This window comes from Paracoccus sediminilitoris (assembly GCF_003259195.1).
Taxonomy (GTDB): domain Bacteria; phylum Pseudomonadota; class Alphaproteobacteria; order Rhodobacterales; family Rhodobacteraceae; genus Paracoccus; species Paracoccus sediminilitoris.
On record NZ_QJPK01000012.1, the window covers coordinates 57,672 to 106,095 of the forward strand.

Annotated in this window: 41 protein-coding genes, 5 tRNA genes and 1 pseudogene (1 of these 47 running past the window's edge); 28 read left to right on the forward strand and 19 right to left on the reverse strand. The window is 63.9% G+C overall.

Going from position 1 to position 48,424, the window contains the following annotated elements; translation table 11 throughout:
• Nucleotides 1-1,427, forward strand: the 3' portion of a protein-coding gene (gene betA / locus DKT70_RS11535) for a choline dehydrogenase (RefSeq protein ID WP_111559278.1). The gene continues 238 nt to the left of window position 1, outside the view; only the last 1,427 of its 1,665 coding nucleotides appear in the window; its start codon lies off the left edge, out of view; the stop codon is at nt 1,425-1,427.
• A gap of 39 nt (nt 1,428-1,466) precedes the next feature.
• Here the strand turns inward: betA and metH are convergent, their stop codons facing one another.
• The 8 genes from metH to DKT70_RS11575 form a co-directional block, all read right to left on the reverse strand.
• A complete protein-coding gene (gene metH, locus DKT70_RS11540; protein WP_111559279.1) occupies nt 1,467-4,181 on the reverse strand; it encodes a methionine synthase in 2,715 nt (904 codons plus the stop codon).
• On the reverse strand, nt 4,174-5,217 hold the full coding sequence (locus DKT70_RS11545) for a homocysteine S-methyltransferase family protein (protein WP_199559576.1): 1,044 nt from the start codon (nt 5,215-5,217) through the stop codon (nt 4,174-4,176). Before DKT70_RS11545 ends, metH begins: the two co-directional genes overlap by 8 nt.
• Before the next feature lie 135 nt (nt 5,218-5,352).
• A complete protein-coding gene (locus DKT70_RS11550; protein WP_111559281.1) occupies nt 5,353-6,390 on the reverse strand; it encodes an ABC transporter substrate-binding protein in 1,038 nt (345 codons plus the stop codon).
• Between the two features lie 94 nt (nt 6,391-6,484).
• Nucleotides 6,485-7,228: an SDR family oxidoreductase gene (locus tag DKT70_RS11555; protein ID WP_111559282.1), complete on the reverse strand. Its 744-nt coding sequence runs from the start codon at nt 7,226-7,228 to the stop codon at nt 6,485-6,487.
• Between the two features lie 63 nt (nt 7,229-7,291).
• Nucleotides 7,292-8,170 (reverse strand): polyphosphate kinase 2, encoded by an 879-nt coding sequence (ppk2, locus tag DKT70_RS11560; RefSeq protein WP_199559577.1) that lies wholly within the window; start codon nt 8,168-8,170, stop codon nt 7,292-7,294.
• Nucleotides 8,171-8,172: 2 nt separating this feature from the next.
• A complete protein-coding gene (locus tag DKT70_RS11565) occupies nt 8,173-9,099 on the reverse strand; it encodes a homoserine O-succinyltransferase (RefSeq protein WP_111559284.1) in 927 nt (308 codons plus the stop codon).
• 1 nt (nt 9,100) lies between these two features.
• Nucleotides 9,101-9,964, reverse strand: a complete 864-nt coding sequence (locus DKT70_RS11570; protein ID WP_111559285.1) for an ATPase — start codon at nt 9,962-9,964, stop codon at nt 9,101-9,103.
• A 130-nt stretch (nt 9,965-10,094) separates the two neighbouring features.
• Nucleotides 10,095-11,237, reverse strand: coding sequence for an OmpP1/FadL family transporter (locus tag DKT70_RS11575; RefSeq protein WP_111559286.1), 1,143 nt, complete (start codon nt 11,235-11,237; stop codon nt 10,095-10,097).
• Between the two features lie 216 nt (nt 11,238-11,453).
• Here DKT70_RS11575 and guaB point away from each other — a divergent pair, with 216 nt between their 5' ends.
• Together guaB and DKT70_RS11585 are read left to right on the forward strand one after the other, a co-directional pair.
• Entirely contained in the window at nt 11,454-12,902 is a 1,449-nt protein-coding gene (guaB, locus tag DKT70_RS11580; protein ID WP_111559287.1) for an IMP dehydrogenase, read from the forward strand.
• A gap of 111 nt (nt 12,903-13,013) precedes the next feature.
• A complete protein-coding gene (locus DKT70_RS11585) occupies nt 13,014-14,255 on the forward strand; it encodes an Hsp70 family protein (RefSeq protein ID WP_111559288.1) in 1,242 nt (413 codons plus the stop codon).
• Nucleotides 14,256-14,279: 24 nt separating this feature from the next.
• Here the strand turns inward: DKT70_RS11585 and DKT70_RS11590 are convergent, their stop codons facing one another.
• A complete protein-coding gene (locus DKT70_RS11590) occupies nt 14,280-15,569 on the reverse strand; it encodes a PQQ-dependent sugar dehydrogenase (protein WP_111559289.1) in 1,290 nt (429 codons plus the stop codon).
• Nucleotides 15,570-15,701: 132 nt separating this feature from the next.
• Nucleotides 15,702-16,469, reverse strand: a complete 768-nt coding sequence (locus tag DKT70_RS11595; protein ID WP_111559290.1) for an SDR family oxidoreductase — start codon at nt 16,467-16,469, stop codon at nt 15,702-15,704.
• Nucleotides 16,470-16,728: 259 nt separating this feature from the next.
• Here DKT70_RS11595 and DKT70_RS18650 point away from each other — a divergent pair, with 259 nt between their 5' ends.
• The 8 genes and pseudogenes from DKT70_RS18650 (at nt 16,729) to DKT70_RS18655 (ending at nt 20,731) form a co-directional block, all read left to right on the forward strand.
• Nucleotides 16,729-16,851 carry a hypothetical protein gene (locus DKT70_RS18650; RefSeq protein ID WP_267895651.1) on the forward strand — a complete coding sequence of 41 codons (123 nt, stop codon included), beginning with the start codon at nt 16,729-16,731 and terminating at the stop codon, nt 16,849-16,851.
• Between the two features lie 54 nt (nt 16,852-16,905).
• Entirely contained in the window at nt 16,906-17,667 is a 762-nt protein-coding gene (locus tag DKT70_RS18730) for an imelysin family protein (protein ID WP_325048040.1), read from the forward strand.
• Nucleotides 17,668-17,940: 273 nt separating this feature from the next.
• A complete protein-coding gene (locus DKT70_RS18735; protein WP_325048039.1) occupies nt 17,941-18,090 on the forward strand; it encodes a hypothetical protein in 150 nt (49 codons plus the stop codon).
• Nucleotides 18,077-18,880 (forward strand): annotated as a pseudogene (locus DKT70_RS18740) (di-heme oxidoredictase family protein). Before DKT70_RS18735 ends, DKT70_RS18740 begins: the two are co-directional and overlap by 14 nt.
• Complete coding sequence (locus DKT70_RS18040; RefSeq protein WP_158530025.1) at nt 18,880-19,044, forward strand: hypothetical protein; 165 nt, start codon at nt 18,880-18,882, stop codon at nt 19,042-19,044. The pseudogene DKT70_RS18740 and the gene DKT70_RS18040 overlap by 1 nt, the downstream one beginning before the upstream one ends.
• A 1-nt stretch (nt 19,045) precedes the next feature.
• On the forward strand, nt 19,046-19,735 hold the full coding sequence (locus tag DKT70_RS11610) for an imelysin family protein (RefSeq protein ID WP_158530027.1): 690 nt from the start codon (nt 19,046-19,048) through the stop codon (nt 19,733-19,735).
• On the forward strand, nt 19,735-20,496 hold the full coding sequence (locus tag DKT70_RS11615) for a DUF1513 domain-containing protein (RefSeq protein ID WP_111559292.1): 762 nt from the start codon (nt 19,735-19,737) through the stop codon (nt 20,494-20,496). The genes DKT70_RS11610 and DKT70_RS11615 overlap by 1 nt, the downstream gene beginning before the upstream one ends.
• Nucleotides 20,497-20,605: 109 nt before the next feature.
• Entirely contained in the window at nt 20,606-20,731 is a 126-nt protein-coding gene (locus DKT70_RS18655) for a hypothetical protein (protein WP_267895652.1), read from the forward strand.
• A gap of 104 nt (nt 20,732-20,835) precedes the next feature.
• Here the strand turns inward: DKT70_RS18655 and glgX are convergent, their stop codons facing one another.
• The 6 genes from glgX to tyrS form a co-directional block, all read right to left on the reverse strand.
• Nucleotides 20,836-22,902 (reverse strand): glycogen debranching protein GlgX, encoded by a 2,067-nt coding sequence (gene glgX / locus DKT70_RS11620; RefSeq protein ID WP_111559293.1) that lies wholly within the window; start codon nt 22,900-22,902, stop codon nt 20,836-20,838.
• The gene (locus DKT70_RS11625; protein ID WP_233490543.1) at nt 22,895-24,064 is read right to left on the reverse strand and encodes a sugar phosphate nucleotidyltransferase; all 1,170 of its coding nucleotides are present in this window, start codon (nt 24,062-24,064) and stop codon (nt 22,895-22,897) included. Before DKT70_RS11625 ends, glgX begins: the two co-directional genes overlap by 8 nt.
• A 127-nt stretch (nt 24,065-24,191) precedes the next feature.
• Nucleotides 24,192-26,432: a malto-oligosyltrehalose synthase gene (gene treY, locus DKT70_RS11630; protein WP_111559294.1), complete on the reverse strand. Its 2,241-nt coding sequence runs from the start codon at nt 26,430-26,432 to the stop codon at nt 24,192-24,194.
• Nucleotides 26,386-28,125, reverse strand: coding sequence for a malto-oligosyltrehalose trehalohydrolase (treZ, locus tag DKT70_RS11635; protein WP_111559295.1), 1,740 nt, complete (start codon nt 28,123-28,125; stop codon nt 26,386-26,388). The genes treY and treZ overlap by 47 nt, the downstream gene beginning before the upstream one ends.
• 270 nt (nt 28,126-28,395) lie before the next feature.
• Entirely contained in the window at nt 28,396-28,548 is a 153-nt protein-coding gene (locus tag DKT70_RS18045; protein ID WP_158530029.1) for a hypothetical protein, read from the reverse strand.
• 113 nt (nt 28,549-28,661) lie between these two features.
• Entirely contained in the window at nt 28,662-29,918 is a 1,257-nt protein-coding gene (gene tyrS, locus DKT70_RS11640) for a tyrosine--tRNA ligase (RefSeq protein WP_111559296.1), read from the reverse strand.
• Nucleotides 29,919-29,978: 60 nt separating this feature from the next.
• Here tyrS and DKT70_RS11645 point away from each other — a divergent pair, with 60 nt between their 5' ends.
• The 7 genes from DKT70_RS11645 to DKT70_RS11675 all read left to right on the forward strand — a co-directional run bounded on the left by DKT70_RS11645 (nt 29,979) and on the right by DKT70_RS11675 (nt 34,388).
• A complete protein-coding gene (locus DKT70_RS11645) occupies nt 29,979-31,076 on the forward strand; it encodes an anhydro-N-acetylmuramic acid kinase (protein WP_111559297.1) in 1,098 nt (365 codons plus the stop codon).
• Between the two features lie 80 nt (nt 31,077-31,156).
• Entirely contained in the window at nt 31,157-32,476 is a 1,320-nt protein-coding gene (locus DKT70_RS11650; protein ID WP_146612626.1) for a PRC-barrel domain-containing protein, read from the forward strand.
• A gap of 145 nt (nt 32,477-32,621) precedes the next feature.
• Nucleotides 32,622-32,698: transfer RNA gene (locus DKT70_RS11655), tRNA-Asp, on the forward strand.
• Between the two features lie 27 nt (nt 32,699-32,725).
• A tRNA-Asp gene (locus DKT70_RS11660) sits at nt 32,726-32,802 on the forward strand.
• A 27-nt stretch (nt 32,803-32,829) separates the two neighbouring features.
• Nucleotides 32,830-32,906: transfer RNA gene (locus DKT70_RS11665), tRNA-Asp, on the forward strand.
• A gap of 27 nt (nt 32,907-32,933) precedes the next feature.
• A tRNA-Asp gene (locus DKT70_RS11670) sits at nt 32,934-33,010 on the forward strand.
• Nucleotides 33,011-33,122: 112 nt separating this feature from the next.
• Complete coding sequence (locus DKT70_RS11675) at nt 33,123-34,388, forward strand: glutamate-5-semialdehyde dehydrogenase (protein WP_158530031.1); 1,266 nt, start codon at nt 33,123-33,125, stop codon at nt 34,386-34,388.
• Between the two features lie 18 nt (nt 34,389-34,406).
• Here DKT70_RS11675 and DKT70_RS11680 read toward each other — a convergent pair whose 3' ends face one another.
• Nucleotides 34,407-35,030, reverse strand: coding sequence for a histidine phosphotransferase family protein (locus DKT70_RS11680; protein ID WP_111559300.1), 624 nt, complete (start codon nt 35,028-35,030; stop codon nt 34,407-34,409).
• 38 nt (nt 35,031-35,068) lie between these two features.
• On the opposite strand from DKT70_RS11680, the gene DKT70_RS11685 reads away from it, so the two are divergent.
• The 4 genes from DKT70_RS11685 to DKT70_RS11700 all read left to right on the forward strand — a co-directional run bounded on the left by DKT70_RS11685 (nt 35,069) and on the right by DKT70_RS11700 (nt 39,373).
• Entirely contained in the window at nt 35,069-35,248 is a 180-nt protein-coding gene (locus DKT70_RS11685; RefSeq protein WP_111559301.1) for a DUF3553 domain-containing protein, read from the forward strand.
• Between the two features lie 203 nt (nt 35,249-35,451).
• On the forward strand, nt 35,452-36,177 hold the full coding sequence (locus DKT70_RS11690) for a GNAT family N-acetyltransferase (protein WP_111559318.1): 726 nt from the start codon (nt 35,452-35,454) through the stop codon (nt 36,175-36,177).
• Nucleotides 36,174-37,025: a lysophospholipid acyltransferase family protein gene (locus tag DKT70_RS11695; protein WP_111559302.1), complete on the forward strand. Its 852-nt coding sequence runs from the start codon at nt 36,174-36,176 to the stop codon at nt 37,023-37,025. Before DKT70_RS11690 ends, DKT70_RS11695 begins: the two co-directional genes overlap by 4 nt.
• A gap of 83 nt (nt 37,026-37,108) precedes the next feature.
• Complete coding sequence (locus DKT70_RS11700) at nt 37,109-39,373, forward strand: adenosylcobalamin-dependent ribonucleoside-diphosphate reductase (protein ID WP_111559303.1); 2,265 nt, start codon at nt 37,109-37,111, stop codon at nt 39,371-39,373.
• Between the two features lie 104 nt (nt 39,374-39,477).
• Here the strand turns inward: DKT70_RS11700 and DKT70_RS11705 are convergent, their stop codons facing one another.
• Nucleotides 39,478-40,656, reverse strand: coding sequence for an MFS transporter (locus tag DKT70_RS11705; RefSeq protein WP_111559304.1), 1,179 nt, complete (start codon nt 40,654-40,656; stop codon nt 39,478-39,480).
• 93 nt (nt 40,657-40,749) lie between these two features.
• On the opposite strand from DKT70_RS11705, the gene DKT70_RS11710 reads away from it, so the two are divergent.
• Entirely contained in the window at nt 40,750-41,631 is an 882-nt protein-coding gene (locus DKT70_RS11710) for a LysR family transcriptional regulator (protein ID WP_111559305.1), read from the forward strand.
• 75 nt (nt 41,632-41,706) lie between these two features.
• Here DKT70_RS11710 and DKT70_RS11715 read toward each other — a convergent pair whose 3' ends face one another.
• Complete coding sequence (locus DKT70_RS11715; protein ID WP_111559306.1) at nt 41,707-44,160, reverse strand: glucose/quinate/shikimate family membrane-bound PQQ-dependent dehydrogenase; 2,454 nt, start codon at nt 44,158-44,160, stop codon at nt 41,707-41,709.
• A gap of 329 nt (nt 44,161-44,489) precedes the next feature.
• On the opposite strand from DKT70_RS11715, the gene modA reads away from it, so the two are divergent.
• From modA to DKT70_RS11740, 5 genes are all read left to right on the forward strand, one after another.
• A complete protein-coding gene (gene modA / locus DKT70_RS11720) occupies nt 44,490-45,263 on the forward strand; it encodes a molybdate ABC transporter substrate-binding protein (protein ID WP_407672207.1) in 774 nt (257 codons plus the stop codon).
• A complete protein-coding gene (gene modB, locus DKT70_RS11725) occupies nt 45,256-45,960 on the forward strand; it encodes a molybdate ABC transporter permease subunit (protein WP_111559308.1) in 705 nt (234 codons plus the stop codon). The genes modA and modB overlap by 8 nt, the downstream gene beginning before the upstream one ends.
• The gene (gene modC, locus DKT70_RS11730) at nt 45,957-47,030 is read left to right on the forward strand and encodes a molybdenum ABC transporter ATP-binding protein (RefSeq protein ID WP_111559309.1); all 1,074 of its coding nucleotides are present in this window, start codon (nt 45,957-45,959) and stop codon (nt 47,028-47,030) included. The genes modB and modC overlap by 4 nt, the downstream gene beginning before the upstream one ends.
• 107 nt (nt 47,031-47,137) lie before the next feature.
• Nucleotides 47,138-47,227: transfer RNA gene (locus tag DKT70_RS11735), tRNA-Ser, on the forward strand.
• 549 nt (nt 47,228-47,776) lie between these two features.
• A partial coding sequence (locus DKT70_RS11740; RefSeq protein ID WP_199559578.1) for a site-specific integrase occupies nt 47,777-48,424 on the forward strand: 648 nt, incomplete at its 3' end.

Here is a 48,424-nt window from a genome sequence, read left to right on the forward strand (position 1 = left end):
GCGGACGCCGCCTGGCGACGCCGCGCGGCAAGGTGTTGGGCGGGTCGTCCTCGATTAACGGGATGGTCTTCGTGCGGGGTAACCCGCTGGACTACCAGCATTGGGAAGACAGCGGCGCGACCGGCTGGAACTATGCCGACGTCCTGCCCTATTTCAAGCGGATGGAGACCTGGCATGGCGACCCGTCAGGCGATCAGACATCGCCTTGGCGCGGCGACAGCGGCCCCATGCATGTGTCGCGCGGCAAGCGCAAGAACCCGCTGTTCAACACCTTCATCAAGGCTGGTGAGCAGGCGGGCTGGCCGCGCACCGATGATTACAACGGCGAACACCAGGAGGGTTTCGGCCCGATGGAGGCGACCATCTGGAAGGGTCGCCGCTGGTCGACCGCCAATGCCTATCTGCGCCCCGCGAAAAAGACCGGCCTTCTAACTGTCGTCCGGGGATTGGCGCGCCGCGTCCTCTTTGAAGGAAAGCAGGCTTACGGCGTTGAACTGGATCAGAAGGGCCAGATCACGCAGGTCGAGGCCAAGCGCGAGGTCATCATCTCGGCCAGCTCGATCAATTCGCCGAAACTGCTGATGGTCTCGGGTATCGGCCCGGCTGACCATCTGCGCGAACACGGCATCACGCCGCTGGTCGACCGTCCGGGCGTGGGCGAAAATCTGCAGGACCACTTGGAGGTCTATATGCAGTACAAATCGCTGAAACCTATCACGCTCTATACCTATTACAACCTGCTGGGCAAAGGTCGCGTGGGGGTCGAATGGCTGCTGCAGAAGACCGGCCTGGGCGCATCGAACCAGTTCGAAAGCTGCGGGTTCATCAAATCCGATGACAGCAAGGCCTATCCCGACATCCAATACCACTTCCTGCCCTTGGCCGTGCGCTATGACGGCAAGGCGGCGGCGTCGGGTCACGGGTTCCAGGCGCATGTCGGCCCGATGCGGTCCGCTTCGCGCGGCACGATCCGGCTGGCCAGCGGCGATCCGACCGTGGCCCCCAAGATCCACTTCAACTACATGTCGCAAGACAGCGATTGGGAGGAGTTTCGCGCCTGCGTCCGTCACACGCGCAAGATCTTCGACCAGCCCGCCTTCGCGGAATTCCGGGGCGATGAGATCCAGCCCGGCGATGATGTCCAGACCGATCGGCAGATCGACGATTTCATCCGTGAACATGCGGAATCGGCTTATCACCCCTGCGGTTCCTGCCGGATGGGCGCGGCCGACGACGCCATGGCCGTCGTCGATCCCGAACTGCGCGTGATCGGCGTCGAAGGGCTGCGCGTCGTCGACAGTTCGATCTTCCCGCGGATCACCAATGGCAACCTGAACGGGCCATCCATCATGACCGGCGAAAAGGCCGCCGATCACATTCTGGGGCGGACGATGCTGCGCGAAGACCCGGACCAGCTTCGCGACTGATGCGGAAGGACCCGCGCCCCGAAAGGGACGCGGGTTTTTTCATGCCGCGTCGGCGGCAGACTTGCGCTTGGTATAGTTCAGGACCGGGGCCAGCCAACGCTCGACCTCCTCCAGCGACATGCCCTTGCGGGCAGCATAGTCGCGGGCTTGGTCTTCCTCGATCTTGGCGACGCCGAAGTAATAGCTGTCGGGATGGGCGATATAAAGCCCCGAGACCGACGATCCCGGCCACATCGCCATGCTTTCGGTCAGCGTGACACCCGTCGCAGCTTCCGCGTCCAGAAGCTTGAAAAGTGTCAGTTTTTCCGTATGGTCCGGTTGCGCGGGATAGCCCGGTGCCGGACGGATGCCTGCATAGGGTTCCGCGATCAGTTCGGCGGGTTCGAACGTCTCGTCCGCGCCATATCCCCAGTATTGCTTGCGGACGCGTTCATGCAGCATCTCGGCCATGGCCTCGGCGATGCGGTCGGCCAGCGCCTTGACCATGATCGAGGAGTAATCGTCGCCCGCCTTTTCATAGTCGGCGGCGATGGCGGCTTCTTCGGGGCCGGCGGTTACGACAAAGCCGCCGACATGATCGGCATCCGTCGGGGACACGAAATCGGAAAGGGCGACATTCGGGCGGCCATTGCGCTTGGTCACCTGCTGGCGCAGCATGTGCAGCGTGGCTAGTTCCTGTTGGCGATCATCGCCCGTGAACAGGCGGATGTCATCGCCCACGGCATTGGCGGGCCAGAAGCCCACGACGGCGCGCGGCTTGAACCATTTGCCCTCGATGATGCGGGCCAGCATCTCCTGGGCTTCGGCGAACAGGGTGCGTGCCGCCTCGCCCTGTTTTTCGTCCTCCAAGATGCGCGGATAGACGCCCTTCAGCTCCCATGTCTGGAAGAAAGGCGTCCAGTCGATATAGCGGGCGATCTGTGCCAGATCCCAGTCATCGATGATGCGCGTGCCGGTGAATTGCGGCGCGACGGGCTGATAGGCCGACCAGTCGATCTGCAACGCATTGGCGCGGGCGGTGGCCAGGGGCAGGCGGCTTTTGGCGGCCTCGGCGCGTTCGTGGCGTTCGGCCACGTCGGCATATTCCTTGCGGATCCCCTCGACATAGGCACCCTTGCGTTCGGGGCTAAGAAGGTCCGAGACCACGCCGACCGCGCGGCTGGCATCGGTGACATAGACCGCCTGACCCGCGACATAGCGCGGCGATACCTTGACCGCCGTGTGGATCTTCGAGGTCGTCGCCCCCCCGATCAGCAACGGAACGTTAAAGCCTTCGCGCTGCATTTCGGCGGCCACATGGACCATTTCGTCAAGGCTGGGCGTGATCAGCCCCGACAGGCCGATCGCGTCGACATTCTCGGCCCGCGCGACCTCCAGGATCTTCTGCGCAGGAACCATGACGCCAAGGTCGATCACCTCGTAATTGTTGCAGGCCAGAACGACGCCGACGATGTTCTTGCCGATGTCGTGCACGTCGCCCTTGACGGTCGCCATCAGGATCTTGCCGGCGGTTTGGCGTTCGGTGCCACCGTTCAGCCGTTTCTCCTCCTCCATATAGGGCAGAAGGACGGCGACGGCCTGCTTCATCACGCGGGCCGATTTGACCACCTGCGGCAAGAACATCTTGCCCGCGCCGAAGAGGTCGCCCACCACGTTCATGCCCGCCATCAGCGGCCCTTCGATGACATGCAGCGGCCGTTCGGCCTGCAGGCGCGCTTCTTCGGTATCGGCATCGACATATTCGGTGATGCCGTTGACCAGCGCATGCTCCAGACGCTTTTCGATGGACCATTCGCGCCAGCTCAGGTCCTTTTCGCGACCCTTGGCCCCGGCCTCGCCGCGATAGCGTTCGGCGACCTCCAGCAGGCGGTCGGTGGCATCGTCGCGGCGGTTCAGGACGACATCCTCGCAGGCTTCGCGCAGGTCGGGGTCGATCTGGTCATAGACCGCCAGTTGTCCCGCATTGACGATGCCCATGTCCATGCCCGCCTGAATGGCGTGATAGAGGAACACGGCATGCATCGCCTCGCGCACGGGTTCGTTGCCGCGGAAGCTGAAGGACAGGTTCGACACGCCGCCCGACACATGCGCATGGGGCAGGTTCTGGCGGATCCAGCGGGTGGCTTCGATGAAATCGACGCCGTAATTGTTGTGCTCCTCGATGCCCGTTGCCACGGCAAAGACGTTCGGGTCGAAGATGATATCCTCGGGCGGGAAGCCGACCTCATCGACCAAAATCCGGTATGCGCGCTCGCAGATCTGGATCTTGCGCGCCGCCGTGTCGGCCTGGCCCTGTTCGTCGAAGGCCATGACCACGACGGCCGCGCCATAGGCCAGGCACAGGCCCGCGTGATGGCGGAACTGGTCCTCGCCTTCCTTCATGCTGATCGAATTGACGATCGGCTTGCCCTGAACGCATTGCAGACCCGCCTCGATCACCTCCCATTTGGAGCTGTCGATCATGACCGGCACTCGGGCGATGTCGGGTTCGGCGGCCAGCAGGTTCAGGTATTCGACCATGGCGGCCTTTGAATCGATCAGGCCTTCATCCATGTTGATGTCGATGATCTGGGCGCCGTTTTCGACCTGATCGCGCGCGACCTCCAGGGCGGTGGCATAGTCGCGGTTCTTGACCAGCTTGCGGAAACGCGCGCTGCCCGTGACGTTCGTGCGCTCACCCACGTTCACGAAGGGAATGTCGGGGGTCAGGACAAAGGGTTCCAGGCCGGACAGGCGAAGCATGCGATCAGACATAGGCGGGCACCTTTCTGGGGGCGAAACCGGCGACGGTTTCGGCGATGGCGCGGATATGGTCGGGCGTCGTGCCGCAGCAGCCGCCGACCACGTTGACCAGCCCCTCGCGGGCGAAATCGGCGATCTGGGGGGCCATGTCGTCGGGGTCTTCGTCATATTGCCCAAAGGCATTGGGCAGGCCCGCATTGGGATAGGCGCAGATCAGCGTGTCGGCCACGCCGGACAGTTCGGCCAGATGCGGACGCATGGCATTGGCGCCAAGCGCGCAGTTCAGCCCCACGGTCCAGGGCCGCGCATGGCGGACCGAATGCCAGAGGGCCGTCGGCGTCTGGCCCGACAGCGTGCGACCCGACGCATCGGTGATGGTCCCCGAGATCATCAGGGGCAGGGCGCGGCCATGCTCCTCCATCGCCTGGATGCAGGCAAAGATGGCGGCCTTGGCGTTCAGGGTGTCGAAGATCGTCTCGATCAGCAAGATGTCGGACCCGCCCGCGATCAACCCGCGGACCTGCTGCAGATAGGCGACGCGCAGGTCGTCGAAGGTCACGGCGCGGAAACCGGGGTCGTTCACGTCCGGGCTGATCGAGGCCGTGCGGTTCGTCGGCCCGATCGCGCCCGCCACGAAACGCGGGCGTCCGTCAATGGCCGTCGCCCGGTCCAGCGCCCGGCGCACGACGCGGGCGCCTTCGACGTTCAGGTCGTGGACGGCCTCCTGCAGACCGTAGTCGGCTTGGGCGATGGTGGTGGCGGAAAACGTGTTGGTTTCAACAATGTCGGCGCCGGCCATCGCATAGTTGAAATGGATCTCCTCGACCGCCTCGGGCTGGGTCAGGATCAGCAGGTCGTTGTTGCCCTGCTGGGGGTGGTCCGAATGGTGGCGGCAGACATGGCCCGACCCGCGGCCGGTATAGTCATCCTCGGCCAGCCCGAGGGACTGGATCTGGGTGCCCATCGCGCCATCCATGATCAGGATGCGTTCGGACGCGGCCTTGTTCAGGACCGCGAAGGCATCGGATTGGAGAAGCTTGCCGGACATGATCGCGCCTTTCATCAGAAGTCTGTTCTATAGACGCCCGATGCCATGTCAGCAAATTCATAGTTTTCGACAAGATAATGAATTCGGCTCAAGTCGTTTCGGCAGCGGGCGAACCCGCTGCCGAATGATAGGTGATCAGAAACCGGCCTTGATCTTTTCGAACTCGGCCAGCTGCTTCTGGCGCTGTTCGGGGTCGTTCGGGGTCTGGGCCAAGACGGGGACGTCGACCTCGGCCAGGCCCTCGGCCACGGCAGGTTCATCCTTGATGGTCTCCATCGCCTCGGTCGAGGTGTGGCCATAGCCGATGGTGTCCATCAGCGCCTTGCCTGCCGACGGCTCCAGCCAGGCGTTAATGAAGTCATAGGCGCGCTCCTCGTCTCCGGGGCCGTCCTTGACGTTCACAAAGCCGCAGAAGAAGGTCGACGACCCTTCCTTTGCTTCCCGCTGGAAGCCGACAGGATAGTTGTCTTCCTGAAGATAGACGACGCCGTCATTCCACGACCACGCCACATCGACCGCGCCCGATGCCATCAGCTGCGCCTGTTCGGACGGATCGGCCCAATAGGCGGCGACGTTCTGATGCGCCTTGCGCAGCCATTCCGCGGCGGCGGCGAACTGTTCGTCGGTCACATCCGTCCAGTCGGTGGTGCCCGTCGCCAGATAGGCCAGCGCCCAGACATCGTCCGAGCTGTCGGGCAGCGAGGTGCGGCCCTGGTATTTGGGGTTGGTGAAGACCTCCAGCGTCGAGACGTCCTCGGCCGGGACCGTTTCGCTGTTATAGGCGATGGCGGTCGCGCCCCAGTCGGTCGGGATGAACCAGACGCCCTGATCGTCGCGGAACACCTCGGAATCCAGGAAGCGTTCGTCGATCATGTCGAAATTCGGGATCTTGGCGGTGTCCCAGGGCTCGATCAGGCCGGCATCGCGATATTTGCTGACCATCTGGCTGCAGGGATGGACGACATCGGCCCGAAACCCCGAGGCGACCTTCTGGAACGCCTCGTCGTCGTCGCCATAGAAGGCGAAGGTGGGGCTGTCGCCATGCTTGTCGACATAGCCCTGGAAAATCGAGGGTTCTTCGAAGCCGGCCCAGTCAAAGACGGTCAGCTGGGGATCCGCGGCATAGGCGGGAAGGGCGGCCGCGGCCAGGATGGTGGTGGTCAGCAAGCGCATGAAAACTGGCCTTTCGGTTCATCGGTTATGCAGGAACGCTAGCCGTCGCCCCCCGCCCGCGCAAGCGTTTCGCGCAAGGCGGGGGGCTTGGTGGTCAGCGCATGCGCAATGCGCCATCCAGACGGATGACCTCGCCGTTCATGTATTCGCTTTCGACGATGAAGGCGGCCATGCGGGCGTATTCGTCGGGATCGCCAAGGCGCTTGGGGAAGGTCACCTCGGCGGCCAGGCTGTCCTGCACGTCCTGGGGCAGTCCCTTCAGCATCGGCGTGCCGAAGATGCCAGGCGCGATGGCGCAGACGCGGATGCGCTGGCCCGCCAGGTCGCGCGCCAGGGGCAAGGTCATGCCCGCGATCCCCGCCTTGGACGCTGCATAGGCCGCCTGACCCTTCTGTCCGTCGAAGGCCGCGATCGAGGCGGTATTCACGATCACCCCGTTTTCAGACCGGTCGTTCAGGGCCATGCGTTCTGCGGCCAGGCGCAGGACGTTGAAGCTGCCGATCAGGTTGATCTCGACCGTGCGGCGAAAGTTGGACAGGCGGTGGGGGCCGTCGCGGCCAAGGGTCTTTTCGCCCGTGGCGATACCCGCGCAGTTCACGCAGATGTCGATGCCGCCCATCAGCCCGACCGCATGGTCCAGCGCGGCCGTAACGCTTGCCTCATCCGTCACGTCGGTCTGCGCAAAGCCCGCGCCCATGGCCGTGGCCGCGGCTTCGCCTGCATGGTCCAGATCCAGCACGGTTACCTGCGCGCCCATCTTGCGGAAATGCGCGGCGGTGGCGGCGCCCAGGCCGGATGCGCCGCCCGTGACGATGGCGCGGCTGTTCGACAGGTCCATGATATCCTCCCAGATGATCCCTGGGCGGGGTTCTGGCATGCGGCCCGTCAAAGGCCAAGAGGCTCAGTCGCGCAGCAGGTCCGGCCCACCCGCAATCTGCGGATCGATCTGACCGATGGCCTCGGGGTCCTTGCCGGCGTAATCGACCGCATTCAGGATGGCCTGGATCGCCGCGACCCGCGCGCGCCGCTTGTCGTCGGACCGGATCACCGTCCAGGGCGCGATGGGCGAATGCGACAGGTTCAGCGTGTCGCGGATGGCGGTGGTATAGTCATCCCATTTCGCCAAGCCCTGCACGTCGATCCCGCTCAGCTTCCACTGCTTCAGCGGGTCTTTTTCGCGGTCCAGGAACCGGCGCAGCTGTTCGGCGCGGCCGACGTTCAGCCACAGCTTGACCAGGATTACGCCGTCATCGACCAGCATCTGTTCGAAACTTGGCAGCTGGCGGAAGAAGGCGTTGCGCTGCCGATCGGTGGAAAAGCCGAAGACCCGTTCGACGACGCCGCGATTGTACCAGCTGCGGTCGAACAGTGTCATTTCGCCCGCAGCGGGCAGGTGGGACACATAGCGTTGGAAATACCACTGGCCTGCCTCGCGTTGGGAGGGCTTGGGCAGGGCCACGATATAGGTGGATCGCGGGTTCAGGTTTTCGCGCACGCGTTCGATGGTGCCGCCCTTGCCCGCCGCATCGCGCCCCTCGAACAGGACGACGATGCGCTTGCCGGTGGCGATGGTGTCATGGACCATGCGGATCAGCTGCAGTTGCAGCTTTTCCATCCGGTCCTCGTACTCGCCCTTGTCCATCATGTCGCGATAGGGAAAATCCTGGTCCATGATGTCGTTCGCGCCGGCATCCCCGATCTGCTTGCGGATCGATTTGGGGGCCTTGCCTTCCAGATAGGCGGTGATCTGACCGACATAGGGCAGTTGCGTGTCCGCCATGCTCATTCCTCTCCGATACGCGAGATGTCATACATCGTCGTCTGATAGATCTCGTTGATCCAGTTACCGTAGAGCAGATGCGCGTGGCTGCGCCAGCGGTTCAGCGGTATCCGCGCGGGATCGTCCTGCGGGTAATAGTTGGCGGGAACGGTGACGGGCTTGCCGGCCTGCATGTCGCGGTCGAATTCATCCTTCAACGTCGTGCTGTCATATTCGAAATGGTTGAAGACATAGAGCCCGCGCCGCTTGGCGTCCGACAGAAGGCAAGGCCCCACCTCGGGGCTGGCCAGCAGGGTGGTCAGGTCGGGGCGGGCATCGACGTCTTCCTGCCGCACCTCGGTCCAGCGGCTGACGGGGACCAGCACCTCGTCGGCAAAGCCGCGCAGGTAATGCGACGACGGCTCCAGGTTCTGATGGGCGAAACAGCCGAAGGCCTTCGCCGGCAGGATATGCTTGGGCAGGCCGTGAAAATACCACGCCATCGCCATGCCGCCCCAGCAGACGCCGAAGGTCGAATGCACATGGGTCCGCGTCCAGTCGAAGACGCGGGTCAGTTCGTCCCAATAGCTGACCTGGTCGAAGGGCAGATGTTCGATGGGCGCGCCGGTGATGATCAGCCCGTCGAATTTCTCGCCCGAGGCCTCGACCTCGCGGAAGGGGCGATAGAAGCTCTCCATGTGGTCGGCGGCGGTGTTGCGGCTTTCGTGGTCCGACATGCGGATCAGCTGGAAATCGATCTGCAGGGGCGTCGCGCCGACGACGCGGGCGAACTGGTTCTCGGTCTGGATCTTCTTCGGCATCAGGTTCAAAAGCCCGATGCGCAGCGGACGGATGTCCTGGGTCGCTGCCCGCCCCGGAGACATCACCATCACCCCTTCCTCGGACAGGATGCGATAGGCGGGAAGGTTCTCGTTCAGGGTGATGGGCATGTCAGGCGTCCTTGCGTGAAATGGCCGTGGCGATCAGGTCTTGGAAATCGTCCGGCGTACGGATCTGCGCCACCTCCTCGGCCAGGATGGTGACGCCGCGCCGCGCCATCGCCTCGTATCGGGGCTGGCGATGGGCCAGTGCGCGGGCATAGGTCCAACGGATGAAATCGTCGGGATTGACCTGCTCCTCCTCCAGCCCTTTTTCGACGCGATAGGCGATCCAGGCCTTTTCCAGGAATTGCGGCTGGTAATACATCGGTTTGGGCGCTCGGTCGAAACGGCGCACCAGTTCGGCGGTATGGGCATCACTGCCCTTGATCCAGACCATCAGGAAATCGCGCGTCAGGGCATTCATGACCGGGTCCTGCGGATCGTCGGGGTCCACCACCTCGCAGATCGATCCGCCGGTGTCGCAGATAAAATGCGGCGTGCCATAGATGTCCTGCGCGCGATCCAGGAAATGGCGCGTGTCCAGAAGGGATGCGATCTCGGCGCGGCGGTGCTGGTTCTGGCGGCGGCAGTAATCCTCGAAGGGCAGGCCGCCGCGGCTGGGGCTGCCGGGCTTGCCCAGATAAGTGGACAGCGGCGCCAGATTGTCGAAGGTGATGTTGCTGGAGATGTGGACGCTGTCCGACATCAGCAATTCGCGCAGGAAGGGGACCTTCATCGCCTCGCGCTTGAAGTTGTCGGCGATGTATTCGCCCATGTAGCGGGTGCCGATGCGGTAATCGACGGAATAGTGGAACCAGTCATCCGTCTCGCGCAGCATCGAGGCCAGATAGGTCTTGCCCAGGCCCGACATCCCGAACAGCACGATCCGTTTCGATGCGGCCGTCCGCCAAGCCTCTGCACTGCGATAGATCATCTGCCGTCCCTTGGTTGCGCAAGGCCCTAGCTAAACCGGGCATGGACGAAGGGAAAGACCCGGGAGTTCCGCAGGCGTGAAAAACGGCCCCCTCCTCTCGGAAGGGGCCGTGATGGTCAGGCATGACGGATCAGAAGCTGTAGCCGACGCGGACGCCGACGCCGAACAGGTCGTTGTCCTCCATCTGCGCGCGCGGCTCGTTGAGGGGGCCGGTTTCGGGCCTTGCGTCACCCAGTTTGGAATAGTTGATCCCGGTCGAGATCTTCATCGGCCCTTGGGTATAGACGGCGGCCAGGGTGATGCCCTTGCGGCCATTCGTCGGTGCCAGCGGCGAGACCAGATCGTCTCCCGCCTTTTCATAGACGAAGGCAGCCGAACCCGACCAGCTTTCGGTGAACTTGCGCCCCACGCCCAGGGTATAGGTCGTGGTATCCTCCAGATCTACAAGTCCGCCGCGGGCCAAGGCTGTGAAGACGGCAGGATCGACGCGAAATTCACTCCAGTTGACCCAGCGGACAGAACCGAAGACCAGCGTGTCCTGTGCGACACCCGTCTGGAATTCAAGGTTCCAGCTTTCGGGCGTATCGACGGTGGTGGTCGATGCGTCGGCAGCAAGCGGCTGCGGCGGGATCGGCCCGACGCCATCGGGGTCCAGCGTTTCGATGGTATCGAACTTGTGCTCGATCTTGGAGTTGTAGGTCAAAGACACCCGCGCGGCGATTTCCGGCTTCTCCCAGGCTGCACCTGCAACCCAGCCAATGCCGGTATCGCTGTCCAGATCGACATTATAGCCCGAGAGACCGCCATAGGCCAAACCGTTCAACGACACCTTCCCATCGGCGCGCGATCCGCGGATACCGCCATGGACCGAGAAGTTGTTCGGCATCTTGTAGCGGCCAAGCGCGGTGAAGGTGGTGCTGTCGACCTTGGCCCTCGTGCCTCCCAAGACGGGCGAACCGCCATCCGTGGCCGGCTGATAGAGGATGTCGGCGCCGAAGGGCTGTTCGACGATGATCGCGCCCGAAAACTCCGGCGTGAACTGGTGCTTGTAGGCCATGCCCACGAAACCATAGCCCTGCGCCACGTCGCCCGTTTCAAAACCGGCAACATCGGTCCCCTCGACCGTGGGGTCGACGCCGCCGAAGCTCAGTTCAACATAATTGCCCTCTTCGAACAGCGCGTTCAGTGATTGCGGTGCACGTTCGATCCCGCCGGCGACCAGCTGGGACGCGCTCAGCATCAAAATGCCAATGCCCGTAAATGCGGTTTTCATAATTTCCTCCCCTTGAGGGCGCGCAAGCCCGAATCGACATTACGACAGCATGGTTGCGAATCAATTGACGGGTCCACTTGACGTGACGTTCGCGTCATCCGTCGCGATGCAGTGGTGGCAGTTCGGCAACGCAGATTGATGCGTCTTCGGGCTGGACAAAGCGGTCTGCCCGTGAAAGTGGAAACTGCCAAACGAAATTGCCGCAAGGACACCCCCATGCAGATTCGTGAGGCTCTCACATTCGACGACGTTCTTCTGGTTCCGGCCGCCTCGACGGTGATGCCGTCGACCGCTGACGTGACCACGAATGTCACCCGGTCCATCAGGATGAACATTCCGCTTCTGTCCTCGGCCATGGATACGGTCACGGAAAGCCGGATGGCCATCGCCATGGCACAATCGGGCGGCATGGGCGTGATCCACCGCAACCTGACCACCGAACAGCAGGCGGGCGAAGTCAGCCGCGTCAAGCGGTTCGAATCCGGCATCGTCTATAACCCGATCACCCTGACGCCCGACCAGACGCTGGCCGACGCCAAGGCATTCCAGGATCGCTATAACGTCACTGGTTTTCCGGTGGTGGATGAAAAGGGCCGGGTCGTCGGCATTGTCACCAACCGCGACATGCGCTTTGCCAACGATGCCCGCACCCCCGTCCGCGCCATGATGAGCGATCAGAACTTGGCCATCCTGCGCGAACCGGCCGACCGCGCCGAGGCGATCAGCCTGATGAAGGCGCGCCGCATCGAAAAGCTGCTGATCACGGACGCCGAAGGCAAGCTGACGGGCCTGCTAACGCTGAAGGACACCGAGAAGGCTGTGCTGAACCCCTTGGCCTGCAAGGATGAGATGGGCCGCCTGCGCGTCGCCGCTGCATCCACCGTCGGCGATGAGGGCTTCGAGCGCAGCATGGCGCTGATCGAGGCGGGCGTGGACATGGTCGTCATCGACACCGCGCATGGCCATTCCGCAGGCGTCGCCCGTGCGGTCGAACGCCTGAAGGCCGTTGCGGGCGACGTCCAGATCGTCGCGGGCAACGTTGCCACCGCCGAGGCCGTCCGCGCCTTGATCGGTTCGGGCGCCGACGCCATCAAGGTGGGCATCGGGCCGGGCAGCATCTGCACCACCCGCATCGTGGCGGGCGTGGGCGTGCCGCAGCTGACGGCGATCATGGATACCGCGTCGGCTGCGGGCGACATCCCGATCATCGCGGATGGCGGGATCAAGTTCTCGGGCGATTTCGCCAAGGCGATCGCGGCGGGCGCAAGCTGCGCCATGGTCGGCAGCGCCATCGCGGGCACCGATGAAAGCCCCGGAGAAGTGATCCTGTACCAGGGCCGCAGCTTCAAGTCCTATCGCGGCATGGGCAGCCTGGGCGCCATGGCGCGCGGTTCGGCCGACCGCTATTTCCAGAAGGATGCGGCCAGCGACAAGCTGGTCCCGGAAGGGATCGAAGGTCAGGTCCCCTACAAGGGTCCGGCGGGCAACGTCATCCACCAACTGGTCGGTGGCCTGCGGGCGGCCATGGGCTATACCGGCTGCGCCACCGTTCCCGAAATGCGCAAGAATTGCGAATTCGTGCGCATTACCGGGGCGGGCCTGAAGGAAAGCCACGTCCACGACGTCCAGATCACGCGTGAATCGCCCAATTACCGCGCTGGCTGATCGGTTTTTCCGCCCCCGGTGACGGCGCATGCCACCACCGGGGGCGGGTTTCCTTGACAAGCCCACATGCCCTGCCTAAAGCCCCCCTTCCTTTACTGACAGGGTGTGGTCATGGCACAAGCGATCGGCATTGATTTCGGGACTTCGAATTCGGCCGCGGCCTATCTGGTCGATGGCAGGCCGCGGATGATCCCGATGGGCCCCGGCCAGATGACGATGCCGACCACCTTTTTCTTCGACCAGGAAACCCGCCGCACGCTGATCGGCGAACCTGCCAACCAGGCCCTGCTGGACGGGGTCGAGGGCCGCTTCATGCGCGCGCTGAAACGCGTGCTGGGCACCAGCCTGATGCATGAAAAGCGTCAGATCCTGCATGAGCGCGTGACCTTCGTCGATATCATCGGCCGCTTCCTGAATCAGATCAAGACACGCGCCGAGGCCGAGACCGGCCTGACCTTCGATCGCGTCCTGTCTGGCCGTCCCGTGGTCTTTCACGGCCAGGACGACCCGCGCGAGGCGCAGGCCGAACAAGATCTGCGCGCCTGCTATCTGGCGGCGGGTTTCACTTATGTGGATTTCATGCCCGAACCCCAAGCGGCAGCCATTGCCAGCGGGGCGCTGGACCAGTCGGGGGGTATCGGTCTGATCGTGGACGTGGGGGGCGGGACGTCGGATTTCTCGCTGTTCCGGTCGGGGACGGACGGGGTTGAGATCCTGGCCAATCACGGCGTGCGGATTGGCGGCACCGATTTCGACCGCGCCATCAACATCGACCGGGTCATGCCGCTGCTGGGCAAGGGAACGGTCTTGCGCAAGGTCATGGGCGATGGCACCTCGCCTACACCGAACGCGATCTATAACGACCTTGCGACATGGGAAAAGATCCCCTTCGTCTATACCCCCCAAAACACCCGCATGGTCGCCGAGATGGTCCGCTTGGCGGAGGAGCCTGAAAAGCTGTCCCGCCTTGCCACCGTGCTGGAGGGTGAGCTGGGCCACGACCTGGCCTTTGCGACCGAACGGGGCAAGATCGCGGCGAATGGCGGTCAGGATGAACCGCGTATCATGCTGGACATGATCCAGCGCGGCTTGTCGGCCCCCCTGACGCCGCAGGATCTGAACGACAGCCTGTCGCGTCATGGCGATCAGTTGTCCGAAGGCGCGCATGTGACGCTGGGCATGGCGGGGTTGCGGGCGGATCAGGTGGGTCAGGTCATCTATGTCGGCGGGTCCAGCCTGATGACGATGGTGTCGGACCGGATGCGGGCGTTGTTTCCAGACGCGCAGCATACCTTTTCCGAGGTCTTCACCGCCGTCGCCGACGGGCTGGCAATTGCGGCGAACCGCGGCTGAGCGCCGCGGCCCGCCTGTCTTTCGTCAGGCGGCGGTGACGCGCCAGATGATGTCGCCCACGTCATCGGCCATCAGCAGCGACTTGCCGTCGGGACCGATGGTCACGCCAACGGGGCGGCCATAGGCGACCTTTTCGTCATCCGACAAGAAGCCCCACAGGATGTCGCGCGGCGCGCCGCTGGGTTTGCCATCCTTGAACGGCACGAAGATCAGCTTGTACCCACTGAGCGTAGATCGGTTCCACGATCCGTGCTGGCCGATAACCATGCCGTCGGGGAAGCCGGGCAGGGTGCCCTCGGGCATCCAGCAAAGGCCCAGGGATGCCGTATGACCGCCAAGCGCGTAATCGGGGGTGATGGCCGACGCGACCTTGGCGGCATCCTGTGGCACGCGGTCATCAACCGTCTGCCCCCAATAGCAATAGGGCCAGCCATAGAAGCCATCGCGCCGGACCGAGGTCAGGTAGTCGGGCGGCGTTTCATCCCCCAGCCCGTCGCGTTCGTTGACCACCGTCCACAGTTCGCCCGTCACAGGTTCCCACGCCATCCCCACGGCATTGCGCAGGCCCGAGGCAAAGATGCGTGCTTCTTCGGTGGCGACATCCAGTTCCCAGATGGCGGCGCGGCCTTCCTCGGCCTCCATCCCCTTATCGCCGATATTGCTGAGCGATCCGACGCCCGCATAGATGCGCGTCCCGTCGGGTGACACCAGCAGGCTGCGCGTCCAATGCCCCGAGGGCTTGAAATCGACCAGCTTGCGCCCCGGTCCGGTCAGGCTGGTATCGCCGTCACGATAGTCGAAGGCGACGATCCCGTCGGTATTGCCGACATAGAAGGTGTCACCCACCAGGGCCATGCCGAAGGGCTGGTTCTGGTTTTCGACGAAGGTCTTGTGGATTTCGGCCACGCCGTCGCCATCGGCATCGCGCCACAGGCTGATGCGGTTGGCGCTGATGCCGATAGCGCGGGCGCGCCGCATCGTGGCCTGGGCCGCCATGTCGAACAGGGTCTTGGCCGGGCTGGGCTGTTCCTTGGATTCCGCCACCAGGACGTCGCCATTCGGCAGCACCTCGATCCAGCGGGGATGGTCCAGGCCCGATGCGAATGCGTTGACCTTCAGCCCCGGCGCGGCCGCGGGAACATGACCTGCACCCCATCCTTGCGCGGTCGGCATCTTCAGCGTCATGATCCCCTGCTTGCGGGCCTCGGGGATCTGCGGCGTGCTGCCCATCGCCTGGGTGCGCGGCGCCCCGAAGCGGCGCAGTGCGACCATCGTGCCGCCGACAATGGCCGTCGCGCGTGCCATGAATTCCATGCTGTTCCCCCAAATTGCATTTCGCGCAGTCTAGCGCCGGTTGCCGCGGCGTCAAATGGCACCGCCAGGGCGCGACATCATGTGGCAATCCACGGCGCATCTGTTCGGTCAGCGACATGAATGGCGCACCGGTTAGAGCGAGGCGCTAATGCCCCCATCGACAAAAAGGGTCGTGCCGTTGACGAAGGAGGACGCATCCGACGACAGGAAGATGGCCGCACCGACCAGTTCCTCGACCTTGCCCCAGCGACCGGCCGGGGTGCGCCGGGCCAGCCAGGCGCTGAATTCCGGATCATCGACCAAGGCCTGGTTCAACGGCGTCTCGAAATAGCCGGGCGCCAGCCCGTTGCACTGCAGGCCGTGGCGTGCCCAATCGGTGGCCATGCCCTTGGTCAGGTTCGCGACAGCCCCCTTGGTGGCGGTATAGGGCGCGATGCCCGGACGCGCCAAGGCCGTCTGGACCGAACAGATATTCACGATCTTGCCCATGCCCCGCGCGATCATGTGCCGCGCGACCGCTTGGCCGACATGGAAGACCGAAGCGATGTTCGTCTGCAACAAACGTTCGAAGGCCTCCGCGGGGAAATCCTCCAGCGGGCTGCGATGTTGCATGCCGGCATTATTGATCAGGATGTCGATGGTGCCTGTCTCGGCCTCGAAACGATCGACGGCGCTGCGAACGGCCCTATGGTCGGTCACGTCGAAGGGCAGTTCATGGACGACGGCGCCCCCGTCGCGCAGGGCGGTCGTCGCCTTGGCCAACCTGTCCGGGCCGCGACCGTTCAGCACGATTTCAGCGCCCGCATCGGCCAGCCCACGGGCCAGGGCAAGGCCGATCCCCTGCGACGATCCGGTGATCAGCGCCCGTTTCCCCGTCAGGTCAAACAGATGGATGCTCATGCCGTCTCCTTTCCGCTGCGGGGCTGTGTCGCTGTCCGACAGGGATGGGCGATGAAAGTCCGCGACGCAAGGCATCATCCGGGCCCCGAACCGCAACCGCCGAAAACCATCAGCGTTTCACTTGCTTTTCCCGACAGTTTTATCAGGAGATGGGAAAGGCCTGTTCCACCAGCATCCCGGAGTTTCCATCTGCCTTCTGACAATCATCGCCATTTTCGTTCTGACCGCCTGGGCTACCCATGCCGTCGAAGAGGCTTAAATGCCGACGACCTATGTCGATATTGCGGCGGCCTCCTATGGCGACAGCCTGACCAGCGCGCGGCAGCTGCAGCAGGGGGTCCAGACGCTGGTGAATGACCCGTCGGCAGATACCATGCAATAGACGAATGGCGTCGCCGGCTATCACGCGATCAAGTTCCTGCTGTGGGCGCAGGATCTGGGATCCTATGGCACGACGGCGGCCCAGCACATGCCGCTGGGCCTGATGCTGAACAACCCCGAGGAAGAGCATTCCTGCTTTTACGACAACACCAATAACATCCATTTCTATGGCGCGCTGGGCGTGCATAACAGCTATGAAGGCACCTATACCGGCATCGACGGCAGCGTGACGACGGGGGCGTCCTTGCGGGAACTGGTCGCCGAAAAGGACGGGGACGTGGCCGACGCGCTGTCGAAGTCGCTGGACCGCACGCAGTTCCAGATGGTACGTCTGAAGACCGCCGCCGAGGCCGGGATGCGCTATGACATGATGCCGGACCCCGGCAACGAGGCCAGTGGCCAGCTGATCCAGGATGCGATCGACAGATGCGGATCGGAAAGTCTGGACGATCCCAAGGCCGTATTCCAGTTGGACGGCGATGCAGATGGCCCGGCATCACAACATGCCGAGCAGACCGGGGGTTTCGACCATGATCAGCCACAGAGCCCGTTGGGGCGTCATCGCCACCTGCCTGGTGCTTATGCTGTCCGGCACGGCCTTGGCCCAAGTGTCCGATCCGCATCTGTCGATCGAACCCCGCACCAGGGCCGAGGCGGCGCGTATAGCGGCGGTGACGGAGCCCGCCACCGATTTCACCGCGCCCCCTTCGAGGCCAACCAAGGCGGCGCGGGCCTTCAGCATGCCGCAGAAGAACCTGACCTTTTAGCAGCACGCGGTTCAACATCGGAAACGGATTGTTCGAATGCATCTGGGTGACCCCGCCCGTATCAACCATTGCCTCTGATGGGCTGCGGCCGCTTTTCAACACGCGCGCCTGCCAGGATTGCGACGTCAAGGATGGTTGCAGTCATTGCCCCCCCCCGGGTCTGACGACGATGCGGGCAGCCTGGTGGTCCGGCTGGGCATTCCAAAGGATGCCGGGCCGGCGGATATCAAGGCGCTGCGCAATTATCTCTCGACCAAGGGCGATCCGATCTATGGGCACCAGCCCTCGGACCCGTCGGTGGCGGGCATCCCCCCGAAGGCCGCGTGCGGGTTCGCTGGCGCGATGCCGACAGCTTCGATCTGCCGAGCGGAGAAAAGGTCACCCTGCGCTGCCCCGACTGGTCCCGGCAGGATCTGGGTTACGGCTCGATGGACCCCGCCACCCGCTTCAGCGCGGGCGTTGCGCCCAGATGATCGAACTGGCCAGGTCGAGGCCATTCCCGCCAGCAATATCATCGCCCTTTCCGACTCAAGAGACGCCGATGGCGACGGGATCAGCGGCCGCGCCAACATCGTTTGGTCGCCCGAATACGATCAGCCGATGCTGGACCGTTTTGGCACGCGCGCCAGCACGCCGACGCTGTGCCAGCAGGCCGCCGACGCCTTTAACAACGGTACCGGCATCGCATTGCCACTGCACCCGCAGCCTTGGGGCGACTGCACGCCGGGCCAGACTGCTTTTCGGGCCGCGCCCGATGGTCTCAGCGCCGAACAGAACAGGCTGGAGCTGGCGGGCGACAGCTTGGACCTGATGACCTTCTACAGCCGCAACTTGGCGGTGGCTGCGCGCAGACGTGGGAGAAGCGCAGGTGCTGCGCGGCAAGCAGATCTTCCACCAGACGGGCTACATATCCTGCCACCACCCTTCCTTCGTGACCCACCGCCTGACCGATCGTTTGGTACAGGGCTTTCAGCTGATCCTGCCCTATTCTGATTTCCTGGTCGGTGAGATGGGGCCGAGGCTGGCCGATCAGCTGCCGGCGGGGCAGGCATCGGGGGCCGAATGGCGGACAACGCCCCTGTGGGGATCGGAATGACCCCGCAGGTCTCCGGCCATGACACCTATCTGCATGACGGGCGCGCCCGTTCCCTGATCGAAGCCATCCCGTGGCGTCATGGCGAGGCGCGCGGAACCCGCAACGGCTTTGTCGACGTGTCCGCCGAAGACCGTGCCGCCCTGTTCGCATTCCTCGAGTCCCTGTGATGATCCGCACCCTTGCCCTGATCTGCATGACCGCCCCGGCGCTTGCCACCGCCGCCCATGCCGATGCGGCCGACAACCTGGCGGAAACCGATTGCGACCCGCCCGCGCTGCGGCGGGTCTTTGCCGGGGTGGTGCAGGCCTTGGGCGGGGATCTCGCGTCTTGAGATGGGTCCGATCCAGGATCAGGGGCGGTCGCGCGCGGTGCTGTTCTGGCGCGACGACCGTGATGCCACCGCGCGCGGGCTGCGCCTGCTGAAGGCGCAGGGACCCGATGCGCTGACACCGCAGGTGATGGCCAAGGCCTCGGTTGCGGCACGGGGGCTGGGCGCGCTGGAGCGCCAGATGTGCGACGCAGATGCCCAGCCCTGCGAACTGACCCTGGCCTTGGCCTTGGCCGACGACCTGGCAGCCACTGCCGATCAAATCAGGGATGGCTGGCACGACGATTTCGCCGATCAGATGGGCTATCCGGAGCAGGCGGGCAAGACCCGCTTTCTGTCCGGGGCCGAGGTCGACCAAGCGTTGTTCACCGCGCTGATGGCCGGGTTGAAGCATCTGGCCGATCAGCGCCTTGGCTGGCCCTTGGGAACCTTCGATGAACCACAATCCCTGCGCGCCAAACTGCGCCAGATGGCGGCGGCCTTGGGACCCGATCCGATGACCGATGCCGCCATGGCGCGGGCGCAGGTGGCGATGGCGGGCGATCCGGCATTGGCCGATCTGGACGACCCTTCGGCCCGCTTCCGCATCGAGGCGATCCAGACCAGCATCCGCGCGGCCATCACCCATGCCCAAGGCGAATTGGGCGATACGCTTGGAATCCGTGCGGGCTTCAACGCGGCGGATGTCGACTGATGTGCAACCGTCGCGGATTCCTAGCCGGCATCGCGGCCACGGGCGCGATGATCTCCGGTGCCAGCTGGGCCAATCTGGGTAACCCCGCCTTTCTGGCCGCGGCCAGAGACGCCAGGGGACGCTTTACACTATGCGAATTGACGGCCAAGGCGCAGATCGCCTTTCGAGTCGATCTGCCCGATCGCGGCCATCCCGCTGCCCGTCCGACGCGGGCCGAGGCCGAGGCCGTGGCCTTTGCCCGTTCTCCCGGAACCTTTGAGCTGGTCATGGAGTGCGCTGTCGAGCGGGTCGTTCAGCGTATGCAAGTGCCACAGGGGTGGCATTTCTATGGCTACGGCGCTTATCTGCAAGATGGCGAGGTGCTGGTCACCACCGAAAACGACCATGCCACCGGCGCGGCCGCTCTGGGCATCTGGGACGCGCGCTGCAACTACGCCCGGATTGTAGAGATCCCCACCTGCGGCATCGGCTCGCATGAGGTGATCCGCCTTCCGGGAACCCAGACCGAGCTGGTCGCCAATTGCCGCATCCGCATCCATCCCGACAGCGACCGCGACCGCGACAAGCTGAACCTAGACAACATGCATCCCAGCCTGGTCTGTATCGACGACGGGCACATCACCCAATCCGTCACATTGGCGCCTGAACTGGCGCAGGCCTCCATCCACCATATCTCGGCCCGCAGCGACGCGACCGTGGTGGCTGCCCTGCGATCGGAGGGGGACCCGGAACAGGTCATGCCGCTGCTGAAGCTGCGCTAGCTGGGGGCAGGCGCCGAGCCTGCGCATTGTGGGCGATGCTGATCAGCCGGCGTTACAGGGACGTGAGGTTTCAGTGTCGTTTTCGGGCGACGGGAGACAGGTGGCGATCATGGGGCTGTTCGCCAGTGCGGCGCATGTCTTCGACCCTAATGCCGAAGACGGGCCGACGATCATGCGACGCATGGATGTCTGCGGCGTCGTGCGGGCGGCGGGTTGGCCTTTACCGACGGCATGAGCGGCGTGATCTCTCCCGGCCATGCGGCGGTGCTTGATCTGGCATGGGACAACCATCTGACCAGTCTCAGACGCAAGCGCCGCCCCGAAGGGCGGCGCAATATGTCATTCAGCAGGACGGGTAAAGGCCAGAACCGACTGCCACGGGACCGGCACCACCCCCGAGACCGCCGTGTCGCAGGCGACCTCGTCGCTGGCGGTGTCGATCTGCATGTGCCAGTCGCCATCGGGCAGCGCGAATTCACCATCGTCACCTGCATTGACGATGATCAGGACATGGTCGGGGCCGCTGCCCTTCAGCAGCATGCCCATGCAGCACAGATTTTCATCCGACCAGTCGTCCTGCGTCATCTCATCACCGCGCGGATGCAGCCAGCAGGTGATCGGATGGTCGGGATGCGGCTGGTCAGGCGGCAGGGCAAAGCGCGCCTGCGCCAGATTGTGCCGCGCGCGGAAGGCGGTCAGCGCCTGGACCGCTGTCACCAGTTCCGGCTTCGCCTTGTCCCATTCCAGCCAGGCAATCTCATTGTCCTGGCAATAGGCGTTGTTGTTGCCGCCCTGGCTGTTGCCCATCTCATCCCCGGCCAGAATCATCGGGACACCTTGGGCCAGGATCACGGTCGCCAGCATGGCGCGGGTGCGGCGAATGCGGGCGGCCTCGGTAACCGGATCATCGGTCGGGCCTTCGATGCCCATATTGTCCGACAGGTTATGATCGTGGCCGTCACGGCCACCTTCGCCATTCGCGTCATTGTGCTTGTCATTATAGCTGACCGTGTCCCACAACGTGAACCCGTCATGCGCGGCCACGAAGTTGACGCTGGAGGTCGCGGGACGCTGGCTGTGATTGAACTGCACCGGCGACCCCGAAAGACGCTCGGACATGACCGGCAGCAGACCCTGGTCGCGACGCCAGAAGGCGCGGGTGTCGTCGCGGAACTTGTCGTTCCATTCGCGGAAGGGCCAGCGATAGCCGCCCACCTGATAACCGCCGTCGCCGATATCCCAAGGTTCCGCAATCAGCTTGATACCCGACAGAACAGGATCCTGACGGATGGCATTGAAGAACGACCCGTCGCGTTCAAAGCCATAGCCTTCGCGGCCCAGGGTCGATGCCAGATCAAAGCGAAAGCCGTCGACATGCATCGCCTCGACCCAGTAACGCAGGCTGTCCATGACCATGCGCAGCACCATGGGATGCGACAGGTTCAGCGTGTTTCCGGTGCCGGTCGTGTCGAAACCATGACGCTTGTCATCGGGCGACAGCAGATAATAGGACGCGTTGTCGATGCCGCGGAAGGATAGCGTCTGGCCCAGTTCGTTGCCTTCGCAGGTGTGGTTGAAGACGACGTCCAGAATGACCTCCAGACCCGCCTTGTGGAACCGGCGGATCGCCTCCTTGACCTCCTTGATCTGGCGGCTGTGCAGATAGGGGGCATGGGGGGCAAAGAAGGACAGGGTGGAATAACCCCAATAATTCGACAGGTCCTTTTCCACCAGGAAATGGTCGTTGGCGAAGGCATGGATGGGCAACAGCTCGATCGTGGTGACGCCGATCGACTTCAAGTGTTCGATCACCGCATCCGACGCCAGACCCTGAACACTGCCGCGCAGGTCTTCGGGCACGCCGGGATGCAGCTGGGTCATGCCCTTGACATGCGCCTCATAGATCACGGTTTCGGGCCAAGGGGTCCGCAGGGCGCGGTCACTGTCCCAGTCGAACTGGCTGTCGACGACCACAGCCTTGGGCATGAACGGCGCGCTGTCGCGTTCGTCGAAGGACAGATCGTCCTGACCGATGACGTAGCCGTGCAGGGCATCGTCCCAAATGATCTCTCCGCGCAATTCGCGGGCATAGGGATCCAGCAGCAGCTTGTTGTGATTGAACCGGTGCCCCTGTTCCGGCTCGTAAGGACCGTGGACGCGATAGCCATAGACCTGACCGGGCATGATTTCGGGCAGATAGCCGTACCAGATGCCGCCCTCCATCAATGGCAGGGTCAGGCGGTGCAACTCATTCTCGCCGGTCTCGTCGAACAGGCACAGATCGACCTGTGTCGCGTTTTCCGAAAAGAGGGCGAAGTTCGTGCCTTCGCCCAGGAATTCCGCCCCAAGAATATCGGACCGCGCCATTGTCGGATCGAAAAGGGGAGGAGTGGTCATGTCACGCATGTTGCTGGTCTTTCACAAGGGACGATCGCACCGGGTGCGGATGTCCGAACTGGGGGGCAACGCGCATGCGGCTGTGCGGGATCCGCAGAACGGCGCGGCGATCCAGCATTGCCTGCGTGATAAGCACGGTTCCCCCTGGCGTGCGGGTAAACCAGGCGGTGTCTTCCTGGGGATCGTGGCCCGCGACCAGCCCCGGCGGGACATAACATCCCGGTGCCACGATGGTGTTGCGCAGGTCCGCGCTTCGCGACACCACGGCGCCCATCATCGCGACACTGCCTTGGCCCAGATGCCAGTCTGTCACGGCACCCGCGCGGGGAAGGCGGGCGGGGCTGCCGTGGACGAAATCCAGCTGCGCCAACCGCAGCGCATCCAGCGTGCCGACATCGCGCCAATAGGCATGGCCATCGGGTCCCGCGGGAAGCTTGTAGACCGCCGCCATGCCCTGATCGACCGCCAGCGGGATGACGTCATGGCCGAAATCCATCGCTTGGGGGTGGGTGTCGAACAGCACCGTCTTCAACCAGCGTTTCGACAGGACATAGATCCCCATCGACACCAGCGCACGACGCGGATCGCCATGCATGGCGGGCGGATGCGCCGGCTTTTCCAGAAACGAGGTGATCTTGCCGTCGCCATCGGCCTGCATGACGCCAAAGGCGCTGGCCTGCGCCAAGGGAACGACGTCGACGGCAACAGTCGCCACGGCACCCGACTGGCGGTGACGCGCGACAAGGGCGGCGTAATCCATGTCATAGACATGGTCGGCGGCCAGCACCAGAACCTCATCCGAGGGTGACTGGGCGATCCGGTCCCAGTTGTGGCGCAGTGCATCCGCCGTTCCCAGATAGCGCCCGCAACCATCCTGAAGGACCAATCCGCCTCGGTCGAAATGCCGACCCCACCGCGCGGGAAGATAATCATGCAGCGTCTGAGGTGCGTATTGCGTCGCAACCAACATTTGCCCGATGCCCGACCGGACCGCGTTGGCCATCGCGAAATCGATGATGCGGTTGCGCCCGGCAAAGGGAACCGCGGGTTTGCTGTCGCTGGCGGTCAGATCATGAAGGCGCGTCCCCTTGCCACCGGCAAGCAGGATGGTCGCGCACTTCAGGGGCGAGGAGGGTGCGTCGAAGATTCGGTTCTGGGGCAAAGAAGACACGGCTGCAATCCTTGGATCGAGGTGGAAGCCCTGCGCGTCTTCGAACTGGAAGGGCGCGCCGGAACATCCATGAAACGCCGATGCGCGGCCTGTGTTCCTGCGGTTGTCATATGTTAAGAACCGCAAGTCACGATTGCACCCAAGCCAAGTCGACGCGCGAGCCGTCGGATGCCGTGAAGGTCAGCACCGGCTGTCCCGCCAAGGGCGCGTCCGCGCGATCCGCCCACCGCGCCGACAGACCGCGCCCTTCCAAGACACGCCTGATGGCGACCTGTCCGTCATCCATCACCGCACAGGCATCCGCGCGCTGCAGGAAGACGGCTTCCTGGCCGCGCAGCTGCAGCAGGTCACGTGTCCAGCGGGCCTTGGTCGCGCCGAAGCCGTCGCCGTTGGGAAGGTCCGACAGGTGATCCCAATTGACGGCAAGGCGGTTGTCGGGATCGGTCAAGGCCAAGAACTGATCCTCGGACCCGCGATAGATGTCGGGAAAGCCCGGCATGACCATCTTGAACAGCAGCTGCGCCATGGCCAGCGATTGTCCCCGGGCGATCAGCCGGTCCAGCGCAGGAGGCGCTGCGGATTTCCAACGGTCAAGAATGGCGTGACCAAGATCGGCTGCGGCGGCCTCGGCGTTTTCATCGGGATTGGACCAGAAACTGGTCAGCTTGGCCTCGCGCATGGCCTTTTCCATGTGCTGGGCAAGGCGGTCGCCCGCATCCTGCGCCCCATAAAGTGCCAGCGCCGATTGCAGCAGATACCATTGCCAATCGGGCGTCACATGACGGGCGCAGGGTAGGCCGGCCGTGTCCTGCATCAGGGACGCAAAGTCCTGGGGCAAATGGCTGATGGCGACCAGACGCATGCGCGAATCTTCGGATCGCTTGGTGTCGTGGGTCGAGGTCAGGACCATCCCCGTCGGGCTGGCATTCGCCAGAAAACGCGACGCCTCCATGGCCGTTACCGTGGGTTCGTCAGGTTCGGCACCGACTTCGTTGGCAGCCAGAAAGCGGGTCCAGCGGAAACCGGCGGTATCCTCCTGCGATTTGGCAAGAAGCGCGCCCGACACCTGCTGAAAGCGGGTGACGAAGGCATGCTGGGCCTCGGTCTGGGGGTCGCAGATGATGTCCTGCAGCATGCGCAGCACCACGTCCGAACGCAGGCCCTGCGCCGCTTCGTCAGCCACCTGCGCGATCAGCGCGCGGTCTTCGGCCGATGCCGGACCATCGTGGACATAGCTACGATAGCGCGGCATCGCGACCAGAAGGGCGGTGACGGCCTCGCGCAGGGATTCGGGTCCGGGCTGGGCCACCGTCGAACCGGCGCAGGCATCGGCCGCCATGCCCGCCAGCTGACGCCGTTCGGCGGCCAGTTCATTGTCCAGGATATCGGTCTTGGAGCGGATCAACTCGGCATGAAAGCTGACGTCGTTGCCGGTGACGCGGCGCCAGTCGGCATCCAGACGTTGCAATCCGGTGCCGTCGGTCAGCATGCGCGCGATCAGGCGTGCGGCCTCATAGCCGGTGGTTCCGGCGGTGGGCCATTCGGGGGGCAATGTCTCGTCGCGGACCAGGATCTTCTCGACCCAGATCGGGGTGTCGGGCAGCTCGGCCTTCAAATGACGCAGATAGCCCGCCGGATCCACCAGCCCGTCGATATGATCGACCCGAAGCCCCTGGACCAGACCTTGCCGCACCAGGTCCAGGATCAGCGCATGGGTGTCGTGAAAGACGCGCGGATCTTCGACCCGCATGCCGATCAGCCCGGTGACGTTGAAGAAACGCCTGTGGGTGATGCCGTCACGGTCCAGGTCGCTATGGGCAAGACGCCAATGCTGCGCCTCGTGGACGTCGCGCAGGTCACCGCTCTGCGTCCCTTCGGCCAGCGGAATGGCCAGATCGCCCATGCGCCACATGCCGTCCGACACGCTGAAGGCGTCTTCGGCCATCAGCTTTTCGAACGGTTCGGGCAGGAAGGGCAGGATCAGCGGGCCCGCCTGCCAGTCGATGTCGAAATGCGGGGCATAGCGGCTGGACGGACCATGCCGCAGCACATCCGCCAGCCAGGGATTTTCAGGGGAAAACGCCGTGTGGTTGGGAACGATGTCCAGGATGATGCCCAAGCCTGCCGCCTGCGCCGCCCTGGCCAGGGCGCGAAATCCTTCGGCCCCGCCCAGGACAGGATCGATCTGCGAAGGATCGGTGATGTCATAGCCATGGGTCGAACCGGTGCCCGCCGTGAAGATCGGCGACAGGTAGAGATGCGATATTCCCAGATCCGCGATATAGCCAAGATGCGAACTCAGACTGTCGAAATCCAGACCGTCACGCAGTTGCACGCGATAGGTGGCGGTCGGAATGCTTGGCATCATGATGAATGGCCCTTGCTGTCAGCGCGTAATCTGCATTGGGATGGCCGGCGCGGAAATTTGCGTCGGGGATCGGGTTCGGGTCAGGTTGACCGAAAGCCAGCGACAAGGCCAGCGTTCCGGCCGCAAATCGCCATTCGGCGCGGATCAGGCCCGGCGCAGGCCGCGTGACCTCCACACCAAGCCGCGGCGAGGCGATCAGCGGCATCACATGCGCGGCCCGGAAATGAAGCGCCTTGCGGGTCAGCTCGATCCAGGCGCTGGCTGACGCATCCTCGTTCCAGCTCAGCTTGGATCGCAGGAAGGTCGCGGGCGACAGCGGGTCGGGAACCGATTTGCCCAAGGCGGCGATCTCGGCGAACTCGGATGCGCGTCCGTCCCGAACCGCCTGGGCCAGATCGCCCTCGAAATCGGCAAAGAACTGGAAGGGGGCGGTTTCACCACGCTCTTCGCCCATGAAGACCATCGGGACATAGGGCGAGATCAGCAGCAACGCATAGGCCGCGGCAACGGCGCGGGGGTCGCCCAAAGTGATCAGCCGGTCGCCCATGGCGCGGTTGCCGACCTGGTCATGGGTCTGGACCGCGTTGACAAAGCCCGTCACGGGAAGGTCACCACAGGGGGCGCCGCGCGGCGCGGCAAGGTGGGGGCGGGGCTGGCCTTCCTCGACATGGCCCCGCGCTAATGCGGTTGCCAGATCACCCACGGGATCGTCGGCGAAGCTGGCATAATAGCTTCCATTCTCGCCGGTCAGGGCGACGTGGATGGCATGATGGAAATCATCGTTCCAAGTGGCGTCATAGCCCGCCTGCCGCAGGTCGGGAATATTTCGCTCATCCTCGGTGATCAGGTGGCGGCGCGGGGACAGGGCATGAACCTCCTCCGCCAGGCGCGTCATGAACGCATCGGCACCCGGCCCCTGGATCTGATGGACGGCATCCAGGCGCAAGCCGTCGAAGCGGTATTCGTCCAACCAATGCAACGCGCAGTCAATCCAGAATTCCTGCACTGCTGGCCGAGAGAAATCGATGGCCGGACCCCAGGGGGTCTTACGGGAGGCATCGAAGAAATCGGGTGAACTGTGATGAATGAGCGCGCCTTCGGGGCCGAAATGGTTCATCACCAGATCCAGGTAGACCATCAGCCCGCAGTCATGGGCAGCATCAATTAACCGTTTCAGGTCGCCGGGTGATCCATAAACCGGGTGAGGCGCATAGGGAAGCACGCCGTCATAGCCCCAGCCGCGCTGACCCGCGAACTGACCCACCGGCATCAGCTGGATGGCGGTAAAGCCCATCTCGGCCAGCTGAACCACCTTGTCCTGGGCCGAGGCGAAAGTGCCCTGCGGCGTGAAGGTCCCGACATGCATTTCATAGATCACTGCTTGAGACCAAGGGCGGCCCTGCCAGTTGCAGCGCCATGCGTGACTGTCCGGAAGCATCAGAACCGAGGCGCCATCGACACTGCCCGCCTGCAGCCTGCTGGCCGGGTCCGGCATCACCACCCCATCGACGTCAAAACGATAGCAGCTGCCAGGGGCGGCTTGAAGATCGGCACACCAGACCCCGTTTTCGGTATGCGTCATCGGCTGGGGGGTGTCGTCCAGCAGGATCTGGACACGTTCAACCTTTGGTGCCCAAAGACAAACCTGCCACGTACCATCCGAATATCGGGGGCCCCAGAATCGCTGCTGCATGTCACCCCCCTGCACACCTATCCCATTGGGTAATGATGCTGAAGGCCGAGCCGTTCCAACAATAGACAAAAAGCAATGCCCAACGCGTCATTCGCGACCGGTCACAGGCTGACGATGCATGGTGAAGGCGGTCTACTGCGCGGCAACTGGGCAGAAGGCTGACCCGGACGGATCGCGAATGCCCCTGCCATTGCGTTGGTCGCATTTGGATGATGCGGATATGCGAAGGGGCCCCGCGTGGCCCCTTGGTCGTCACCGTGCAATCCGCGATCAGGCGGCCTTGCGTGCGTCCAGTTCGCTGACGACATAACGCGGCGCGTCTTCGCGAACATAATATCCGTACATCTGGTCCAGCACTGCCTCGGCTTCGATGCTGCGCTTGCGGTCTTCGATGCTCAGCGGCTTCTGTTCGATCTTGGTCATGATTCCATATCCTGGGATTCGGTTTTCCTGCCCCGGGGATCACTTATTGATCGGTCAGTCAAAATACCACCGCCCTGACGCAAGGTCAGAGCGATGGTATCCTCAAGTTTGCGTCAACTGGCCGTGCCTTCCAGGCGCAACATCCGGTGCTTCTTCTTGCCCACCGACACCTTGATGCCCGATTGCAGGGCGGCCGGGTCGATCATCGTCTGGGGATCGGTGACGGGGTCGTTGTCCATGCGCAGACCGCCCTCGGCGATCAGGCGCTTGGCCTCCTTGCCCGATGCGACGATGCCCGACTGGACCAGCGCCTGGATCACGCTCAGCCCGTCGGTCGCCGTATCAGCAGGCAGCATGGCAACCTCCAGATCGCCACCGGCGCCGCCCTGTTCAAAGACCTGGCGCGCGGTCGCCTCGGCGCTGGCGGCGGCATCGGCGCCGTGCAGCAGGGTGGTGACCTCATTGGCCAGCAGGACCTTGGCGGCGTTGATCTCGGACCCTTCCAGCGCGCCCAGACGGTCGCATTCCTCGACCGGCAGTTCGGTATAGAGCTTCAGGAAGCGGCCCACATCGGCATCGGTCGTGTTGCGCCAGAACTGCCAGAATTCATAGGGCGACAGCATCGCGCCGTTCAGCCAGACCGCCCCGCCCGCGGATTTGCCCATCTTGCGCCCGTCGCTGGTGGTCAGCAGCGGCGAGGTCAGTCCGAACAACGGCGTGTCGTCCACGCGGCGCGTCAGGTCGATGCCGTTGATGATGTTGCCCCACTGGTCCGATCCGCCCATCTGCAACTGGCAGCCATAGCGGCGGTTCAGTTCCAGAAAATCATAGGCCTGCAGGATCATGTAGTTGAATTCCAGAAAGGACAGCGACTGTTCGCGGTCCAGGCGGGATTTCACGGATTCAAACGACAGCATCCGGTTGACGCTGAAATGCCGCCCGATGTCGCGCAGGAAGGTCAGATAGTTCAGCCCGTCCAGCCATTCGGCGTTGTTCAGCATCTGCGCGCCGTCATCGCCGTAATCCAAGTAGCGTGCAAACACCTGCTGCATGCCATCGATATTCGTCTGGATCGCGGCATCGTCCAGCAGCGGGCGTTCGTCGCTGCGGAAGGATGGGTCGCCCACCTTGGTCGTGCCGCCGCCCATCAGGGTGATCGGACGGTTGCCGGTCTTCTGGAACCAGCGCAGCATCATGACATTCAGCAGGTGGCCCACATGCAGGCTGGCCGCCGTCGCGTCATAGCCGATATAGGCGGTGACCGGCCCGGCAAGCAGTGCCTTGTCCAAAGTTTCGTAATCCGTGCAGTCGGCCAGATAGCCGCGCTCGGTCATCACGCGCAGGAAGTCGGATTTGGGCTGATAGGTCATGGGCTTCATCCTTTTGAACGCTCGCGATATACAGGCTGCGGCAATAAAGGAAAAGGCGCGATGATCCGGGTTTTGGGGATGATGTCGGGAACCTCGCTGGACGGGGTGGACGCGGCGATGATCGAGACCGACGGCGAACGGATCGCCGCCTTTGGCGACAGCGGCTTCCGCGCGTTTTCCGACAACGAGGCCGCGGTGCTGCACGCGGCGCTTGGGTCATGGCATGACGCGCCCTGCGTCCCCGAGGCGGCAAGGCTGGTTGAGGACAGCCATGCCGACTTGGCCCGCCGGTTTCCGCAGGCGCAGATCGTGGGCTTTCACGGCCAGACGCTGGCCCATGACCCGCGGGGTCGCGGCACCCATCAGGCGGGCAGCGGGGCAGACCTTGCCCGCGCCATCGACCGGCCCGTCGTGTGGGATTTCCGGTCCGAGGACGTCCGCCAGGGCGGCGAAGGTGCGCCGCTGGTGCCGTTCTTCCACTGGGCCTGCGCGGAATGGGCCGTGGGGCAGGGGTATCTGCCATCGGCCCCTGTGGCTTTTCTGAACCTTGGCGGCGTGGGCAATATCAGCTGGGTCGATCCGCGCAGGGCGGCGCCCGAAGATGACGGGGCCTGCATCGCCTTTGATACCGGCCCCGCCAACGCGCCCCTGAACGACCTGATGCGCCGTCGCCTGCACCGGACACGCGATGAAGGCGGCGCATTGGCCGCCAGCGGGCGGTCCGATGCGGTCATCATCGCGGATTTCCTGTCGCACCCCTATTTCGCCCGACCTGCCCCGAAATCGCTGGACCGCGACCAGTTCGCCGATCTGATCCGCGCGGTCGAAGCGCTGGACGTCGCGGATGCGGCGGCGACGCTGGTGGCGGCGGTGTCGGGCTCGGTGGCGGCGGGGATGCGCTGGCTGCCCGGGGGATGTTCGCAGGTTCTGGTCTGCGGCGGCGGTCGCCATAACGCCGCCATGATGGACGCCCTGCGGCGGGATCTGGGCATCCCTGTCTTGCCGATCGAAACCATCGGCCTGGATGGCGATATGCTGGAGGCGCAGGCCTTCGGCTGGATGGCGGTTCGGGTGATGCGGGGGCTGCCGATCTCGGGCCCGATGACGACGGGCGTGCCCGCGCCGGTCTGTGGCGGACGGATCAGCCACCCAAGATAGGGTCACGCAAGGAACCCTTGCCGACCTTGGTGGTTGGAACGGGAACGCCCTCGGGCGCCCGTATCACCAAGGAGGATATGATGGTCAGACATCTGTTGGGAACCGCCGCCGCCGTCGCATTGCTGACCGGCCCCGCCTTTGCACAGGATGCCGAAGAAGGCGCCGAGCAGGGCAGCTTGACCGTGGAACAATGCGCAGCGACCGTCACGGTCACCCAGACCCCGCCGACCGTCACGGTCACCATGCCCGAGGCTGAAGGCGGTGAGCCGACCGTCACCGTCACCCAGGCCGCCCCCGAGGTTTCCGTCGAGAATTGTGCACCGAAGGTCATCGGTCCCGATGGCGAGGAAATGCAAGCCGAGGTCACCGAGGCAGAGCCCGAGATCACCATCAATGCCCCCGAAACCGCCGAGCTGGCGGTCGAACGGATGGAGGGTGGTGACGCGGCAGCAGAGCCGGCGATGACGGAGAGCCCAGAGGCCGAGGATGCTGCGGCACCGGAAGAACCGGCGGCTGAGGAAGCTGCGACCGGCGAGGCCGATGCCCCCGAAGCCGCAGCGTATGACGCCATGGCAGAGGAACCTGCGGCAGGGGAGCCGATGGCCGTGCAGCCCGAACAGGAAGGCGATGACCAGCCGGCCCCAGCAGATGAGACCGCAGAGCAGGCGCCCCAGAATGCTGAAGGCGCCGATGCCAGCGAGGCCAATTCCGACGCCGATGCGAAGGACCAGATGGGTGAAGCCCCCGAGGCCGAAGACGAAGCCATAAATGACGCCGAACCCGTCGTGCAGCCCGCTGCCGATCCGACAGCAGACATGAATGCACCCCTCGAGGATGGCACGGCCGAGGCAGCCTCGGAAAGCATGACCGAACCGACCGAGGCGATGCCCGCATCCGATCCGCTGGCCAGCAACGAGACGACCACTGACCGGGCGTCGACCGATGAAACCACCGAAAATGTCGATCCTGCGGAACTGCCTGTCGAGGCCGACGCTACCGAGGAAGCTCCTGCTGTTGCAACAAGCGACGAAGCTGCTGCCGATCAGGCCGCTATGGGCACGGCGCCCAGTTCGGGTGAGGTCGAGGCAACGGTCAATGCCATCGCCCTGCGCGAAGGCAGTGTTCTGGTCGACGCCGACGAGGTAATGGCCGAGGGGATGGACGGAACCCCGGTTTTCAGTTCGGACGATCAAGAAGTCGGCGAGATCTCGATGTTCGATGCCGAACAGCAGGCTGCCATTATCGGCGTGGGCGGTTTCTTGGGGCTGGGTGAAAAGGACGTCGCGCTGCCGCTGGCGGATCTGTCCTTCCAGCAGGATGGGGACGGTGAACTGCGTGCCTATATCGCGACGCCTTCGGACCAGATCGAAGCGCTGCCTGAGCATCAGGCCAGCGAATAATTCGCGAATTCCTCAAGAAATAACAATGCCTTCAAAATAATGGCGGATATTTTAGAAAAATGTCACGGGCGGCCTTGACGGGGTCGCCCGCTGTGAGTAGACACCGCCTTACTCCAGAGGACGAACGCTGGAGTGAATGAGTTGGGCGGTTGTAGCTCAGTTGGTTAGAGTACCGGCCTGTCACGCCGGGGGTCGCGGGTTCGAGCCCCGTCAACCGCGCCATAACTCATTTTTCGTCCGAAGATATGCGCGGTTGTAGCTCAGTTGGTTAGAGTACCGGCCTGTCACGCCGGGGGTCGCGGGTTCGAGCCCCGTCAACCGCGCCATAACTCATTTTTCGTCCGAAGATATGCGCGGTTGTAGCTCAGTTGGTTAGAGTACCGGCCTGTCACGCCGGGGGTCGCGGGTTCGAGCCCCGTCAACCGCGCCATAACTCATTTTTCGTCCGAAGATATGCGCGGTTGTAGCTCAGTTGGTTAGAGTACCGGCCTGTCACGCCGGGGGTCGCGGGTTCGAGCCCCGTCAACCGCGCCATTTCTTCACCTTTCCCGAACATGACGACAGACGACTTGGAAAACCGCCCCTGCGGGGGTGCAGCTTGGTTCGGCTGCCTAGTTTTCACGCGCGATGGCGCAGGGGGATGACGATGACTGACATGGCAACGGCGCAGACACTGATCGACGGTCTTGGCAAGGCGGCCCGCAAGGCTGCAGTCGAACTGGCTCAGGCCCCTGCACCAGCCAAGCGCGCGGCCCTGATGGCTGCCGCCGATGCCGTCATCGCGCAAACCGACGACATTCTGGCCGCGAATGAACAGGACCTGCAATTCGGCCGCGACAAGGGTCTGAGCGATGCGATGATGGACCGGTTGCGGCTGGACCCGCAGCGGCTGCAAGCCATCGCGCAGGGGTTGCGCGACGTGGCGGGGCAGGACGATCCGGTAGGGCAGGTCATCGCCGAATGGGATCGGCCTTCGGGGCTGAACATCCAGCGCGTGCGCACGCCGATCGGGGTGATCGGGGTCATCTATGAAAGCCGCCCGAACGTGACGGCCGATGCGGGGGCGCTGGCGCTGAAATCCGGCAATGCGGTAATCCTTCGCGGTGGATCGGAAAGCCTGAATTCGAGCGCGGCGATCCATGCCTGCATGGTCGAGGGGCTGCGCGCCGCCGGCCTGCCCGAGGCCGCCATCCAGATGGTGCCGACCCGCGACCGTGCCGCCGTGACGGCGATGCTGGGCGCGCAGGGGCTGATCGACGTGATCATCCCGCGCGGCGGCAAGGGTCTGGTCGGGCTGGTCCAGCGCGAGGCGCGTGTGCCGGTCTTTGCACATCTCGAGGGCATCTGCCACGTCTATGCCGATGGCGCCGCCGATCTGGAAAAGGCGCGCCGCGTGGTGCTGAACGCCAAGACGCGCCGCACAGGCATCTGCGGATCGGCGGAATGCCTGCTGATCGACCGCGCCTTCCTGGCGGCCCATGGCCCGGTCCTGATCGAGGATCTGCTGAAGGCGGGTGTCGAGGTCCGCGCCGAAGGCGAGCTGGCGCAGATCCCCGGCACCGTGCCCGCCGGACCCGATGATTTCGGGCGCGAGTTCCTGGACATGATCATCGCGGCCAAGCTGGTCGACGGGGTCGACGGCGCGATTGCCCATATCCGCGAATATGGCAGCCAGCACACCGAATCGATCCTGACGCAGGATGACGCCATGGCCGAACGCTTTTTCGCGGGTCTGGACAGCGCGATCCTGATGCGCAACGCCTCGACCCAGTTTGCCGACGGGGCCGAATTCGGCATGGGGGCCGAAATTGGCATTGCGACGGGCAAGATGCATGCGCGCGGGCCGGTTGGCGCCGAACAGTTGACCAGCTTCAAATATCTGGTCACCGGCGACGGCACCATCCGCAGCTGAAGGCACGCGCGGGCGGGGTCAAAAGCTGATCTCGCCCCCCTTGTCGTCGAATTCATGGGTCAGGCGCTTGCCCGCCGAACGGGCAGCTTCGGCCAGCATGGCGAAATGCACTTCGGATGCGGTTGGCGTGCGGGCCTCTCCGCCGTCCAGCCAAGCCCACAGATCCGCATCCACGCGCGCGCGATCGCATTCGGCCACTAGCCGCCAGCCGGGCGCATTGCGTAGCACGATCACGCGCCCGCCCCACGGCATCGCGGTTTCCATGCACATCAGGGCCAGCATCACCAACCGTATTTCCGTCCGTGCGAAATCACCTTCGGCGTCCAGCGTGATGGTCAGCCGCCCCTGCGCGGCCACGCCCTCCAGCAGGCGCGACAGTTCGGCGCGGGGGACGCGCTGATCGCCCGACGCCATCCCGAACGCCATGCGATACCCTTGGATGCGCGACCGCGCGGCGGCCACCGCCTCGGCGATCAGGCGCATTTCGGGGGATTGGGCGATGTCGGGAAAATCAGGTGACATTTCCAGCAGTTCGACCCCATTTCCGATCGCCCCAAGGGGGGATACCAGATCGTGGCACAGGCGCGATCCCAGCAAGGCGGCCAGATCGCCCGCAGCGATCCGCGTTGTATCGACCGTCATGATTGTCTATCTTCCTTTTTTCTGAAGGAGGTGTCCCGGTGAATGAAATCCTGGAACCCGGCATGATCGTGCGTCACCCCGGCGCACCCGAATGGGGCGAAGGGCAGGTCCAGTCCCGCATCGGTGACCGCATCACGATCAACTTTGCCGAAGCCGGCAAGCAGGTGATCGACGGCAAGCGCGTCCAGTTGCAGATCGTGCGGTTCAACGGGGGGTGATCCTGGTTCATGCGACGACCCTGCAACCCTTGGTTGCGTGACGCAAGCGTAACCTTGCCGCGACGGACCATTGGCGGGCTGCCATGTTGCAATGATGCCCCGCGTTTCCTAGACAGGCGCAACCCTATGAGAGCCGAGGCCCCGTGAACCGCGCCGAACCGTCCTTTTTCCAGATCCGTCTTGCGGAAAATTCGCGGGACCTGATGGCCGCGCAACGCCTGCGCTATCGGGTCTTTGTCGAGGAACTGGGCGGGACCGGCCCGATGGTCGATCACGACGCCCGGCTGGAACGCGATGAATTCGACCCGGTAGTCGATCATCTTTGCCTGATCGACACCCGGCGCAGCGAACGGGATCTGGATCACGTGGTCGGCGTCTATCGCCTGCTGCCCAGTGATCGGGCCGAAGCCTTTGGCCGCTTCTATTGCGACACGGAATATGATCTGGCCCCCCTGCGCGCCAGCGGTCGTCCGCTGCTGGAGTTGGGTCGGTCCTGCGTGCATGCCGATTACCGGGGCGGGTCGGCCATGTTCCTGATGTGGAACGCCCTTTCTGATTACGTGCTAGAGAAGAAGAGCGAGATCCTGTTCGGCGTCGCCAGCTTTCACGGCACCGACGTGGCGATGCTGTCGCCCTCGCTCAGCTGGCTGCACCACAACCATCTGGCACCGCCCGAATTGCGGGCGCGCGCGCAGCCCGACGGCTTTGTCGACATGAACCTGATCGCCCCGGACCGGCTGGACCGACGCGAGGCGATGGTCGGCATGCCCGCCCTGATCAAGGCTTATCTACGGGTTGGCGGGCTGGTGGGCGAGGGCGCCTATCTGGACCGCGCCTTCAACACCACCGACGTCTTCCTGATGATGGATACCTCGCTGATGTCGGCGCGTCACAAGCAATTCTACGAAAGCCGTCGGCAGCCGTCATGACGCAGGCGACCTGGCGCGACAGTCCGCCCCGTCCCTTGCCCGGCCCGCAGGGGGCGCGCGCCTGGTTGCGCGTGGTGCGGCGGATCGTCCCGGCGGTGCTGGTCCTGCTGATCGGGGTGATCCTGCTGCTGCCCCTTCGCGGGATCGAGCGGTTGTTTTTCGGCCTGCGCCGTCCCTGGACCGGGCCGCATGTCCAGATCGTCTGCCGCCTGGTGCTGATCTGCCTTGGCATCCGCTGGTCGCGCCGGGGGCAACCCATGCGCGGTCCGGGCGCGATCGTGGCAAACCATTCCAGCTGGCTGGACATCCTGGTGATGAACGCCGCCATGCCGGTCTTTTTCGTCAGCAAGTCCGAGGTCGCGTCCTGGCCCGGCATCAATATCCTGACCCGCGTCACCAACACCCATTTCGTCATCCGCGACCCGCGCCTGGCCCGCCAGCAGGCCGGCGAATTCGCGGCGCGCATCCGTGCGGGGCATCGCCTGCTGTTCTTTCCCGAGGGAACGTCGTCGGACGGTCTGCGCGTGCTGCCCTTCAAGGCGACGCTGTTCCAAGGATTTCTGGCCGATGACCTGCCGCGCGATCTGGCCATCCAGCCTATGACGGCGATATACCGCGCGCCTGAAGGCGAGGATCCGCGATTCTACGGCTGGTGGGCTGACATGGATCTGGGGTCCCATCTGCTGAATGTCCTGGCAGTCAAGCGACAGGGATCGGTGGTCGTCTGCCTGCATGATTCGATTCCGGTTGTGGATGAATCGCGAAAATCCTTATCTGCCAAGGCGGAAGAAATTGTCCGCCGCGGGCATCACGACAAGATTGATTTGTCAACGACATCTTGCTGTTGAGTTCGCTGTTTGAGAGGTCTAAAGACCTCTCAAACGCACTACATCTAGTGTAGATGAACACTCTTACATCAAAGGATGCCCCGATGACCCGCTTTGCCGCGCCGATCGCCGAACAGATCTGGGATATGAAATACCGGATGAAAGACGCCGAAGGGCAGGCGGTCGACGGTTCGGTCGAGGACAGCTGGCGCCGCGTCGCGCGCGATCTGGCGCGCGTGGAAAAGGAACCCGCCAAGTGGGAGGAGAAGTTCTTCTCGGCACTGGAGGATTTCAAGTATCTGCCCGCAGGCCGCATCCTGGCCGGTGCCGGAACGGGGCGTTCGGTCACGCTGTTCAACTGCTTCGTCATGGGCACCGTGCCGGACAGCATGTCGGGCATCTTCGACATGCTGAAGGAAGCCGCGCTGACCATGCAGCAGGGTGGCGGCATCGGCTATGACTTCAGCACGGTCCGTCCGCGCGGCGCGGCGGTCAAGGGCGTGGCGGCAGACGCCAGCGGTCCCTTGTCCTTCATGGATGTCTGGGACGCGATGTGCCGCACGATCATGTCCGCCGGTTCGCGCCGCGGTGCGATGATGGCCACGATGCGCTGCGACCACCCGGACGTCGAACAGTTCATCGAGGCCAAGCAGGACAGCGCCCGCCTGCGCATGTTCAACCTGTCGGTGCTGGTCACCGACGACTTCATGGATGCCGTCCGTGCCGATGCCCCGTGGGAGCTGAAATTTGACGGCAAGGTGTACCGCACCGTCCAGGCGCTGGACCTGTGGAACCGGATCATGAAGGCGACCTATGACTATGCCGAGCCGGGCGTCATCTTCATCGACCGGATCAACAAGGCCAACAACCTGTCCTATGTCGAGACGATCTGCGCAACGAACCCTTGCGGCGAACAGCCGTTGCCGCCCTATGGCGCCTGCCTGCTGGGGTCGATCAACCTGGCGCGCCTGGTGACCAATCCCTTCACCGATGCCGCCGAACTGGACCCCGAGGCGCTGGACGATCTGGTTCGCACCGCTGTTCGCATGATGGACAACGTCGTCGACGCGTCGAAATTCCCGCTGGATGCGCAGGCAGAAGAGGCGCGCAACAAGCGTCGCATCGGTCTGGGCGTCACCGGTCTGGCCGACGCGCTGCTGATGCTGGGTCTGCGCTATGGCGCTGATGATGCCGTGGCGCAGACCGGTGTCTGGATGAAGGCGATCGCGCGGTCGGCCTATCTGGCCTCCGTCGATCTGGCCAAGGAAAAGGGCGCGTTCCCGCTGTTCGATGCCAAGAAATACCTGGCCTCGGGCTTCATGTCCAAGATGGACAAGGACGTGCGCGATGCCATCGCCAAGCATGGCATCCGCAACGCGCTGCTGACCTCGATCGCGCCCACCGGCACCATCAGCCTCTATGCGGGCAACGTGTCCTCGGGGATCGAGCCGGTCTTCGCCTATGCCTATACCCGCAAGGTCCTGCAGAAGGACGGCTCGCGCACCGAGGAAGAGGTCGTCGATTATGCGGTGCAGATGTGGCGCGACCTGAAGGGCGATGCCGAACTGCCCGATTACTTCGTGAACGCCCAGACCTTGGCCCCCAAGGACCACGTCGCAATGCAGGCGGCCGCGCAGGAATGGGTCGACAGTTCGATCTCGAAGACGATCAACTGCCCCGAAGATATCAGCTTTGAGGCATTCAAGGACGTTTACATGTCGGCTTGGGACCTGGGCTGCAAGGGCTGCACCACCTATCGTCCGAACGACGTTACGGGTTCGGTCCTGTCGGTCAGCGAAAAGACCGAAAAGGCCCCCGAGGCCGATACCGGCGCCGATGTCGTCTATCTGACCGAGCCGCTGGACCGCCCCGCGGCTCTGGAGGGCGCGACCTACAAGCTGAAATGGCCGGGGTCGGAACACGCGATCTATATCACGATCAACGACATCATCCACGGCAACCACCGCCGCCCGTTCGAGATCTTCATCAACTCGAAGAACATGGAGCATTACGCCTGGACCGTGGCGCTGACGCGCATGGTATCGGCGGTCTTCCGTCGCGGCGGCGATGTCAGCTTCGTGGTCGAGGAGCTGAAGGCAGTCTTCGATCCGCGCGGCGGGGCCTGGATGCAGGGACGCTATGTTCCCTCGATCCTGGCGGCCATCGGCGGCGTGATCGAACGGCACCTGATCGAGACGGGCTTCCTGGCCGGCGAAGGCCTGGGCCTCAAGACCGACCCCAAGGCCGAGGTGATGGCCGTGGGCGAAGCCCCGCGCGGCCCGTCCTGCCCCAGCTGTGGCCAGTTCGGCATGCGCATGGTCGAAGGCTGCATGACCTGCCCCAGCTGCGGTCATTCGAAATGCGGCTGATGCCGACGGGCTGATGGGCGGCGTTGCCGTCGCGGATTGACAGGAACGGCGCGGGATCGTCCCGCGCCGTTCTTTCATGTCGGGGGCGGCGCATCCCGCATGCCTTATTCGGCAAGCAGGGGGGCCGCCTGCCGATCCAGGCGACCCGAGAGGCGCGTCAGCACCACCCCCGCCGCGACGACGCCGGTGCCCAGGAAGGGAGCCGCCGCAAGGCCGACGGTTTCGACGGCAATCCCGCCCGCCCAGGCACCCAAGGCGATGCCAAGGTTGAAGGCCCCGATATTCAGCCCCGAGGCGACGTCGACGGCCTCGGGGGCAACCTCGCGGGCGATCTGCACGGTATAGACCTGCAGCGGAGGGACATTGGCAAAGGCGAAGCCGCCCCAGACGGCGATGACCGCGACGGCTGCAATGGGCGAGGTGATCGTCAGGCCAAGCGCCAGCAACACCAGGGTCAGCCCACCGAAGATCAGCGTCAGTGCGGGAACCGCGCCCATGCGGTCCGCCAGCTTGCCGCCGACGACATTGCCCACCGCGACCGAGGCGCCGTATAGCAGGATCACCAGGCTGACCGCACCGGCGCCGAGTCCGGTCACCTGGGTCAGCATCGGGGCAAGATAGGTGAAGGCGATGAAATTGCCGCCATACCCGATAGCGGTGATCAGATAGACCATCAGCAGCCGGGGCGATGTCAGCACCCTGGCCTGCGCCCGCAATCCCGGTGCCGCACCCTGTGGCAAGTTCGACGGGATCAGCAGCGCCGAGGCGAGCAGCCCGATCAGGCCCAAGGCGACCACGCCCAGAAAGGTCGACTGCCAACCGAAGCTCTGGCCGATCCAGGTCCCCAAGGGCACGCCCGTCACCAGCGCGACGGTCAGTCCCAGGAAGACCAGCGCGATGGCCGAACTCTCTTTTTCGCGGGCGACAAGGCTGGTGGCGATGGTCGAGGCGATGGCGAAGAAGACCCCATGGGCCAGCCCGGTCAGGAACCGCGCGGCGATCAGGCTTTCATAGCTGGGGGCAAAGGCCGCAAAGGCGTTGCCCGTAATGAACAGGGACAGCAGCGACAGCAGCAGGGTCTTGCGCGGCATGCGACCGGCCAGCGCCGTCAGGACCGGCGCGCCGATGGTCACGCCAAGGGCATAGAGGCTGACCAGCAATCCCGCCGAAGGCAGGGACACATCCAGATCAGCCGCAATGGTCGGAAGCAGGCCGACGATCACGAATTCAGTCGTGCCGACGGCAAAGGCGCTGATGGTCAGCGCCAAAAGGGCAAGGGGCATGGGAATCTCCTGGTGGTTTTGGCTTTCGCGCAGAAGATGGCAGCGTTAAGCTTTTGCGTGAACGGACAGCTTGGCAAAGGATCATTGCGCCAGATGCACGAACTGCCCCAGACACGCGATCTGGTTGCCTTCGTGGCGGTGGTCGAGGATGGTGGTTTCGCCGAGGCCGGGCGGCGGCTTGGCGTTGCGCCCTCGACGCTCAGCCGGACGGTGTCTCGCTTGGAACAGCAGTTGGGCGCGACGCTGCTGCGACGGACCACGCGCATGATCGAGATGACGCCCGAGGGTCGCGACCTGCTGGAGGCCGCGCGCGGCATCCTTGACCGGACCGAGGCCCTGTCGGATCTTGTCTTGGGTAGTCGGAGCCCGCGCGGCCCGTTGCGGGTGAACGCGCCTGTGCCCTTCGTGCTGCACGGCCTGGCCCCGCGCCTGGCCGAATTTCGCGCCGCCTATCCCGAGGTCGAGCTGACCCTGGACATGACCGACAACCCAGTGGACCTGATCGGCGCGCATGCGGATGTCGCCATCCGCTTCGGCCCGCTGCCCGACAGCGCCATGCTGCACCGCCGTCTGGGACATGCGCCCTGGCGGCTGGTGGCCGCCCCGCAATATCTGGACCGGGTGGGATGGCCTGCCACCCCCGCCGATCTGGAAAGGCTGGAGCAGGTCCGCTTTGCGGCCCCCGATCACATCAACCTGTTGCGCTTTCGGCACATGCCCGCGCCCGTGGCGCTCCGGACATCGGTGACGGCGGGCAATGGCGAGGCCGTGCGGCATCTGGTGCTGGGCGGACTGGGGATCGCGCGGTTTTCGCAATTCATGGTGGCCGAGGATCTGGCGGCGGGTCGTCTTGTCGATCTGTTTTCGGACGAACTGGTCGCCGAACCCCTGCAGATCACCGCGCTTTACCTGACCCGCAGTTCGGGCCTGCGCAGGCTGGCGGTCTTTCTGGACTGGCTGGAGAACATCGTCTGACCGGGGCATTCGCCGATCCGCAATGAAAAGGCCCGGTCGATCGACCGGGCCTTTCCGTCATTCAGTCCGACAGGATCAGGGCAGCTTGTAGGACATGATGTAGTCGCCCGGCTTGGTGCCGACCGACCCGTGACCGCCGGCCACGATGACGACATATTGTTCGCCATCCTGTTCATAGGTCATGGGGGTGGACTGGCCGCCCGCAGGCAGGCGGGTTTCCCACAGCTGTTCGCCGGTCGTCAGGTCATAGGCGCGCAGGTAATCGTCCACTGCGGCACCCAGGAAGACGACGCCGCCACGGGTGATCATCGGACCACCGATGCCCGGAACGCCCAGCTTGATCTTCAGGGGCAGGGGCGTCATGTCGCGGATCGTGCCGTTCTTGTGCTTCCACACGACGCTTTCGGTGTTCAGATCGGCACCGGCGACAAAGCCCCAGGGCGGGGCGGTGCAGGGCACGCCAAGCGGGCTGAGGAAGGGACCCATGAAGACGCCGTAATCGGCACCCTCGTTGCGGTTCAGGCCCTGTTCGCTGGCCTTCTCATCCTCGCCCTTGGGGGGGATTTCGCTGGCCGGAACCAGCCGCGAGGTGAAGGGCAGATAGGTCGGCATGCCGAACATCACCTGACGTTCGGGATCGACCGCCACCGAACCCCAGTTGAAGGTCCCGAAGTTGCCCGGATAGACCAGCGTGCCGTTCAGCGAGGGCGGCGTATACTGGCCTTCGTAGTCCAAGCCTTGGAACTGGATGCGGCACATCATCTGGTCGATCATCGTGCCGCCCCACATATCCGCGCCCGTCAGGCGGTCGGGACGGAAGGTCAGCGCCGAGATGGGCTGGGTGGGCGATGCCTCCTCGCCGGGGATCTTGCTGGGGGCCGCCGGCAGTTCGTCACGCGGGCTCAGCGGTTCGCCGGTGCGGCGGTCAAGGATCCAGATGTCACCCTGCTTGGTGGGGCCGACAAGGGCGGGAACGGTCTGGCCGTCGCGCGTCAGGTCGATCAGCACCGGCTGCGCGGGCACGTCCATGTCCCACAGGTCGTGATGCACGGTCTGGCGGATCCACTGTTCCTGACCCGTCGCGATGTCCAGAGCCACGATGGCCGAGGACCGCGCCTCGACCTCGGGGGTGCGGTTCATGCCCAGCTGGTCGGGGACCTGGTTGCCGGTGGGGATATAGACAAGGCCCAGCTCCTCGTCGGCGGAAAATACCGACCAGCTGTTGGGCGAGTTGGTGGTGTAACGCTCGCCGCCTTCGATATCGATGGGGGTGGTGTCCTCGGGGGCACCGCTGTCCCAGTTCCACAGCAGTTCGCCCGTGTCAATGTCGAAGGCGCGGATGACGCCCGACTGCGACTTGGTCGAGAAGTTGTCGTTGACGGCACCGCCGATGATCAGCTTGCCATCGACCGCAACCGGCGGAGAGGTCGAATAGTAATAACCCGCCGGATCGTATTCCATGCCGCGTTCCAGCCGCAGCGTGCCCTCGTCGCCAAAGAAGCTGCAGACTTCGCCCGTATCGGCGTTAAGCGCGATCAGGCGCGCATCTGCGGTGGGCAGATAGACACGACGGGGGCATTCGGCCGCGGCCGCCGCACGCAGGGCGGTGTCGTCGGCGGGCTGATCATCGGCGGGCTGCACCGCAGGTTCATCCGCGGTTTCGACCTGAGGCGCATCGGGCTGATCGTCCGTTGATGCGGCCGCCGTGACCTCGGGTGCCTGCCAATAGGTGACACCGCGGCAGGTCTGGTGCTGGCGATCCGGGTTCATGCCCGAATTGGCGTCGAACCGCCAGTTTTCCTTGCCGGTCTTGGCATCGATCGAGATCGCAATGTTATGCGGCGTGCAGACATAGAGGCTGTCGCCCACCTTCAGCGGCGTCACCTGATAGGTCGTCTCGCCCACATCGTCGGGGCGCTTGACGTCGCCAGTCTGGTATTCCCAGGCCAGTTCCAGATCGGCCACGTTGGCGGGGGTGATCTGTTCCAGCGGCGACCAGCGCTGGCCGTAATTCGTGCGACCGTACTGATGCCATTCGCCATCTTCTATGGCGTTGCCGGTATTGGCTTCGGTGGTCAACTTTTCGGTGGGCAATTCGCCGATGATCCGGCTGGGTTCCTGGAACAGCGAATAACCCGCCACCAGGATCGACACGATCGATGCCAGGGCCACCGGCAGCACCGACGCCGCGCGCGGGGCGCCGACCTCGGAACGGTCGCCCAAGTTGCGACGGAAGACCGGCAGGCACAGGATCAGGGCGATCAGGACAAGGATGCCGCCGCGGGGCGCAAGCTGCCACCAGTCGAAACCGACTTCCCAGACGGCCCAGGCCAGCGTTCCGATGACGATCGCCGCATAGAGCCACAGCGATGCGGCCTTGCGGCGGAACACCAGAAGGGCGGTCACCAGCAGCGCCACCCCGACAATGAGATAATAGAGACTGCCTCCCAGCATTGCCAGTTTCGTGCCGCCCAAGGCCAGCGCCAAACCAAGCAATCCAAGAATGCAGGACATGAATGAGATCATCATGATGATCTTCCTTTTTTGTCCATATCGGCATCAGGCATGAAACGAGGAGGAGGGATGCCGGATGCGATGCATGTAAATCTGAAAAGGTCCGGATCATGCCGCGATGATGTACCATTGCATGCCGAACCTGCGGGCCTGTTAAACCTCATGGATATGTAACGCAATCATTCGACCCCCGTGTATTTCGACCGCCAGGGGCGACGCATCCGATCAGGGCGACACCGGGTGAACACGGTGGCGTGATCAGGGGTTCCGCATGTGAATGGATTGCCATTCGGCGTCCGATCGAGTGTTATAGTCGCCGGAATATAACGCCGATGGGAAATGCAATGACGCGCCTTGCGCCGAAACTGACTTTGGGGGCCGTGCTGGCCCTGGCTTGCGCCACCCCCATGCGCGCCGAACAGATCACCGTCTTTGCTGCCGCCAGCCTGAAGACCGCGCTGGACCGGGTTGCCGATGACTGGAACGCGATGTCGGATGACACGGTGGTGGTGTCCTATGCGGGCAGTTCTGCCTTGGCCAAACAGATCCAGCAGGGCGCGCCGGCTGACATTTTCATCTCGGCCGCGGTGGATTGGATGGATCTGCTGCAGGATCAGGACCTGATCGTGCCGGACAGCCGGGTCGACCTGCTGGGCAACAGCCTGGTGCTGATCGGCGGGCCGGGTGCCGAACCGGTCACGCTGGCCCCCGATTTCGATCTGTCGGGGCTGCTGGGTGAGGGCAAGCTGGCGATGGCATTGGTAGATTCGGTTCCAGCCGGCGTCTATGGCAAGCAGTCGCTTCAGTCGCTTGGGCTGTGGCAGGGGGTGGCGGCCAATGTGGCGCAGTCCGACAATGTCCGCGCGGCCCTGGCGCTGGTCGCCAGCGGCGAGGCGCCCTTGGGCATCGTCTATGCGACCGATGCCGCCGCCGAACCGGATGTGGCCGTGATCGGTCGCTTTCCCGAAGACAGCCACGATCCGATCACCTATCCCGCAGCCCTTGTCGCCGACAGCAGCCACCCGCAGGCCCGCGATTTTCTGGACCACCTTCAGGGCGACCAGGCCGGCGGTGTCTTCGAGGCCGAAGGATTTACCCTGATCGGCGCCGATGGATAGCACCTTTGGGCTGACGCCGCAGGAATGGCAGGCCGTGGCCCTGTCGCTCAGGGTGTCGCTCTGGGCGACGGTGGTCAGCCTGCCATTCGGGGTGGCGGTCGCCTATCTGCTGGCGCGACGCCAGTTCTGGGGCAAGCAGCTGCTGAACGGGTTAGTGCATCTGCCGCTGATCCTGCCGCCGGTCGTGACAGGCTATATCCTGCTGATGGGGTTCGGCAGGCGCGGCCCCGTCGGCGGTTTTCTTGACGACTGCTGCGGCATCGTTCTGGCCTTCCGCTGGACCGGGGCCGCACTGGCGGCGGCGATCATGGCCTTTCCGCTGATGGTCCGCGCCATCCGACTGGCCATCGAGGCCGTCGACCCCAAACTGGAACAGGTCGCAGGCACGCTTGGCGCCAATGGCGCGTGGGTCTTTCTGACCGTCACGCTGCCGCTGATCCTGCCGGGCATCGTCGCGGGTGCGATTCTGGCCTTCGCCAAGGCGATGGGAGAGTTCGGCGCCACCATCACCTTCGTCAGCAACATCCCCGGCCAGACCCAGACCCTGCCTTCTGCCATCTATTCCTTCCTGCAAGTCCCCGGTGGCGAAGGTGCCGCGCTGCGCCTTGTCCTGATCGCGGTCGGCATCGCCATGGTCGCGCTGGTGGTGTCGGAATGGGTCGGCCGCACCATTGCCCGGCGGATCGCCGGGATATGAGCCTGTCCGTTACGCTGCATCACCGCTTTCCCGGCTTTACCCTGGACGTCGAATTCCAGGCCCAGACCGGTGTCACGGCGCTGTTCGGACGATCGGGCTCAGGCAAGACCTCGGTAATCAACGCTGTGGCGGGTCTGTTGCGCCCGGATCGCGGGCGCGTGACGCTGGACGGTCAGGATCTGTCGAACAGCAAGACGGGGCGCTGGCTGCCGCCTCACCATCGCGGGCTGGGCTATGTCTTTCAGGACAGTCGCCTGTTCCCGCATCTGAGCGTGCGGCAGAACCTGACCTATGGCCGCTGGTTTTCCCGCCATTCCGACCGGATCAGCTTGGACGATGTCGTGTCGCTGCTGGGCATCGGCGATCTGCTGGACCGCCGCCCCGGCGCCCTGTCGGGAGGAGAAAAGCAGCGTGTCGCCATCGGCCGTGCCCTTTTGTCCCGCCCGCGCATGCTGCTGATGGACGAACCCTTGGCCGCGTTGGACGACGCCCGCAAATCCGAGATCCTTCCCTATCTGGAGCGCCTGCGCGATCAGACGCAGATCCCCATCCTCTATGTCAGCCACGCGATGTCCGAAGTCGCCCGGCTGGCAACGACGCTGGTGATCATGCAGGACGGAAAGGTCGTGCAGGCCGGGCCATTGGGACAGCTGATGTCCGACCCGGAAACCGCGCGACATCTTGGGATGCAGGAAACCGGTTCGGTCGTCGAGGCCACGGTCGAGGGGCATGACGATGACGGTCTGACACGGCTGGCAAGTCCCTTGGGGCATTTGCTGGTGCCGGGAATGGCCGCGCAACCCGGCCAGCGCCTGCGCCTGCGTATCCATGCGCAGGACGTCATGCTGTCCTTGTCCCCGCCGAAGGATGTCTCGGCGTTGAACATCCTGGCTGCCAAGGTCTTGTCCGTGAGCAGGGGCGCGGGTCCGGATGTTCTGGTCCAACTCTCTGTGGGCCAGGACCATTTGCTGGCCCGTATCACCGCCCGATCTGCAGCGTCGCTGCAGCTGGGACCGGACCGCGCGGTCTATGCCATCATCAAATCCGTCGCCGTGACCCGAAAGGCCTAGCGTGATCGTCCTGCAGGAAGGCACCCCCTGACGATCTGTTCAAAGAGATTGAGAATATGCCAAAAATGCCCTTGTCACCCCCCGGCGACATCCATATACGGATCAGCGGAGACGTGGCCGAGTGGTCGAAGGCACACCCCTGCTAAGGGTGCAGGCCCGAAAGGGTCTCGAGGGTTCGAATCCCTTCGTCTCCGCCACCATAGCTTAGGTTTTACCCAGAAAATCAACTGATTGGCGACAGTTCGAGCAGCCACAAGGTGACACAAAAGGTGACACACCGTGGTTTTACTGTTCCAATCAGGCGCTTTTCGCTTGTCTGCCAAGTATATCCAGAAGATGGGCATGTCTGGTACTTCCGCCGCCGCGTGGCTGTTGGATGTGAAGGCTTGCACAGGGATGCTAAGGGCAAGCCTCAGTCCGTTTTGTTTTTCTCTCTGAAGACTAGTAATCAAATATAGGCAGCCAAGCGCGCCAATGACCACGCCTAGCGGCAGGACGCCTTACGGTACAATCATCTGAGCAAGGGTCACATCGAAGGCGTTGATCCCAAGGCTGCACTGGGGCATCTGGAAGCCGTTGGGCTGAAGCCGGGGGATTGGACTGCGCTATCCGGACAACCCCGTCATAGACCGCTTCATAGAGGCGCTGACGGAGGGGCTTATGAGCACCAAGAACCACGCCCTGCACCCACTCCCCAAAGCAGCCCTACGCTAGGCCTTATGATGGGGAAGGCTATCCCCCGAACCTTGAACGATGCCAAAGACAAGCACATTGCGCTAGACAAGAGTCCAAGAAAAAAGACAGGTCAGCAACATTTCGACCGGGCTTGGTTGGTCCTTATGGGTATTACCGGGGATGCGATCATCGGGGATATCCGTCGCGAGCAAGCAAACACCTACGTTGAGAAGCTCCGCAACCGGGGCATCACAGCCGATACGATCTCCAAGTATGTCTACCAGATCAAACCTGTGTTCGACACGGCGATCAGGGAGTTCGAGCCTGGCATCCCCAGTCCCTTTGAAAGCCTGACTATTGCTGGGAAGGGCTCTGCGAAGCCACATGGGCGGCTGCCTTACAGCCTGACCGAACTATATGCGATCTGGCAACGGTGCAGGGAAATGGACGATGAGCGCCGATGGGCTATTGCCATGCTGTCCGACACGGGGGCACGGCAGGCTGAGGTTGTCGGGCTTCGCAAAGATGAGGTGATCCTGACAGGCGATGTACCGCACATCCTGATACGACCGAACGGCAATCGTGGCCTAAAGAATGCGCAGTCCGAGCAAAAGGTCCCACTGGTCGGTGAGGCCCTGTGGGCAGCACAGCGGGCTAGGTGTTTGATCCCACGGTTTGATGGTGTGATCCTTTCGAAGGAATGGAAGGATGCCCTATGG

Coding starts and splice junctions, on each gene's coding strand:
- metH (WP_111559279.1), bottom strand. CDS start 4,181: ATGTCTGATCGCATGCTTCGCCTGTCCGGCCTGGAACCCTTTGTCCTG.
- DKT70_RS11545 (WP_199559576.1), bottom strand. CDS start 5,217: ATGTCCGGCAAGCTTCTCCAATCCGATGCCTTCGCGGTCCTGAACAAG.
- DKT70_RS11550 (WP_111559281.1), bottom strand. CDS start 6,390: ATGCGCTTGCTGACCACCACCATCCTGGCCGCGGCCGCCCTTCCCGCC.
- DKT70_RS11555 (WP_111559282.1), bottom strand. CDS start 7,228: ATGGACCTGTCGAACAGCCGCGCCATCGTCACGGGCGGCGCATCCGGC.
- ppk2 (WP_199559577.1), bottom strand. CDS start 8,170: ATGGCGGACACGCAACTGCCCTATGTCGGTCAGATCACCGCCTATCTG.
- DKT70_RS11565 (WP_111559284.1), bottom strand. CDS start 9,099: ATGCCCATCACCCTGAACGAGAACCTTCCCGCCTATCGCATCCTGTCC.
- DKT70_RS11570 (WP_111559285.1), bottom strand. CDS start 9,964: ATGATCTATCGCAGTGCAGAGGCTTGGCGGACGGCCGCATCGAAACGG.
- DKT70_RS11575 (WP_111559286.1), bottom strand. CDS start 11,237: ATGAAAACCGCATTTACGGGCATTGGCATTTTGATGCTGAGCGCGTCC.
- guaB (WP_111559287.1), top strand. CDS start 11,454: ATGCAGATTCGTGAGGCTCTCACATTCGACGACGTTCTTCTGGTTCCG.
- DKT70_RS11585 (WP_111559288.1), top strand. CDS start 13,014: ATGGCACAAGCGATCGGCATTGATTTCGGGACTTCGAATTCGGCCGCG.
- DKT70_RS11590 (WP_111559289.1), bottom strand. CDS start 15,569: ATGGAATTCATGGCACGCGCGACGGCCATTGTCGGCGGCACGATGGTC.
- DKT70_RS11595 (WP_111559290.1), bottom strand. CDS start 16,469: ATGAGCATCCATCTGTTTGACCTGACGGGGAAACGGGCGCTGATCACC.
- DKT70_RS18650 (WP_267895651.1), top strand. CDS start 16,729: ATGCCGACGACCTATGTCGATATTGCGGCGGCCTCCTATGGCGACAGC.
- DKT70_RS18040 (WP_158530025.1), top strand. CDS start 18,880: ATGATCCGCACCCTTGCCCTGATCTGCATGACCGCCCCGGCGCTTGCC.
- DKT70_RS11610 (WP_158530027.1), top strand. CDS start 19,046: ATGGGTCCGATCCAGGATCAGGGGCGGTCGCGCGCGGTGCTGTTCTGG.
- DKT70_RS11615 (WP_111559292.1), top strand. CDS start 19,735: ATGTGCAACCGTCGCGGATTCCTAGCCGGCATCGCGGCCACGGGCGCG.
- DKT70_RS18655 (WP_267895652.1), top strand. CDS start 20,606: ATGGGGCTGTTCGCCAGTGCGGCGCATGTCTTCGACCCTAATGCCGAA.
- glgX (WP_111559293.1), bottom strand. CDS start 22,902: ATGCGTGACATGACCACTCCTCCCCTTTTCGATCCGACAATGGCGCGG.
- treY (WP_111559294.1), bottom strand. CDS start 26,432: ATGATGCCAAGCATTCCGACCGCCACCTATCGCGTGCAACTGCGTGAC.
- treZ (WP_111559295.1), bottom strand. CDS start 28,125: ATGCAGCAGCGATTCTGGGGCCCCCGATATTCGGATGGTACGTGGCAG.
- DKT70_RS18045 (WP_158530029.1), bottom strand. CDS start 28,548: ATGACCAAGATCGAACAGAAGCCGCTGAGCATCGAAGACCGCAAGCGC.
- tyrS (WP_111559296.1), bottom strand. CDS start 29,918: ATGACCTATCAGCCCAAATCCGACTTCCTGCGCGTGATGACCGAGCGC.
- DKT70_RS11645 (WP_111559297.1), top strand. CDS start 29,979: ATGATCCGGGTTTTGGGGATGATGTCGGGAACCTCGCTGGACGGGGTG.
- DKT70_RS11650 (WP_146612626.1), top strand. CDS start 31,157: ATGGTCAGACATCTGTTGGGAACCGCCGCCGCCGTCGCATTGCTGACC.
- DKT70_RS11675 (WP_158530031.1), top strand. CDS start 33,123: ATGACTGACATGGCAACGGCGCAGACACTGATCGACGGTCTTGGCAAG.
- DKT70_RS11680 (WP_111559300.1), bottom strand. CDS start 35,030: ATGACGGTCGATACAACGCGGATCGCTGCGGGCGATCTGGCCGCCTTG.
- DKT70_RS11690 (WP_111559318.1), top strand. CDS start 35,452: ATGGCCGCGCAACGCCTGCGCTATCGGGTCTTTGTCGAGGAACTGGGC.
- DKT70_RS11695 (WP_111559302.1), top strand. CDS start 36,174: ATGACGCAGGCGACCTGGCGCGACAGTCCGCCCCGTCCCTTGCCCGGC.
- DKT70_RS11700 (WP_111559303.1), top strand. CDS start 37,109: ATGACCCGCTTTGCCGCGCCGATCGCCGAACAGATCTGGGATATGAAA.
- DKT70_RS11705 (WP_111559304.1), bottom strand. CDS start 40,656: ATGCCCCTTGCCCTTTTGGCGCTGACCATCAGCGCCTTTGCCGTCGGC.
- DKT70_RS11710 (WP_111559305.1), top strand. CDS start 40,750: ATGCACGAACTGCCCCAGACACGCGATCTGGTTGCCTTCGTGGCGGTG.
- DKT70_RS11715 (WP_111559306.1), bottom strand. CDS start 44,160: ATGATGATCTCATTCATGTCCTGCATTCTTGGATTGCTTGGTTTGGCG.
- modA (WP_407672207.1), top strand. CDS start 44,490: ATGACGCGCCTTGCGCCGAAACTGACTTTGGGGGCCGTGCTGGCCCTG.
- modB (WP_111559308.1), top strand. CDS start 45,256: ATGGATAGCACCTTTGGGCTGACGCCGCAGGAATGGCAGGCCGTGGCC.
- modC (WP_111559309.1), top strand. CDS start 45,957: ATGAGCCTGTCCGTTACGCTGCATCACCGCTTTCCCGGCTTTACCCTG.